Below are 56,345 nucleotides of genomic sequence, written 5' to 3' on the forward strand. Positions count from 1 at the left end.
CGTCTTGTGGTGTCGTCGCAATGACTACATGCCGATAGAACGTGAACAATGAAAACATCCGGATGCCATGCATGAGATCAATAGCAATTGACTGCCATCCGGATGTTAATGTATAAAATTAATAATTAAAAATTCTATTGTTTAATATTATAATAAGAATACACTTTTGATTTGACGCCGCTAAGTTGTTTAGATGGAAATTCCCAATTTTCATCTAAAGCGATTTCATTCAGATAATTTGTATGAAGTTTCACTTGTTCATAGAATTCGTTCGACCGTAACTTGATGCTCTCAAAAAGAACTTCGATTAAACATTCTGGGTTTGGCCGTTTTTTAGGATCAATTTCCATGCAATTTTTAACTATATCAAATATGTCTTTATAGCATACATCAAGATTAGCATTTATGGGACACCCTAAATTAATCCACTCACGCCATTTACTTTCCCTATTAAGATTTTTAAAAGCTTCACCTTTTCCTAGATGCCATGGAGTAAAATCTGACCCTTCTGGATGGTAGCCATTGCTAATAAGCTCAAAAAGCATAATTCCAATAGTAAAGATGTTGGTTTTCTCGGTGAGATCCGATTTATTCCATTCAGATTTATCTTTCCATTGCTCTGGGGCGCAATACGGTGCTGTTCCGCGGAATATTGGATGTTCTTTAAATAAATCAACACTCCCAAAATCCCCAATAAGTGGAGTTAAGGGTATGTGTTGATTGGAGTTCAATTGATGTGTCTTATTATAATCACGAAAAAAAATGTTTTCTGGCTTTAAATCTTGATGGCAAACTATATTTCGTTTTGAGAGGTGTATTAACCCGTATAATATTTGGATTATAATGGCTATTTTTTCAACATCAATTATAATGTCGTTATTAATTAATTTTGACAAATCTCCTTCCCAAAATCTAAAATATGCGACTGGTGTTCCAAGATGAAAACTGAAATTATGAGGCCAATGTATGTTAGGATGATAATAAGCCTTACTTTGCAATTCAAATTCTCTAATAAATCGTATTGCAGCTTCATTGGGAGGTATGCTTTTTTTTGATATCGGAAACTTTGCACTTACTTTTTGAGGAAAAACATCGTTTCCATTATTCATGACAACAATTGTTCCGGAAAGCCCTTCCATTCTTTTCAAAACGTCTTCAGAATTAATGAAATTTGTGAGTATTTTCCCCTGATCTTCATCTGATAACTCTTCGAATTTGCTGCGGGGGAAATTTTTCATTGTCATATATAGGGTCTTTCCATTTTGGATTGGCATCAATACACGTCTATTTTGCAATATGACGTATCTCGTGTCATTTGATAAATAATTCAGAATACAGCACGAGAAACTTCGTACATATTCGCCTATGCGTCACACTAAGCTACAAATACAAGTCAATGATTGAACTCCCCCAGCGTGTCAATAATAAGAGGACATTCCGCTTTCTCCCAATAGACTGCCCGTCTGCTCAGGGATGCCGACGCCTCATGTCAGCCATTCAGTCTGCCAATCTTCTTCCGCCAGAGCAGACAGTTCGCCGGCACAGCGAACTGATGTCGTTTGCGTTTGAAAGGGACGTCCTTCGACAAGTATCAGCTTGACGCACTGGAATTTCGTCATGCGACCTTCTCCTGTCGGACTCGGATATTAGCGATCCATCTCTCCAACGTTTCGATTTCCGTTTGGATGGCACTCGGCGCGGGAATACGCGGGTTAATCTCGCCGGGTTGGCTGTGGAGTAGCGCCGAGCATCTGCCAAAGGCCTCTCGCATCGTCGTGCAATCACCATCAGTGAGAGCGGTGAGCTTAATGAGGCCGGTGGTATCGACCTTACGCGACAGTCGCCGGATCACCGGCCCGACGACTTCCTCGACGGCACGCTCCCATGTCGTGCGCAACTGGTCCTGAAAAGAGGTCACCTCGCGCAACCACTTGGCTTGATCGCCGCGTTCATAATGGATTGTCACGTTGGAAAGGTGCGACTTCATGCCGTCGAGCACCTTGTCTAGCGGCATGACAGTAGCGGGTGGTTCTTGATGGCAAAAGCCTGAATTGTTGGCGCCTCTGCTGACAAGGCGATAGGTGACGGGTGTAGCTTCGAGGTCTTTGGTAGCCCGACACGCTTCATCGAGTAACAGCAGGAAGGCCATGTCGTGAGTAAAGACTACGACCTGTCGGGACTTGCCGGCTTCGGCCAGGCGCGTCGCTACGCGATCACGATGGAGATGATCGAGAGACGAAACGGGGTCATCAAACACGATTGCGGACTGCGCGTCGATTGTGGAGAGTTCCGCCAAGAACGCAGCGAGAGCTACGCAGCGATGCTCGCCCTCGCTCAGAACCTTCCCAACTGGCTCGCTCGGCTTGTTGATGAGCCGAACCTGAAAGAAGGGGACACCGGCAGTCGTCTTTGCCTGCTGGAGCTCAATGGCGAGCCCTGCGACGCCGAGCTTGTCTACTTCAACCGCAAAACGCCCACGCAGGCGATTAGTAACGAGGGCCTGCGCAATCCGGGCGCTCTGTTTGGTGATCTTGTTTGTAGCCGTGTCCCTGCCTGCCTTTTCGAGAGTCGCTATGGTCTTGAGACGAGTGATCTGTGCGAGTACATCGGGCAGAACGACGCCGAGCCATTTGCGATCGGCAAGCCCATCGCGTTCGGCGATAAGCGCAATTCGCTGAGGTGAATTTGTCTCCGACCTCAAGGCATTCATACGGGTCTCCAAACCGGAAAGGGCGCTTCGCAAGGGATTGACAGAAAGCGCAACAGCCGGCGGCAACATTGGAACGGTTTCGGAACGATGCATGCGCAGGATGGCGCGCAGACGCCATGCGAGAACCAAAATCTCGCGACGAACCGATGTGGCGAGGGTCTCTTGTCCAAGATCGTCCCGGATTAGCGTGATGATTGTCGGGAGTTCGGACATCGCGATACCCTTCGACGTGGCATCCTTCAGTGCTTTCTCATAGACCCTCTCGGCCTCTTCCTCTCGACGCTTGCTCTCGTCCTGGACGAAGGCTTCGAAGCTGCTCAGGCGTTTCGAGGCTTCTTTGCTGAGAGGCTGCTGGCAGAGAACGCAATGCGCGCCGGCGTCGGTAACGGGAAAGCCTTTCTCCGGATAGGCTGACGCACGGGAATAGTCGCGGGCTGCCTCCCAGAGCGACTTCCACACGTCTGACCCGATGTCGGGCAGAGGTTCGTCGGCGAAGAGGTTCGCGGAAGCAGCAGCGACCGCCTGACGTGCCGTACCAAGACGTGCGTAGGCGTCGTGCAGTGCGGTCCGGGTTTCCTCAGCCACGACAGCCGCCAAACGCTCCAGACGGTCAATGGTCGTCTTGAGGTGGGTCTCGTGACCCTGAAGCTGGCGTAACGTGCGCGCCGGATCGCTGGCGAGATCAGTGACCAGAGTCTGAAGCTGGGATTCCTCATCGACATTGATGCCCGCCAATTTCTCGACGGTTTCAGGCTTGGTCTTCCCTGAAAGGGCGGCGACCAGCTTGCCGACCTCGGTTTCGGGCTTGCACTCGGGGTTGTAAAGAACGGCTGGCGTTTGCTCCTGCAGGGTCTTGATCTCGGCGGCGAGCTTAGCCTTCACGTCCAGGCAGGCCTGCGCGAGGCCGGCGAGGATGCGGAGAGGAAGAGGCGTGTAGGCAAGATCGTTGGTGTTCTCGACATGGACATTGGCGGTGCGTGAATCGAATACGCTGACCGCCGAGAGCATCGCGTCGGTCGGTGAGCCTTGCGTCCATGAGGCGTTGTGCTTCTGACCGCCAATATAAAACTCGACATGAGCGGACGGCGTGCCCCCATCGGCCGCGTAGATGTTAGGTAGGATCGCATCACCCTTGGGAGAGCGAGCCCTGCAGAGCTGTTTCAGAACACGAGCATAGCCGGACTTGCCGGCACCGTTGTCGCCGTAGATGACTGTCAGACCAGCCCTTCCAAAGGACAGACGTTCGCCTGGAGCGAGAGCGTTGACGTTGGACAGGCCGTGCAGCGCACCGAGACTGACGACGGCATGGCTGGCGGCGGGATCTCGAACGTGGGTCGCATCCAGCGGCGAGCCTTGGTTGGTGCCCTTGCAGATGGCCACGAGCGACGTCAGGTCCGCCGGCTCCAGCTTCGCCTGACCACATAGCCGCCGTAGGGCGTCCCGTTGCCAAGCGGGGATGTCCGCTGACCATCTGAGGATGTCAGCAAGAGCCGCCGCTTCAGTGGAGAGATCTCTATCCTGTCCGTCCATCTTTCGCCTTCATTCCAAAACATATAGTCTTTCAGATAGCGGCCATAGTACCACGGCCATCTACCGATAGTAGTTTGCCCATGTTAACTGTCAGGGTAGCGTGCATCGCCTATCGCGTCCCGAAGATCATTGCTGGCGAACAGGTGGCTTCGATATCTGAAATATTAGGCTATGAGACGCCAAGTGCATTTGCAGCCAGGTTCAGGCGAATTATGGGAGTGACGCTTGGTAACTATCGCTAGAGAGGTGGTCCCCATTTTTCGGACAGGGCGATAAGCTATCATCTGGCCTGAACGAGGACGGGTTTTATGGGCAAGGTTACGCGGAAACGGTATGCGGCAGAGTTCAAGTCACGGGTTGCGCTGGAGGCGATCCGTGGGGAACTGACGCTGGCGGAACTGGCTTCGAAACATGGGGTACATCAGACGATGATCGCCCAGTGGAAACGGCAGGCGATCGAGGGGATGGCGGCGACCTTTTCCGGGAAGACGGTGGCTGAGCCCCCGGTCAGCCCAGCTGACGTGGAGAAACTGCACGCGAAGATAGGCGAACTTCTCGTGGAACGGGATTTTTTACGCGATGCCTCTGCTCGGTTGGGCGTGATCAGAGGCGGCAGATGATTGACCCGAAGCGAGCGCGTCTGCCGATAATCCGGCAATGCACGCTGCTGCAACTCAACCGGTCGCGCGTCTACTATCGGCCTGTGCCACAGAGCGAGGCCAATCTGGAGCTGATGCGGCTGATCGACGCCCAGTTCTTGGAAACGCCCTATTATGGCTCACGGCAGATGACATGGCATCTGCGCCGCCTGGGACATGAAGTGGGCCGCAAGCGGGTCCGGCGGCTCATGGCGATCATGGGCCTGCGGGCGATCTACCAGAAGCCGCGCACGACCGTGCCCCATCCGGAGCATCGGAAATATCCATATCTTCTGCGGAATCTGGTCATCAATCGGCCTGACCAGGTCTGGTGTTCCGATATCACATATATTCCCATGAAACGGGGATTTCTCTATCTCGTGGCGATCATGGACTGGTTCACGCGCAAGGTCCTGTCCTGGCGTCTGTCGAACACGATGGACGTGGAGTTCTGTATCGAGGCGCTACAGGATGCCCTCATGCGCTATGGCGCCCCGGACATTTTCAATACTGACCAGGGGTCGCAATTTACGACACCCCGTTTCACCGGGATACTGGAAGAGCGTCAGATCCGCATCAGTATGGACGGGCGTGGGCGATGGCTGGATAACGTGTTCATCGAGCGTCTGTGGCGGTCGCTGAAATATGAATGCGTCTACCTGCACGCGTTCGAGACCGGATCAGAGCTGAGGGCCGGGCTTGGCAGATGGATCGCCCATTATAACGAAAGGCGTCCGCATACGGCGCTGGCTGGACGAACGCCCGATGAGGAGTATCATAACGTGCCGACGCCATCTGGTCCGGGGTTAACCCCGGACCAGATGGCCAACAGCAACGCCGTCAGAAGGGCGGCATAACAACAACCGGGTATAGCTTATCAAGCCCGCAAAACTGTCCGAACGGACGGGACCACCTCAGCCTGCCTGTGAGTTTCATTGGTCATAGAACTATAATTTGTCTTGCGCGTCCGATGAAGATATGCTCAGGACGTGCATCTTGGACTCCTGATAAGTCTCGATTTCCCAATTTGCTGGTTGCTCCGCCATAAACCTTTTCTCAAACTGCTCACCGTCTTGGGGTTTACCTAAAGCGTATGCGCAGTTTGCGAGTGTTGCCAACACCCAACGTCTGTCGACTCGCTCATCGAAGGATGGTGTTTCAATCAAGAGCAATAGGGTTTCGAGCAGCGCCGTGCGAATTTTCCGTGCGCTCAGGCGATCATAAAGGGCCTCGTCCGGATCGGTCTGCAACCCCTGTCGAAATTCATAGCAGAGTGCTAGATTTTCGCCATTATAGTAGTCCCGTCTGACTTCGAAACCCCGTCCATAGTAACGGATAGCGGCATCAAGCTGAGGACGATCATTCGTCAGGTGCCAAAGGCGTTTGTATATAGCTCCAGTAATACCGAGCGTCTCCGGATCGTTGGAGATGTCTGGACTTAACTGGTTTATGATCTGCACACTGGCTATCAATGCAGCCAAGGGCGAAGGCTTTTTTGCTTTATAAGTAGCCAAAGCCAGTTGCTGGATGATGAACGGATCTGGCCCCTTCAGATGGGCAGCCGCTTTAAATGCGTTGACCGCAACCTCGGGGTTGCTCGCCTTCATCGCGGCCTCCCCTTTTTGCATTAATTCTGAAAGGCTTTCCTGCGCAGCCTCAGTCTCGTCAACTAAATCCGAAAACTCTTCTTCGTTAAGCTTGGGCTGCATGAGCCGGGGCAGATAAGTGTAAACTGGACTATCCGTCTTGCCCGATGCCATGACCTCCTTGATCAAAACCCCCAAGTCGCGGGTGGCGCGTCGTGCTTCACGTGCTCCGATATCTTCACCAAGATGATCGTACTCGAAGGTATTGACATGATTCAGATCGAAATAGAGTCTACCCTCACGCTCCTTCATAATAATAGTGCAGTTTGGCCGCAGCGCATGCCGCACGCCGAGTTCGTAGACAGCGTTGATGTTACCCGTTGAGATATCGGCGATAACGAGGTCTGATTGAAGCAGCATCTCATACATTGGCGTATCAATGATGCCGGAGTGCATGATTTCATCGGCCCTGATGCACCGTAAATTATGCTTGGTTGCGGCGGGTTCAATGATGGCCTCGTAGGTCGCATCCAAATCGATCGTCCGCCCGGATTCAAAATCCGTCTTCTTGCCGAAACCCATCACGACAAAACATATTGCACGACTATCTTCGTTCATATGATCTTTATCACTATATCTCTAATAATAGTTCTCAGGCCTAACTCTCTGCGGATCAGTATCCAACTTTAGCCTCTTTGAGAGCATCGACGATGCGGTCTCGTTCAAAGCTGGTCGCCCAAGATGTGCCGACGTTTAATAGACCGGCAGGGGTGATGTTGGTCTTATTCAGTTTTACCGCAGCTAACTTAAGCTTGATGTCATCCTGCTTGGCTCGTGCGATCTCCCATCCTATCCAGTCGCTGGTACTGCTCTTCTCACCCACAATCACCAACAGATGCGTTGCAGATTTAAGTAACTTCGTCAAAGATGCCTTAATCACCGCTGAATCGTCACTATCGATTGGAATATTTGGACCACGACTATCGAACTCAAAGTCGAAGTCCTCATTGGCGTCCCATGCTTGAAGAAGATATTTGTATAAAGCGTCCTCTGAATGATCATAGCTAACGAAAACTTTTGTCTTTGCCATTGCAGGTTTCTATCACTCTCAAATTCATTAAGACTTGTGATTCGTAGGTAGCATCACGACGGTGGTGTGGCGATACTTATCGCGATTTTTTAGCTCGCTTGCGCGCGGACCGCAAAATTGTAAGTTCCGATGTGACCTGCCTACCTCAATCCTACACGCCTATAGCCCGGAATTATTACTAACCAAACCAGAGCATGACTTCTATAAATATCGCATTTTTCTTATTCTAATAACATGAAGGGTATCGCGGTGTGGCATCTGGGTATAACCTTACATCACGGTCAGGAGGTACGCCAATTCGCCTTGCGCTAAGCAGGACGGTTTGCTTTAATAAGTGAGGTGGTCCCGTCCGTTCGGACAGTTTTGCGGGCTTGATAAGCTATACCCGGTTGTTGTTATGCCGCCCTTCCGACGGCGTTGCTGTTGGCCATCTGGTCCGGGGTTAACCCCGGACCAGATGGCGTCGGCACGTTATGATACTCCTCATCGGGCGTTCGTCCAGCCAGCGCCGTATGCGGACGCCTTTGGTTATAATGGGCGATCCATCTGCCAAGCCCGGCCCTCAGCTCTGATCCGGTCTCGAACGCGTGCAGGTAGACGCATTCATATTTCAGCGACCGCCACAGACGCTCGATGAACACGTTGTCCAGCCAGCGACCGCGCCCATCCATGCTGATGCGGATCTGACGCTCTTCCAGTATCCCGCTGAAACGGGGTGTCGTAAATTGCGACCCCTGGTCAGTATTGAAAATGTCCGGGGCGCCATAGCGCATGAGGGCATCCTGTAGCGCCTCGATACAGAACTCCACGTCCATCGTGTTCGACAGACGCCAGGACAGGACCTTGCGCGTGAACCAGTCCATGATCGCCACGAGATAGAGAAATCCCCGTTTCATGGGAATATATGTGATATCGGAACACCAGACCTGGTCAGGCCGATTGATGACCAGATTCCGCAGAAGATATGGATATTTCCGATGCTCCGGATGGGGCACGGTCGTGCGCGGCTTCTGGTAGATCGCCCGCAGGCCCATGATCGCCATGAGCCGCCGGACCCGCTTGCGGCCCACTTCATGTCCCAGGCGGCGCAGATGCCATGTCATCTGCCGTGAGCCATAATAGGGCGTTTCCAAGAACTGGGCGTCGATCAGCCGCATCAGCTCCAGATTGGCCTCGCTCTGTGGCACAGGCCGATAGTAGACGCGCGACCGGTTGAGTTGCAGCAGCGTGCATTGCCGGATTATCGGCAGACGCGCTCGCTTCGGGTCAATCATCTGCCGCCTCTGATCACGCCCAACCGAGCAGAGGCATCCCGCAAAAAATCCCGTTCCACCAGCAACTGGCCGATCTTGGCGTGCAGTTTCTCTACATCAGCAGGGCTGACTGAAGGTTCCGTTACTGACTTACCAGAAAAAAGGCTTGCCATGCCTTCGATCGCCTGGCGCTTCCATTGGGCGATCATCGTCTGATGCACGCCATGTTTCGACGCCAACTCCGCCAGCGTCAGTTCCCCACGGATCGCCTCCAGGGCAACCCGTGACTTGAACTCTGCCGCATACCGTTTCCGCGTAACCTTGCCCATAAAACCCGTCCTCGTTCAGGCCAGATGATAGCTTATCGCCCTGTCCGAAAAATGGGGACCACCTCTAAGTGCCTAAGTGTCTGACCGAAAATGAGTTGAGTGATTTCAGCGGGTTATGATTCATGGGTTTGCGATAACCTGATGAGATCAAGATGGCCTGGACTGAAATCACCCGAGCGCAGTATCAAAGGGACGACCTGGAATATGCAAGCGACCTGCGCGATGCGGAGTGGGCGCTGATTGCGCCGCTGATGCCCGAGAAGAAACGGCTGGGCAGACCACGACGTACGGATTTGCGCCGGGTCATGGAGGCGATCCTCTATATCGTCACGACCGGCTGTCAATGGCGGCAGTTACCTCGGCACTTTCCGGCCTTCACGACCGTACAGGGCTATTTCTACCGTTGGATCCGCGAGGGAAGATGGGAAGCCATGAACCATATTCTCGTGATCCTGTCGCGTGAGCAGGACGGGCGAGACGCCACGCCTTCAGTGGGCATTATTGACAGCCAGTCGGTTAAAACCGCTGAAAATGGCGGCCCCCGCGGTTATGACGCGGGCAAGAAGATCAAGGGACGCAAGCGACATATCGCGACCGACACGCTGGGTCATGTCGTGGCGGCTGTTGTACATCCCGCCGACATTCAGGATCGTGATGGTGCGCCGCTGGTAGCGACCAGAATACGCTCATTGTTTCCCTGGCTTCGCCATCTGATCGGTGACGGGGGATATGCTGGCGAGAAGTTGCGTGGTACGCTGGCTGAACTCGGCCGATGGACGATCGAGATCGTCAAACGTAGCGATCGGGCCGAAGGCTTCGTCGTCTTGCCCAAACGCTGGATCGTGGAGCGTAGCTTTGCATGGCTCGGACGTTGCCGTCGCCTCACGAAGGATGTCGAGACAACAATCTCGTCATCCTGCGCATGGTTGATGATTGCCCATATCCGCAGAGTTCTGCGAAAAATCAATCAAACCGCTTTCTGATTCAGGCTCTAAGAAAAGCACTTCTTGAAAAACAATAATGTTCGTTACATAATGAAGATTTGTAAATAGGATAGAAAAAATGGGGATTCCGCGCACTTTCGTTGGATTTAGCAGCATCGACATTCACTATTATCGTCTAATGCTCGCATGGAGAGAGAACGAGCATATCGATTTTAACTTCACCAACTGTCAGCTAGCAAAAGAAATCAACTCGGAAAACGAAGCTTACATTAAGCAGAAGTGCCGTGAGCGAATTGGTCTAGCTGGCACATTCGCGGTACTCATTGGGCAGGACACCCGCTCTAAGCACAAGTACGTGCGTTGGGAGATGGAGGTAGCTCTGGAAAAGGGCTGCCGAATAATTGGCATCAACCTCGATGGATCGCGATATATGGTAGATGCTACGTGCCCGCCGATTATCAAGAATATTGGTGCCATATTTGTTCCCTTTTCTCCAAAGATCGTAGCGTATGCGCTTTCAAACTGGAACATGAGGGCGACGGATAACTGGTCCTATAAAGATGAGGTTTACCAGCAGCTCGGATATAAATGACAGGAATTTAGCCGTATGCAGGAGCAGGATTTTCCCGCGCTTTATCGGTCTGCAGATGATTTATCTCTGAAGTCGCAGCAGCACTTCTTTCTCGCGTTGAGCGTGCACCTTGTGACGCTTGTGGTTGCTGCTGGTCTTTCAATTATCAGCGTTTCTCACTGGTCTATCGCGGTAGCCCAGCTTCTTGCCCTTCTGGGCGCACTTGGTTGCTCGATATATTTATTTGCAATGCGTCCGGACCAACTTTGGTATGCAGGTAGAGCTGTGGCCGAATCCATCAAGACCATTACCTGGCGTTATGTTTCCCGAGCGGAGCCATTCCAAGGAGATGATGCAAGTGCTCATAGTGAGTTTCGCCGGACGTTAAAGCAAATTGTCAAGCAGAACCGAGAGGTATGCCAGTCGCTGACAAAACATCTTGATGGTCAGCAGTTCACGCCTGTTATGGAAGCAATGCGTGGCAAAGGTCTAGAGGAGCGTCGAGCTACATATTCGGCTAGTCGGATTTTCGATCAGCTCACCTGGTACGCCAAGAAGACGGCCTTCAACCGACGAAGATCTAATTTGTTCTTTTGGATGTTAATCGGTATTAACGCTGTTGCTGTCGTGTGCGCGGCTTTTCGTATTGCTTTCCCTGATCAAACATTCTGGCCGACAGACGTATTTGTGGCGGCAGCAGCCAGCCTCTTGAGTTGGATGCAAGCGAAAAAGTTTTCTGAACTGGCGGCCTCCTACGGACTTGCAGCCCACGAAATTAGCCTGATTAAAGAACAATCGTTGCTCCCGGATACCGATGAAAAATTCTCTCTATTCGTAAGTGATGCCGAGAACGCATTCTCTCGGGAGCATACTCAGTGGGTTGCTAGAAAAGACGTCTGACACATGGATGATCGGAGCATCGAGTTTAAAGTCGAGCGGGCGTCCATAAAAAAGAGAAGGCTAAACAGACCATCAGGCGATCCCGCCGCAGACTGATTACAAAAATCTTCACCATTTTTGATATTATTGGAAAGGCGGTAGCTCTATCCCTGATAGCAAGGAAATTGTGGGCTGCAACTGCTCTTTTGCCCGGCATGAAGGGGACTGCTGGCTACAGCTTATACCTAAGTCATTTTTCTCGATATTTTCTTTGTAACATAATCGAAACCGCAAGCAGGGCTTGCGGGGAATGTATTTTTCGTTACAAGTTTTTTATGATATTCAAGGGGGCGTCATATGTCAGTTTCAACCGAGCGAGCCAAAGTCGCTCGCTTGCAGCAGGACATCGCTAATCTACGTATCAAAGATGCGCAGGAGGCAAAAAAAGAGGCGGACTTCTCGGAGAAAGTAGTCAAGGCGACAAATGCTGCTCAAGTGAGCAGAAGCGCTTCGACAATTACGACAAAGCTGAATGAGGCGCGGCGCGCATCGGGTAACATATCATCGGTACAGAAAAAACGTGCTGACATAGCGAAGTCGATCGCTACCAAGAGCGCAGAATTACACAGGGCGCAAACTGCGCTTGAAAAGGCGGAAGACATAGAGCGTAAGAGGTTTGCAGTTGCTCAAAAAAAAGCAGATGATGACCGAAATCGCCTGATGCGGCAGCTTGAGCAGCAGCTGCGGGATCAGCGAAGAGCTGTTATCACTGCTCCCATCGCAGTTGCAGCACAAGATCCCGATGCCGCCGTCTTGCCTGATTACGACGTCTTTATCAGCCATGCTTCTGAAGACAAAGATAGCTTTGTGCGTCCATTTGCTGAAAGATTAACAGCATTAGGTATTAAGCCGTTTTATGATGAAATGTCGCTTACATGGGGAGATAGTCTGCGTCGCAGGATTGACCTAGGTTTAGCTCGTTCTCGTTTTGGTATTGTTGTCTTATCAAGGAACTTTTTTGCGAAAGAATGGCCTCAGCGTGAGCTCGATGGTTTGGTTGCTCTCGAAGTTCAAGGACAGTCGCGTATTCTGCCGATCTGGCACGAGATCTCGAAAGACGAAGTGGCTCGTTTTAGCCCAATGCTGGCTGATAAGTTAGCTCTAAATACATCAGTAATGTCAGTTGATGAAATAGTTCAGAAGCTCTTGCCGCTCTGCAGAAAAAACAGCATCACATAATGATATTATGCTTTCAGCGCAAATGTATATTATTATAATAATATAGTTTTTGTATTGCGTTTGGCGCGATAAGCTTAAGCTATTGCCCTGTTCCGCTCAGAATTTTATCGTCCTACGATAGCAGCGTGTATTGGATATTCAATATCTGTTCATAGCCTAGCTATGGATTGCCACGAATGTCGGCTTTGCCATCACTATGCTTCAACAGCCGACTGTCCTGTTTCCCTCCGAAGCAGGCGTTCCGCCTATAGGTCGATGTTTCGAACATTCAATCCATCACGAGACAGCCGCTTAATTTTATTTCAACGATATCAATAGGTTCCAGTTCTCGGTTTCATTGCCGTCGGCACGCCAAGTTTTTCAAGGACTTGCAGCAGGTTAATCTGAAAATCGTTGATTTTTGAGCCAATCACGAGCCAAACTGGGAGAGGATCGAATAACGATGACCAAATCACCAAAAGAGACCCTCAAGGACCCTGTAACAGGGAAGCCGTTGCCCAAAGGCGTCTGGTATCGTGGCCCCGGCCAGTATCAGGCCCGCAGGATGGTGAACGGCAAACGTCACCGCGAAACCTTCGCGTCAGCCAGTCTTGCCCGCCGCTGGCTCCAGGACGTACGCGCCAAGGCGCATGTGGGCCAACTTGAGCCCCCCGCACGCAAGAGAAACCAGATTACTTTTGGCGAACTCTTTGAGCGCTTTGGTCGGGAACGCATGACAGAGCGCGATGCCGATCGTATGGGTCACCTTCCGGCCCTTCTTGGTTCCGACATTGCCTCATTGAAAATCGACAAATGGACCAACAGCGACGTCCGGAACTTTCGAGACGCCATGCTGGCTGCGGGACTGGCCAAGGGAACCGTCGTCAAACGCCTGAACATGATTGCAGCCATCGTCGAATACGCCAACTCGGAGTGGGACACGACCATCCTCAATCATGCATCTGCCAAACGGACCAAACGGCCCGAGGGAGCGGATCGCAAGAGAAACCGGAGATTAAAGGATGGCGAAGAAGCCGAACTTCTGCGAGCTGCTTCTCGGCCCGACGGGGTTTTCAGGCACTACCCTGATGTAGTGTGGCTCATCAGGTGGTCAATCGAGCAAGGCTGCCGTCTGGGGGAATCCCTCAGTCTGCGCTGGCAGGATATCGACTTCCGCAGACAGACCATTTCCCTCGCCCGTGTGAAGAGTGACCGGCATAGAGAAGAGCTCGGTCCCGAAATCCACCCCATGACCAAGGGTGCACAACGCGTTCTCATGGAAAAGCGTGCCACCATGGAAAAGGTGCCTGACCGAAAAGACGTCGTCTTTTCGGTGGGGGAGAGAAAAATCTTTTCTGTCCTGTTCGGTCGCATGACCCGGCAAGCAGGAATTCAGGACCTGACCTTTCATGATTTGCGCCATGAAGCAACATCGCGTCTGGCCCGCTATCTGAACCCGATTGAACTGACCCGGGTCACGGGCCATCGCGACTTGAAGTCGCTCAATCGCTACTACCAACCCGTGCCTGGAGACATCGCAGACAAAACACGCTAGCTGCTAGTCAGGATAACCAAAGATAACCAGAGGGCGTTTAAAAAAGCCTATGACACGGTGAAGATGAAGACTGCCAACGCCAGGGCCAGCACGGAGAAGAGAAACAGATCAGGATGCGGGCAGGTCAGGACCAGCGCACCCCGTCCGCGCTGACGGCGACGGCGTTTTTCAAACCTTTCGGTTTCAAAAAGCTTTTCCTCAATGAAGACATCAAGATCTTCCTGACGAAACAATCGCATGCTACCGATCTTGATGGACCGTGGGCCAATTCGCTGTGAAACCCAGTTGGCCAGCGTTCCCTTGGCGATCCCGAGATAATCCGCTGCTTCCTGATACCGCATCAATCCCCGCCTTACATATGCGGAAATGCGTTGTGAGCCGGACTTCTGTTCCAGACTATCCGGTTGAGACAAGCATTTTGCGTTTCGTGACATGATGACCCTCTGACATGGCCAGATCCGTGACATTCACGAATCACTTTCTTCTTTAATGATAACTCACAGTTCTGAAACCGCCAGCAAGGGATAGAAACAGGCCGAGAATGATACCCCAATTTTCAGGGCCAAAAATGCTTACATCGAGTGCAACCTCTCCTTCTGAAAAAATCGTTCAGGAAAGACAGCTATGGGGGGTAAACTGCCTGTCCGTTTTCTGGCTGACTTACACAGGAAACGGCCGAAACATGGCCCTTATAACGACGCGCCATTATTGAAGTGTGCGTTGAAAAACGGTATGGCGATCACGCGTCGATGCACGTCGCTGACTGAACATTTCATTATGCCGCCTGCCCAATGACGACCCCTCCCAGCGCGCTGATACCGACTACCACCAGGGGTGGCGCCCGCCAGACGGTCAGCAGGACGAAACCGACCAGCACGATCCCGAAATCCGCCGCCGACCTGACCGCGCTCGTCCAGACCGGTGTATAGAGCGCCGCCCCCAGCAGGCCCACGACCGCTGCGTTGACGCCGCGCATCGTCGCCTGAACGGCCCGCTGGCTGCGGAAGGTGTCCCAGAAGGGCAAAGCTCCGATCAGGACCAGGATGCCCGGCAGAAAGATGCCGAAAAGACCGAAAGCGGCACCGGCAACACCGTGGGGAGATTGCCCGACGACCGCGCCGAGATAGGCCGCGAACGTGAAAAGCGGCCCCGGAACCGCCTGTGCCGCGCCATAACCGGCGAGAAAGGTGTCGTCGCTGACCCAGCCCGATGTCACGAAAGCCTCGTGCAGCAAGGGCAGCACGACATGACCGCCACCGAACACGAGCGCGCCTGACCGGTAGAAGGCGTCGAACAGGGAAACGCCCTCTGGTGCGCCATGGCAGGCGAGAACGGGCAGACCGAAGAGCAACGCCAGAAAGAGAGCCAGTGCGACGATCCCTGCACGATGCGATACGGGCACTGTAATATGCTCGCCATCTGACGTCTGCACAGAGCGGCAAAGCCACAAGCCGGCGAGGCCCCCGAGAACGATGGCCGCGATCTGGGCAAGCGGTGAGATGGCGAACAGAACGATGAGCGCGGCCGTGACCGCGATCGAAGCTCGCGTCCGGTCCGGACACAGCGTGCGCGCCATGCCCCATACGGCCTGTGCGACGATGGCGACGGCGACGAGTTTCAGTCCATGCAGAAGGCCTGCACCAGTCGGGCCGGCAAGCGCGTTCGCGCCATAGGCGAAGAGGACCAGTATAAGTGCCGAAGGCAGGGTGAACCCCGCCCACGCCGCAAAACCGCCTGCATAACCGGCCCGCATCAGGCCAATGGAAAATCCCACCTGGCTGCTCGCGGGACCGGGCAGGAACTGACACAGCCCGACGAGATCGGCATAGGCGCGCTCATTGAGCCACCGGCGTCGGACGACGAATTCGTCCCGGAAATACCCGATATGCGCGATCGGCCCGCCGAAGCAGGTGACGCCCAGCCTGAGAAAGATGAGGAGCACCTCAAGAGCCGACCCCGGTCTTTCTGGTCCCACGCCACGCGGCACGATCGTCATTGGGTCGATACTTTCTTATTTTCCCGTTCGACAGGAGACAATTCCCATGAACCGGCATTCATGTGGAGCTGCTGATGACAACAAAAAATCATCACTTCTGGCTTGTTGGCGGCCCAGCATCACGGTGTGCCCAGTCATACAATCAGACAGGATACTGACCGCCTCACTGACGGAACAAGAAACACTGCGGCAACATGCGCCCGAGAACTTTGTCCTTCAGGACGAACTGATGAAAAAGCGCCGCCGCGCCATGGCCTGTCGCAAAGCCCATGATCAGCCAGGCGTTCCACTCATGCAACGTGTGAAGCCACGTCACGGTTTCCGCCGGGAACCGTGCAAACGGGGATGGGATCAGGAGGCCGAAAAAACTCATCGTCTGCCCGGCACCCCATCGCCAGAGATAGCCCAGCAAGATTTCCGCCAGAAGCAGCACATAGAGTGTGTACTCCGCCCCGAGAGCGCATACCCGGTCCACTGGACGGAGAAGGTCCGACAGATGCCGGCCTTTCGTCAGACGCCAGACTATGCGGAACGCCATGATCACCGTCAGCAGGATACCGACGGTCAGATGCGCGACGACCATCAGATGATGGACGGGTTTTGCCGGCCAGTTCCAGGTTTCGCCAAGAGCAAACTGAAGCAGCACCAGAAAGGCGGTGGTCCAGTGAAGGACGATCGTCGGCCTGTCGTAGCGCAGGGTGTCGGTAATGTCCGGCGTTGAACAAGGCATATGCGTCTCGATGAAAAGGAACCCTGGATTCACTTCCATATCATGCTTACCTGACAGGATTCTGAACAGAGAATATTTTACGAAAATATAAATACTATTGAAAATAGCTCGCAATGTCAGAATAAAATGCCTATTGCCGTGGCAAAAACAGGGGCCTAAATCTGGTTTGTATTTATCAGAAGCAACAGGTCACCTTATGTCGCGTCTCCATCCTCTGGCCGAACGCCATGCCGTCGAGAAACTGGGGTGGCTGCGCGCGGCCGTTCTCGGCGCCAATGACGGAACGCTGTCGACCGGCAGCCTCATCGTCGGCGTTGCCAGTTCTCATGCGACACGCGGCAGCATTCTCGTCGCGGGACTGTCCGCGCTTGTCGCGGGCGCCCTGTCCATGGCGGCAGGCGAGTATGTCTCGGTCAGTTCCCAGGCCGATTCCGAACACGCCGACATCGCCCGCGAGAAACAGGAACTGGTCACGGACTGGGAGGGCGAAGTCACCGAACTGGCCGGGATTTATCAGAAGAGAGGGCTGGATAAAGACCTCTCGCGCAAGGTCGCCGTTGCCCTCATGAAGCATGATGCGCTCGGTGCCCATGCAAGGGATGAACTGGGTCTGTCCGAAGCCACGGCGGCACGACCCATACAGGCGGCATTCGCCTCGGCAACCGCCTTTTCATCCGGAGCACTACTGCCTGTGCTGGCGGCGGTTCTGACGCCCGTGGCGTGGGTATCCTGGGGCGTGTCCCTGACGTCCGTCGTGGTTCTCGCTGTTCTGGGGGTCGTTGGCGCGATTGCCGGCGGCGCAGCGCCTCTGCGCCCAGCACTGCGTGTGACGTTCTGGGGTATTGTGGCAATGATCGTCACGGGCGGGATCGGCCGCCTGTTCGGCGTGTGAAGCCGCGTTCCAAGCTCTGAACGAGGCATGTCCTGGGTAGTCTTGACTTCATCCCATATATCCGTGATCGTCGATTTATGGATACAGAATCTGTCCTCGCTGCCCTGAGCGCTCTGTCGCAGTCCACGCGACTGGAGATCTTCCGCCTGCTGGTGCGCCACGAACCGGACGGACTACCCGCCGGAGACGTCGCGCGGCATCTCGATGTCCCGCAGAACACGATCTCGGCCCATCTTGCCACCCTGACCCGTGCCGGCCTGCTGACCTCGCAGCGCCACAGCCGGCTGATCGTCTATCGTGCGCGCCTTCCGCGCTTGCGCGACCTGATGCTCTTCCTCGTCAGAGACTGCTGTGCGGGCAGCCCCGAACTCTGCGCGCCCCTGATCGCGAACCTGTCTTCCTGCAGCCCGAGCCCGGCCTCATGCCCATGACCGTCACTATCTACCACAATCCGGCCTGCGGCACGTCGCGCAACGTGCTGGCACTGATCCGCAATAGCGGCGAGGAGCCCAGGATCATCGAATATCTGAAAACCCCACCGAGCCGCGCGGAACTGTTCGATCTGATCGCCCGTATGGGGGTTCCGGTGCGCGCGGTCCTGCGGGAAAAGGGCACGCCCTTTCACGAGCTCGGCCTCGATAATCCGACCCTGACGGACGATACGCTGATCGACGCCATGATCGCACACCCGATCCTGATGAACCGGCCGATCGTCGTCACCCCCCTCGGTGTTGCGCTCTGCCGTCCGTCCGAGGCGGCTCTGGAAATCCTGCCCAACCCGCAGCGGGGCGCTTTCGTCAAAGAGGACGGCGAGAAGATCGTCGATGAATCCGGAAAGCGGATCTCCTGATGCTGGCTCTTCTGCTTTTCGTTGTCACGCTGGTTTTTGTCATCTGGCAGCCTCGGGGGCTGGGCATCGGCTGGAGCGCAATGGCAGGTGCCGCCGTGGCCTTGGCGGCTGGCGTGATCCACTGGCATGACATTCCTGTCGTCTGGCACATCGTCTGGGACGCGACCTTCACCTTTATCGCGCTGATCGTCATCTCGCTGTTGCTGGATGAGGCAGGGTTCTTCCATTGGGCCGCCCTGCACGTCGTACGCTGGGGCAAAGGGCGAGGCCGGACGCTATTCACGCTGATCGTGGTGCTGGGAGCGGCCATTGCAGCGGTTTTCGCCAATGACGGCGCGGCCCTGCTGCTGACGCCCATTGTCATCGCTATCCTCACACAACTCCGTCTGAACCATGGCGCGGCGCTGGCCTTCATCATCGCGACCGGCTTTGTCGCGGATACCACCAGCCTGCCGCTGGTGATTTCCAATCTGGTGAACATCGTCAGCGCCAATTTCTTCGACATTCCCTTTGACCGCTACGCCGCGATCATGGTCCCCGTCGATCTGGCTGCCCTTGGCGCGACACTTGCCGTCCTGTGGCTCTATTACCAGCGGCAGGTGCCCCAGACCTACCCCGTCTCTGAACTGCCAGCACCTGTCTCGGCTATTCGTGACCACCTTGTGTTCCGCGCGGCTTTTCCGCTGCTGGCCCTGATTCTGGCAGCTTATTTCCTGACCGCGCCATTTCATATTCCGGTCTGTATCGTGGCCTGCCTGGCTGCCGGCATCCTGCTGGCAGTCGCCGGATATGGCCGGGTGATCCCTGTTCGCAAGGTGCTGATGGGCGCGCCATGGCAGATCGTGATCTTCTCGCTGGGCATGTATCTGGTGGTGTATGGCCTGCGCAATGCCGGGCTGACCGACTACCTTGCGGCCGCACTGGTCTGGCTTGGCCATCAGGGGCCGTTCATCGCCACCATCGGCGCCGGCTTTCTGGCGGCTATTCTGTCGTCCATCATGAACAATATGCCGAGTGTGCTGGTCGGGGCACTGGCGATCCAGCAGGCGCACGACATCACGCCGCTGACACGCGACCTGATGGTCTATGCCAACATCATCGGCTGCGACCTCGGGCCGAAATTCACGCCGATCGGCAGTCTCGCGACACTGCTCTGGCTGCATGTGCTGGCGTCCAGGAACCATCGGGTCACGTGGAGGCAATATATGAAGGTGGGTCTGGTGATCACACCTCCCGTCCTGCTGGTCACACTCCTGGCGCTGGCCCTGTGGCTGCCTCTAATCAGCCAGCCGTAATGCATGAATGGACCGATATCACAATGACCGAACCTGACTTGCCGGCCCTTCACCCCGAATATCTTGAACAGGTCGATCTCGCGCGGCTGGAACCGCAACCGCGTGTGGACCATCCGCCGCGTATCCTTCTGCTCTATGGCTCTTTACGCCCCCGATCCTTCAGCCGGTTGCTGGTGCTTGAGGCAGAACGCATCCTGAAGGTGCTGGGGGCCGAGACACGGGTGTTCGACCCGACCGGCCTGCCGGTAGCGGATTCCGTGCCCGCAAGTCATTCGAAGGTGCGGGAACTGCGGGAACTCTCGATCTGGTCTGAAGGCCAGGTCTGGTGCAGCCCCGAACGGCACGGCAACATCACTGCCGTGTTCAAGAACCAGATCGACTGGTTGCCCCTGACGGAAGGCTCGATCCGCCCGACGCAGGGCCGCACGCTGGCGGTCATGCAGGTTTCGGGCGGATCGCAGAGCTTCAATTCCGTCAATGCCCTGCGGGTGCTGGGCCGGTGGATGCGGATGTTCACCGTCCCCAATCAGTCCAGCGTGCCGATGGCCTATACCCAGTTCGGTGACGATGACCGGATGAAGCCATCCCCCCTCTATGACCGGATGGTAGATGTCATGGAGGAGCTGATGAAGTTCACATGGCTGCTGCGCGACCGGGCCGACTACCTCGTTGATCGCTACAGCGAACGCAAGGCGGAATTCCGTCTCCCGGAAAGTCTGTGAGCCGGGCAATGGCGGAACAGTTCGATGTTGTGATCGTGGGAGGCGGTCAGGCGGCCCTCGCCGCGTCGTATTTTCTACGACGGACCGGACTGCGTTACGTCATTCTTGATAACGGGACGCAGGCGGGTGGTGCATGGGTGCATGGCTGGGACTCCCTGCATCTGTTTTCACCCGCGTCCTACAGTTCGCTGCCCGGCTGGCCGATGCCAGACACGCCGGATGGCGGCTATCCGACCCGTGACGAGGTGTTGGACTATCTGCACCGCTACGAGGCGCGCTATGCGCCGCCGATCCGCCGTCCGGTCATGGTCGAGTGTGTGGAGCGCGCGAACGGAAAACTTCTGACTGTCAGAACCAGCGCGGGTGATTTTCTTGGCCGTGCGGTTATCGGTGCGACCGGCACATGGTCGGCCCCGTTCATTCCTGATGTCGCGGGGCATGAATTCTTTGGCGGGACGCAGATCCATTCCGCGCACTATCAGATCCCCGCACCTTTTGCCGGTCGGCGCGTGCTCGTGGTCGGTGGCGGTAACTCCGGGGCGCAGATCCTGGCGGAAGTGTCACTGCTCGCGAACGCAACGTGGGTGACGCTGCAGGATCCGGTATTCCTGCCCGACGATGTGGATGGACGGGTTCTGTTCGAACGGGCGACCGCACGAGTCCTGGGCAACGCCGGCGCCATGCCGACAGGAGGCTTTGGCGATATCGTCATGGTGCCGCCCGTACGGGCCGCCCGGGAGCGCGGTGTCTTCCACGCGGTGCGCCCGTTCGTGCGCATGACGGCTACGGGCGTCGTCTGGCCCGGCGGACAGGAAGAAGCCATTGACGCGATCATCTGGTGTACAGGCTTCCGTCCCGCGCTCTCTGCATTTGCATCACTCGACGTGATCGAGCCGGACGGCTTGATCCGTGTTAACGGGCAGCAGGCCGTCAGGGAGCCACGTCTCTGGCTGCTGGGTTATGGCTCCTGGTGTGGGCCCGCATCCGCCACGCTGCTGGGCGCCGGCCGTGTCGCCAGATCCATGGTCCGGCAACTGGCGGCCTGGCTTGCGTCGCCGATATAGAAGGTCTGCTTATCGAAACTTTGAGCAAGTCTGAACACGGCCGAGAAGAAGGCGACTGCTGCCTGTCCGCTCTGCTTCTGCTATGCCGACAGGCAGATTGCTGCAGGAATTGTCCATAACGCTTCGCCGTCAATCTCAATCAGCAGCTGTGTTCCGCTGGACAGAATGCGCATACCGATCCCCCCACTTCTTGAGCGCCTGAATAACTGGCTTCAGCGTCTTTCCCAGCTCGGTCAGGGCGTAGTCCACATGCGGTGGCACCTCGGGAAAAACGGTGCGTGACACCAGTCCGTCTGCCTCGAGTTCGCGCAACTGATTGGTCAGCATCCGCTGCGTGACGTTGGGAAGGCGACGGCGCAGTTCGCCGAACCGCAGCACTCCGTCCTCGAACAGGTGATACAGGATCAACGCCTTCCACTTCCCGCCAAACAGTTCCAGCGTGGCTTCCACCGTGCAACCGGGGCTACAGGCCAGCGTGGTGTGACGAATGCGGGGCATGGTATCATTCCTGACACTAGTGGCGGTTTATGTGCGTTCTTGCGCACACCGCAGACTGGGTCAATGTTTACATGCGGGCCGGACAGATGGCCTGCATTTATAAACAGGGTTGATCATGTCTTCATCTTCTTTATTCGAACCTGTGCGACTGGGCGACCTGTCGCTGGAAAACCGGATCTTCCTGCCACCACTGACACGCTGCCGCAGCACCCAACCGGGCGATATTCCCAACGCGCTGATGGCCGAGTATTACGCGCAGCGCACGCAGGCGGGTTTCCTGATTACCGAAGGTACGCAGATCGAACCCCGCGGGCAGGGCTATGCCTGGACGCCAGGCATCTATTCACCCGAGCAGGTCGCGGGCTGGAAGCTGGTCACCGATGCGGTACACGCAAAGCGGCGGCCCATCTTTGCACAATTGTGGCATGTGGGCCGCGTGTCCCACCGGGCATTGCAGCCCGGTCATGAGGCACCGATCGCTCCGTCCGCGGTCGCGGCAACAGGCGTAAACGTGTTCATCCCCACGGGGCCGGGTACAGGAAAGCTGGTACCCCCTGATGTGCCACGCGCGCTGACCATTCCCGAAATCCATGAACTGGTGGAGCTGTACGCACAGGCAGCCCGCAACGCCCTGTCAGCCGGTTTCGATGGCGTCGAAATCCACGCCGCCAATGGCTACCTGATTAACCAGTTTATCTCCGAACGGGCCAATTTCCGCATCGATGCCTATGGCGGCAGCCTGTCCAATCGCCTGCGCTTCCTGCGCGAGGTGGTCGAGGCCGTCTCCGCCGTCGTCACGCCCGACAGGATGGGCGTGCGGTTTTCCCCGCTGTTCGGCACGACGACGGAAGAGCGCGTCTATCTCGGCCTGCTGGAGGACAATCCAGCGGAAACCTACACGGCAGCCGTGCGCGTACTGGCGGAGGCGGGCATCGCCTACGTCTCGCTGGCCGAAGCCGACTGGGACAATGCGCCGGAAATGCCGGATGCCTTCCGCGCCAGCGTGCGCGACATCTTCGGCGGCCGCATCCTGTGCGCGGGCCGTTACGACCTGCACAAGGCACAGCATGTGCTGGGCCATGGATGGGCGGACATGATCGGCTTTGGCCGGAAATTCATCGCCAATCCGGACCTGCCCGCGCGGCTGGAACATAACTGGCCGCTCAATCCGCTGGACCCGGCGACGATGTACGGCGGTCGAGGCCGTCTCCGCCGTCGTCACGCCCGACAGGATGGGCGTGCGGTTTTCCCCGCTGTTCGGCACGACGACGGAAGAGCGCGTCTATCTCGGCCTGCTGGAGGACAATCCAGCGGAAACCTACACGGCAGCCGTGCGCGTACTGGCGGAGGCGGGCATCGCCTACGTCTCGCTGGCCGAAGCCGACTGGGACAATGCGCCGGAAATGCCGGATGCCTTCCGCGCCAGCGTGCGCGACATCTTCGGCGGCCGCATCCTGTGCGCGGGCCGTTACGACCTGCACAAGGCACAGCATGTGCTGGGCCATGGATGGGCGGACATGATCGGCTTTGGCCGGAAATTCATCGCCAATCCGGACCTGCCCGCGCGGCTGGAACATAACTGGCCGCTCAATCCGCTGGACCCGGCGACGATGTACGGCGGCAGCGCGCATGGCTACACCGACTACCTTTTCCATAATCAATAAACCGGGAAACGGACCAATGAGTTTTTACCAGACCCTCAACCCGACAACGGAAACCGTGGAACGCACGTTTGAACTGCATACTGCCGCGCAGATGAAGGAGATTGTCGATCGCGCGGACCATGTGTGGAAGACCGACTGGAAAAAGCGCGATATCGCAGCCCGCAAAGTCATCATGTCAAAGGCCGCCGACCTGCTGCGTCGTGACCGCGTGACCCATGCGCGCCTGATCGCGACCGAGATGGGCAAGGCGCTGCCTGACGCGCTGGAAGAAATCGACATCACGGCCGACATCCTCTCCTACTATGCCGAGGGCGCGGAGAAATTTCTCGCTCCCACGCCCCTGAAGGTCAAGGAAGGCCATGCAAAGATCATCAACCAGCCGCTTGGCGTAATCTACTGCATCGAGCCTTGGAACTTCCCCTATTACCAGTTGGCCCGCGTGGCGGGGCCGAACCTGATGGCAGGCAATGTGGTCATCGCCAAGCACGCGCCCAACGTGCCGCAATGTGCGCTGGCCTTTGAAAAGCTGTTCCACGAGGCGGGCGCGCCTGCTGGTGTCTATACCAACATCTTCCTCGACAACGATCAGTCCGCCGAACTGATCAAGGATTTCCGCATCCGTGGCGTCGCCCTGACGGGCAGCGAACGCGCGGGCCAGACGGTCGCGGCCGAAGCGGGTGCGGCGCTGAAGAAGGACACGATGGAACTTGGCGGTAGCGACGCGTTCATCGTGCTGGATGACGCGGATCTTGAACTTGCCGTGAAGTGGGCGACATGGGGCCGGTTTGCCAATAATGGGCAGGTCTGCACGGCGGCCAAACGGATGATCGTGCATGAGAAGGTCTACGACGCCTTCCTCGCAGGTCTGAAAACCGCGATCACGCAGTTCCGCATTGGCGATCCGCTGGCTGAGGGTACCACCCATGGCCCGATGAGCAGCAGGAAGGCACTCGACACCGCACTGGCGCAGACTGACGAAGCGGTCAAGGCAGGCGCAACGTTGGTGGCCGGGGGCAAGCGGATGGAGTGCCGCGGCTTCTTCATGGAACCGACCATCCTGACCAATGTGTCAAAGGACAACCCGGTCTTCTATCAGGAGATTTTCGGCCCGGTCGCTGTGGTACATAAGGTTGCCTCGGAACACGAAGCCATCGAACTGGCCAATGATTCTCCTTATGGCCTCGGCGGGGCCGTGTTCTCGCGTGACCTTGGCCGGGCGGAACGGGTGGCCGAAGCGGTCGAGACCGGCATGATGTTCATCAACACGGCCACGGCTGCGGCCCCTGAACTGCCGTTTGGCGGGATCAAGAACTCTGGCTTTGGCCGCGAACTGTCCTTCCTCGGCATTGAGGAGTTTATCAACCGTAAGCTGATCCGCGTCGCCTGATAGGCATGATGCCGTTTCCTGTCCCGGATAAACTCCTGTCCGGGACAAATCTGCACTGCCCAAAAAGGCAAATGTCGACAGTGGTCGAGTGATACTGGCGAATGGTGCATGTCTGTTTTGCGAACCGGACAATTAGGCATCAAATGGCAGACATGAGGGCGAACGCCGCCTGTCTGCTTCGTTCTGGAATCATCCATCATACCAGCCTACCCCAAACATATCATAGAGGCACTTTAGTTTCAAAAATTGTCGTTGCTTCTGCCGGCAATCTAGAGATTAGGTCAGTAGCAATGATCGGCACGCGTGCCGCGTCGATATGCTCGCTGGCGTAACAACGCGCCAGCAATTCCTCTCCTAAATAGGCATCATACTTTGCTCTCTTCATATCGGGGACTAGTCGAGCTAGAACTTCCGCATCAGGAGCAGGCCTTTCGGCGAGAGTTTTCAGGGCGGCAACCAGTTTGCCTCCGTCTTTAGCCGGAATTGTGACCGCGATACCCTCCGAATTAGCCGTCACGCCATGAGAGGCAAGCGCTAGCACCAAGGCCAGTTGAGCCCGATTACCGACCCAGGGGAAAAGCAGGAGTTCGTCCTCATGCCGATATAAACTTGCATGCCGCAATCCAAGATTATCGAATGTCACTCTGGCTTCCGTAAGGCATTCAAGAGCTATCTTGTCGAGAAAGCGAGGAATGGCGATGCTCTCATAAACCCGGCGCATCTCCGCTACGACTTCATCGGCGGGGGGTAAGCCCTCGCCACCGAATTTGGGCGGCACGCCACCATACGCTCGTGTGACCAAAATTTCCCGGCGTTGATTGTCGAGCTCGATCACCCGCCACCGACGTCCGGCGAAGATGATGAGTTGTTCCGGCATTACCGGGCTATCGACTGGCAGCGAGCCAAGGTTCCGTCCGCGATCCGTAATAACCTTGAATTCGTCAGGCGTCATGAATACGGCGTAGAACCCACGGTCATTGATGACCCGTTCGCCTTCTTCGCCTGGCAAAAGCGTTCCGTCTGGCGCCTGTTCAATAAGCTGGACCTCTGGATGCTTCATGCGCCGCAGCACATCAATGTAAAGGGCCTGATCAATTTCAGGAAATACCCGACTCTCGATCAGGCGGTTCCAGCCCTGTTTGACTGTCAGTCCACCGTGTTGAGCGATTAGTGCCAGAATCTGCTGTATCAGCGTGGAAAGATGCAAACATCCAATCTGAGGCGATTCATTCCAGCGCCTCAGCATCAGATTGAGCATCGCTATGCTCTGCACCGTGTGCGGCCGCATGGCATCAATGGGATGGATGCGTTCGTCAATCGCCATCTCGGTGGTGTAGACCCGCATTACCGAGGACTGTCCGGCACGTCGACCGGAACGCCCCAGTCGCTGGCGCATGCCTGAAACAGTGTGCCCAGGCCCAATCTGGCTCACAGCATCAATGTGGCCAACATCAATGCCTAGTTCGAGGGTCGTGGTTGCGATAATGGAGCCTGGTCGATCATCTTCTTTCAGCCTTCGTTCGGCTTCCTCACGGTGCTCACGCGATAAGCTACCGTGATGAGCGAAAAACTCCTCCGGCACGCCCAATGTTTCACAAAGAGTACGCAGTCTTGCAGTGTACAGTTCAACATTCCGGCGCGAGCCAGCAAAAATCAGACTCCGATGCCCTCGAAGCGTGTCGAAGAGGTGTGTCGCGATCTCTATGTCTGCTGTGCTCTCGGTTGCCTCGCCCTTGTCTGAATTCGCGTCACGTTGCTTCAGACGTGGCTGTATATAGCCGCGAACCTGAAGTTTCAGGGGTTGGCTACCCATTTGAGATTCTAATATCTCCACGCCATCCGGATTGAGTGGCCGTAAGAAAGCAGCTGAGGTTCTCATGTCGGCCAGGGTGGCCGAAAGGCCTACGCGAACGACTGGATGTCCTGCGGCGATCTCGATACGATTGAGCAGAGATTGCAGTTGGCGTCCACGCTCTGCATCCATAAAAGCATGCATCTCGTCGATCACCATGTAACTTAACGCAGCGAACAGACGCTTTGCTTCATTCCCTCGTCGGACGAGGATGGCTTCCAGACTTTCTGGTGTAGTCAGCAATATCCCCTGGGGCCGCTTGCGTGCTCTTTCCTTGACGCTGCTGGCCACATCCCCGTGCCACTTCCAGACAGGAATCTCCACTTCTTCGCAAAGTGTCTCCATTCGACCGAACTGGTCATTGATAAGTGCGCGCAAGGGGCTGATGTAAATGGCCTCAAACCCCGCACCGGGTTTGCGTTCATCTGTAGCCAGTCGCGAAACAATCGGCAGGAAGGCCGCCTCGGTCTTCCCGCTTGCTGTCCCGGCCGCGATAATGAGATCCCGCTGTCCTTCCAGCAGAACCGGAATGGATCGTTCCTGGATATCACGAAGTTCGGTCCAGCCCTGATGCCAGATCCAGCGCCGGACTTTCTCGTGCAGCAGATCGAAAGACGTCGACGCACCGTTACCGGAAGTTTGCCCGAATGGGTCAGACGGTGCGTCGTTCAAAGCCTGAAGTCCGCCAGATCATCGTCGGGCGAGGTCTGAGTGGAGCCAGTTGTTGAAGAACCAGCCGCACCAGGCGCATCTTTTTTGTCGTCATCGATAATATCTCCACCCGCCGACGGCGCGTCCGGCGCGATCTCAGCCTGGTTCACCAGACCCTGCCACTGAGCCTGCGGGTTCTGTTCCAGAATGGCGAGCAGGTCGAGGAAAGCCTTGATGGTGTTGCGCGGTGTCCGGAAATAGGACTCACCAATCTTCTGGTTGCAGTGAGTCATAAAGGCCTTGAAAACCTCATCTGGCACCAGGTAACGGTCCTGGTCGCCATAGGCGAACACATGCCGCAATTTACCAAGCAGAATGTAGAGGTCTTCGGGGGTCAGGCTCTGAAGCCGGATGACCGGACCGGAAAGATCGACCAGACCATTGCGGGCAAAGCTGTTTTCAGCCAGGCGGGATCGCAGCGCTTCGTAGGAATAGAGGCCCCGGCGGCTGTCCATCAGGAATTCGGGTGTGCCGCCGAAATAGACGCCGAGGGATTCAGCCGAGCCCTGGAGCACATCGTTCACGATACGGAGAATCTGCTCGTAGTTGGCATTGCGTGATTGGGCACTGACCAGCTTGAACAGGTTCACGCATTCATCAAGCATGACCAGAAAACCCGAATATCCTGCCAGGGTCACAAAGCGACTCATGACCTTCAGGTAGTCGTAAACCGAGGCATCGTCGATGATCGAGCGTACGCCGAGCGCCTCCCGAGCCTCGGTTTTGAGCGTGTACTCACCACGGAGCCAGCGAAGTGCCGCCGCCTTTCCACTCTCGCTCCCTTCTTCGAAAGCGCGCCAGTAGCATTCTATGACGGTTGCAAAGTCATAGCCGGAAACAAGTTCCTGAATGGGGAGCAGCCTTTCCTGAATGACGTCTCCGATCGTGCGACCTGATGCCTTGGCTGAAGCTTGTGCCTCCATGATGAAACGTTCGACTATGCTTGCCAGAGCTCCTCCGTCCTGCTTGGTGCGGGTGGCCATGTTACGCATGAGTTCTGCATAAAGACTGCGGGCCTGGCCCCCGCTGGCATGCAAGCGACGATCAGGGGATAAATCTGCGTGAGCCACTACCAGCTTGCTTTGCATGGCAATAGAACGGGCCAGGTTAAGGAAGAAAGTCTTGCCCGCTCCATAGTCGCCAATAATGAAACGAACCGCAGAACCTCCGTCCGCGATGCGTTTGACGTCCTGCACCACCTGATTGACTTCGCCTGCGCGACCGACCTGAACTAACTGGATGCCTGACCGTGGTACGACACCTGCGCGAAGCGCCTGAATGACGCCATCACGGTCCTTGGGCTTGATTTTCTCCGCAGTGCGAGTGCCGTTTGAAGCTGCGACGCTAAGATTGGTCATGATGATGCTCCCGGCGCGTCAGCAAGAAGCGCCATATTGATGATCAAAGGGTCTCCGTCCTCGATAAGTTCTTCATCGAACGTATCATAGGCCCACTCGTTGATGACTTCGAGCGCGCCATTCGGCATCAACCCGAGTTCGCGTGCCTTGGCCTCAAACCCGGAGCGTGTCCATTCCGGTTGGTTGACCAGGTCCTCAAGCAGGCGGGCCTGCTCAGGGCCAAGTCCGACGAACTTCGTTTTCTGTTCCAAAGTGGAAGCAACGGCTACTGAAATCGAAATTTTAGAGGCTTCATCCTCATAGATGGGCGCGAGAATTGCATCGACTTTCTTAGTCTCACGCAGGATGACGCCGACCTTGCCCATGTCAATGACGATACCATCCTGGGATTTTACTTTCGAGGGAGGTGCTGGGATCCGATGACCGCCTCTCCGCGACTTATCATCCTCGACCACGATTGGTTCCGAAGCGCAGGATGTCGTAGCAGCAGCACCTTGGTGCAAGACAGTGTAGAGTTCCCGTCGGCCGAGACCAAAGGCTTCGTAAAGCCGCTCCAAAGCTACCATCATACCTTGATCTGTCTCGCCTATCGTTACGGCGACAGAAGCTGTCAGCGAGACAATAGTAGTTCGTTGCTCGGGTTCTACACTCTCTACGATGGTTTTAAGGCGGCCAAGTGTTGGCAAGCGTTCCGGAAGCAGGCGCAGACGGGCCGTCAATCGTTTCGTTTCGTGCGGGGTGAGTTGCAGCCGTGTGGTGAGAGCATCGACCAGCTTTTGGCCTAAAGTCAGAGCTTTGGCTGCCGGGCCAATGGCAGTCATGATCAGGGCTGCTGTGCGGAAGTCGGCACCGACGGGTGTTAGCTGGCCTTGAGCATCGCCAATGCGGAATAGAATTATATTCTCACCTGGCTTGGTCCCACCGTAGGTTGGATCCGGTTCCATGCCGTAACCTACTCGTGCCAGCATGGCGGACATGTCACGAGCTTGCCGAAGACCCGAGGCTGCCTTGCCAGAACCAAAGCACCGCGGGCCCAGTTCTTCAAGCGGCACATCGGCAAGAGGTTGAGGCAAGTCATCCAGCCAAGCTCTGAAAGAACGAACAGTTTCTCTTTCCCCAAGTTCCGCAGGCAGCATCAAGGCGGCGGCCATACTGTCGGCACGTTCACGTTCCTTGCCAACGACCTTGGCAAATGCAGACAGATCCTCACGCGCCCCTTCACATAGCTTGATCATTTTGGTCCACGTCAATTGCGCTGGATCAGGAAGGCGATCGATGCCTTCAAATTTTATTGAGCTATGGAGATACTGACTCGCCGACCGATAACTCAGATCAAGTCGGCTCTCTTTTTTATCTCTGAGCCGAAAACCGTGCGGAAATTTCTGATTGAAACGATGCCGCATGAGTTCAATGAACTCCGGACGCGCTCGTGTCGTTGCAATGCGTGGCCATAAACCGGTTAAGTGAGGAGGTAAGGATAGAATACTTGCTATGGCGAGGTCGACATCAAGCGGCATACCTCTCAATGCGTGTAGACCTAATTTAACCTGAAGCAATGGAGACATATGATTTCCCAAAGCTGCGAGATCTGGCTTCCATGCCTCCACTGTCGGTATATCCGTAACAGCATGCTTCATTGCGATGAAATTGAGTAGCTCAGTGCTATAATTTACAAAAGAGCCGTTATGTCCGAAGAGTTCACGCAGGCGCTCTACTTCAGCTACCAATAACACCTCTTCGTCAATCGAAGGACTATCGGCTATCAGGCGACGTTCGAGCCCATAGAAGTAAAGAAAGGGATAGCCCATAGGGTAGCTGGTGTCGGATTTCCCGCTCGCCAGCCAATGCAGGTAAGCCAATCGTTGATTGGGCGTGATATCAGTGTAAGAGGGCCAATAGCCCAGATCTAGGTTCGTTTGTGGCGCTCCGGACGCGACCTTGAGTGATGGTCTGATAAGACAAGGCGCTGGAGTGTCGGTATTCCAGCCTCCGTCCGGCGCTGCCGTCAAAAAGTTGCCGACATAGACCATGCCATCAGCAATCTCGAAGCCATGGATAGTGACTTTTTCGCCGGGGAGCACCCAGCGAGCATCGTTCTTCTTGTGGCTCCGTGATTGTCCATACCGTTCTAATTTCTCCTCATCATTGAGAAATGCATGTTGGGTATGAAGCGAGGGGCTGTGTGTAGATGACGAGGCGATAGTCTCTTTCCTGGTCGCCTCATTAGTCGTGTCCGAAATTTCGGATCCGCTGAAAATGCGTTTTAGCCAAGAAAACATGTTCTACTCACGGAATGCTCGCCATTTTTTCAAATAGTAGACACCATTCTTACCCTGCAGCAACTATCTCCTGCGGCAAATGGAAATCAGAATAGATCACGGTTATTCTGTTCACACCATCAGGAACATCGGATTCTTTCAATAGAATACTGATCCATTTGTCCGTCTTCCGAAAGAAATGTAGCGTGTTCAGCTTGCGCCTGCGCTATCAGTAGATGGTCAAACGGATCACGATGATGCAGAGGCAAAGACATAAGGATCTGCAAGTGTTCGGGTTGTATTTGTAGTAGAGAGAAACCTTCCGCAGGAATGGCTGCCAGAATATCGTTCATATCCGCATCCAGTTTTCCGATACGGATTTTGATCGCAATCTCCCATAATGACACGATACTCACCAGAATATCGTGGATTGGATCTGCAATAATCTCCCGTGCATTCTCACCCAGCCGGTCGGAGTCCGAAAGCCACCAGAGCAACGCATGCGTGTCGAGCAGAACCTTCACAAGTCGCGTTCCATGCTCTCAAGAATGTCCGGTGGTGTCTCATCAAAATCTTCGCTCATCCTGATCCGTCCTCGAAGAGCTCCTGGCTGACGGCGGGGGCGATAAGACGGAGTTGGTGGCCGCAGTTCAGCAACAACCTGGTCGTGAGACGTCACGAGAATCGTGCTGCCCTGCCTGACCTGACGCAGATAAGCTGTCAGGTTTCCCCGGAACTCCCGAACACCGATCTTCTGTGGAGATGATGCGTTATCTGAAAGGTGCTGGCTCATGGTCTCCTCCTTATGTGTCATCATAGCATGTACACATAAGGAGGAGGTAAAAAATTCCCGAGGCATATTCGATTTCAGAGATCCGTGGCTTCCGACAGAGCCAGAGCGTCCTCGACATCCACCCCAAGGTATCGAACCGTACTATCCAGTTTTGAATGACCCAGCAGGATCTGCACGGCTCGGATATTACCGGTTCGTTTGTAAATCATGGCAACCTTAGTCCGGCGGAGCGAATGAGTTCCATATTCCCCGGGGATAAGTCCCACCGCCTGAACCCATTGATCCAGAAGCCGGGCGTATTGCCTTGTGCTCAGATGAGCTTTGGCGCTTAGGCGACTTGGAAAAACATACTCATTCAGGCCACCACCGCGATGCTCCAGCCACGTCCGCACACTTTCGCGCGTTGTTTCCGTAATCTCAAACTGCACAGGTCGCCGGGTTTTCTGCTGGACGACCATGGCCCGATGACGCACCTGACCGCTGGTAACGATGTCGCCGATACGAAGGCTGACAAGATCGCAGCCTCTGAGTTTACTATCGAGAGCAAGATCAAACAACGCTCTGTCTCTGACACGCTGTTCGCTCCCGAGCCAGAACCGAATAGCCCAGACGTGCTTTTCTTTGAGTGCCCGCTTGGCGCCAACCATTTTTCCTACATTCCAGGGCACGGACGCCTTCAACGTAGGTGATGGAAAACGTGTTTTCTTCTCCATGATACTTTCTCCTGATCAACTGCAAATGCAGCAATCAGAAGTTTGGACGAGGATATCAGCGGATAACGAGGACTATTGCAGACCGTCCGCTTTCCGGAAACTTGAACGGCTCTGCTTATGACCGAGATGAGGGCGGAAGCTGCCTGTCTGCTTGGCGTGCGCCAACTCTCCTTCTCTGATGAGAAGGAGAACCAGTTCATCAGTCTACCCGTATTAAACTTTCACCCAGAAGCGTCCTGTTGCTGACCGCCGTGACTCCCACCCTGCCTCCCTGAGGCTGTCGGGCAGGTCTTTTTCCAATATATCTGGAACGGCCTTCAAGATTTCGGCGATTGTCGTCCGGTCTCGCCCTGCAAGATAGGTCTCGAGACTCACAGCCGGTGGCAGTGCTGAGAAGGTAATCCCCCCATAAAAAGAGTGACTTTTGAATGAGAATTTTCTCAGCGTAAGAATTGAGGAGATTCTGATGAAGAGTGATCGCTTTACTGACGCCCAGATCATGGGTGTGATCCGCCAGGCTGAGGGCGGTGTCCCGGTTCCTGACCTGTGCCGGGAGCATGGGATTAGCAACGCCACGTTTTACCGGTGGCGCGCGAAATATGGCGGCATGGATGCTTCGATGATCAGTCAGATGAAGGCTTTGGAAGAGGAGAACCGTCGGCTGAAGCGCATGTATGGTAACGGGCCGTTCTGGGCCGCCTTGATTATGCGACCTGTCTGTGCGGTGTATTCAGGGGTTGCCAATTCCATGGCAATAGTTCGTGGAGCCGATTGATCTTGTGCTCGTTGATACGGGCCAGGACGTCGGCGAGGTAATCGTGCGGGTTGATGCCTGAGAGTTTTGCGCTTTCGATAAGCGTCATGGCATCAGCGATGTTGTCGCCCCCGGCGTCTGAACCGGCAAACAGATAGTTTTTCCGCCCGACGCATACCGGTCGTATGGCCCGCTCGGCAGGATTGTTGTCGATGGCAACACGACCATCTTCGAGGAAGAGGGTAAAGGCTGCCCACCGGTTGAGCGCATAACGGATTGCTTTTGCCAGTTCCCCCTTGCCTGGGATACGGGCGAGCTGTGTTTCGCACCATGCGTGGAATGCTGTGACACGAGGGCGGCTTTTTTCCTGTCGGACAGCCAGACGATACGGAGCAGGAGACCCGGTGAGCTGCCGCTCGATATCGTAGAGTTCCCCGATCTGCTCGAGTGCTTCCCTTACGATTGTCGAATCACTGCCCTTCCAGACATCATGGAAGGCCCTGCGGAGATGAGCCCAGCAGGCCGCTTCGCGCACATGCACGGTTCCCGTTGCATCGGGTTTATACAGATCCCTGAACCCCGCGTAGGCGTCAGCCTGCAGAATGCCCCGGAACTGTGCCAGATGGGTCTGGGGATTGATCCCCTTGCGATCGGGAGAGAACCAGTAGGCCACGGCGGGCGGATCACTCCCGCCCCAGGGGCGGGGATCGCGCAGATAGGTCCAGATCCGCCCTTCCTTCACACCACGTGGTTTCCCAGCCTGACGCAGGCGAGGATCAAGAACCTGGATGGGTGTATCATCGGCATGCAGCAGGTCTGCCTTTACGACATCCTGACGGATCAGATCTGTGAGAGGACGCAGAACGGCAACGGCCTGACCACACCAGTCGATCAGGGTTGAACGGGGAATGTCCACACCCTGACGGGAAAAGATCTCATTCTGACGATAAAGCGGAATGTGATCATCGAATTTTGAGACCAGGATATGGGCCAGCAGCCCGGGGCCAGCCATGCCCCGTGGGACAGGGCGCGACGGTGCTTCAGGCTGTACCATTGTTTCGCAATGACGGCAGGATTTCTTCAGCCGTGCCGTTTCGACAACTTTCAGTTTTGCCGCAATAAAGTCCAGTATTTCGGTGACATCTTCGCCAACGAGGCGTAGGGGACCGCCACAGGCGGGACAGGCCTCGCCCGGGTCGAGAACAATACGCTCCCGTGGTGTCGTGTCGGAAACCTTTGGTTTGCCGCGCCATCTGGGGGAAGAGACCACACCATCGCTGTCATCGTGCTCCCTGATGTCAGGAGAAGGATCGGCTGCCGCGATGGCGATTTTCACATCTTCAAGAAGCAGTTCGAGCTGTTCAATCTCACGGTCTATCTTTTCTGAACTGGCCCCGAATTTCTGTTTCTGAAGACGCGCGATCCGGATTTTGAGAGACTGGACAAGAGCTTCATACGCACGGGCTGAAGCGGAAAGCCGAGCCACTTCAGTCTGCAGGGAAACAATCATTTCCCTCAGGATATCTGGATCATCAGGCAGGACCGCGGGCGCATGCGTCATTATGAAAAAATAGCAGAAAACCCAATAAAAGACAAAAGGTTCTGCACGATCACGCCATAAAAATCAGGCCACGCGAGACGGTGGCGCAGACCAGGAAGGTCGTCTCCACTCCATGCCTTCCCACAGCATGGCCATCTGTGCGGCTGTCAGGCGTGCAACGCCATCTGCCGGCGAGGGCCATGGAAAACGTCCCTTCTCAAGCACCTTGTAATAAAGACAGAACCCCTGACCGTCCCACATCAGAAGCTTGATCCTGTCCCCACGGCGACCACGAAAGGCAAAGAGCGCTCCCGATGTCGGGTTCTGACGCAGCACGTCCTGTGCCAGTGCAGCCAGACCCGATATCCCCTTGCGCATATCCGTAACCCCGCAGGCCAGATAGACGCGCACACCGTTGCCCACGCCAATCATGCTGTCTCGGCAATCCGGATGATCTTCGCCAGAAACTCTTCTGCAGGATGTCCCGTCACCTTGATACTGCGGCCATTACGCAGCATAATGGCCAGCCCTTCATTATCATCGCCAGAGACCAGAGCAGGTGTCTTCACTGCAGCGACAGGAACAAACGTCACAGACTGATCCGGGGAAGACAGTCTTTGGCGGAAAGACGTCCGCCATTGGTAAAGATGTTGACGGGTCAGGTCATGCCGACGGGCCACATCCGATACACTTGCCCCGTCCACACCAACTTCAGCCAGTATCGCAAGCTTGCGTTCATCCGACCAGCGGCGACGGCGTTCAACGCCAATCAGGATTTCTTGAGCCATAGCTACCTCCCAAACAACGTCAATAACGACGTCGTTAACGACGGTAACTTACCACTCACAATCCTCACTCATAAGGCGGTCTCAAGCGGCCGCTTACGATCATCCGGCGGTCAGAGACAGCAAAAGGGTTTGAAATCCTGCCGCGTCGGTGGGTTGTGGAACGGACCTTCGGTTGGATGATCCGCTGGCGTCGCCTTGTGAAGGACTACGAACAGCGGATCGACGTCGCAGAGGCCATGATCCACATCGCCATGGGAAGCCTCATGCTACGCCGAAACGCTCATCCGTGAATTTCCAAAAGGGCTCTAGGGCCTGTTAGATCTTGAATTTCTTCCCATATTGTAGGGATGGAAGAAGGAGACAGAACAGGCACCTTTACGGACGAGACATGGGCGATCTGGGAACCTCTGATTGAGGCGGTTCGCCCAAGGGGCAAGACGCCGCCACATGATCTGCGGCGTACGATAGCAGCAATTTTCTGGCGTCATGAGAATGGCGCGAAATGGCGGAGCATCCCCGCTGAACTGGGTCCATGGTGGCGAGCGGCGCAGCTTTTCATCCGCTGGGCGAAGCTGGGTGTGTGGGAACGCCTGCTCGCACTGGTTCAGGAACAACAGGGAGTAGCACTCGGCATGACTTTTCTGGATGGCACGAATATCAGAGCTCACCACAAGGCGGCGGGAGCCCCAAAAAAGGGGGCTCTTTTGAAGAGCGAGACCATCGTGAAGCACTTGGCCGCTCTCGCGGCGGCTATGGCACAAAAGTCTGCGTGATAGCAGACGGGCATGGAAAGGCTGTTGGTTTTGCCCTGGCGCCCGGCCAGGCCCATGAACTGCCGCTGGCTCCAGATATGCTCGATAGCCTTCCCGCCATTCCTTTGTGGGTGGTGGCGGACAAGGGCTATGCCTCGGACGCCTTCCGTGAACGTATCTGGGACATGGGAGCCCGACCGGCCATTCCCGCAAAACGACGCGATGCGCCGGTTGCCTGCCCCAGATGGGTCTATCGGTGTCGGCACCTGGTCGAGAACCTCTGGGCCCGTCTCAAGGAGTGGCGTGCTGTTGCAACCAGATACGAGAAAACCGCAGCGTCGTTCCTGGCCGTCATACACATCGCTGCAGCCGCAGACTGGATCAAGTGCTAACAGGCCCTAGCCCTATGTTGAGAGTAAAAGAGATACTACCACAAAACGCTATTACATATTCTGTTATTAAAAATTTCTTAAAAAATAACTTACCTCCTGCAAATAATCCTATTCCAGCACTTTTATTAAATGATGTTCTCGAAATGGATTTTTGTCATGCTCTCATACATTATTACCATCATAACTCCCCCCTTCCATCTGGTGTACTTACAAAAAATGCAAACGGTTTACCAATAGAAAAAAATAGATCCGATGTTTAAACGTCGCTATGATTGTAAATTACAAAATCAAAACTTAATAAAAGGCTTACAAGCACGCATTATTAGACGTGTTGTTCCCGAAATTCGTAAAGCCTTTCAATGTACTGTAACGGGCATGGATCGTATGATTGTTAGTTGTTATGATGCTGCACATAAAGGACATTTTGCTCCACATAGAGACAACACTGTAGAAGGTGCCAAGCACAGACTCTTTGCAATTTCTATTAATCTGAATGATACTTTTGAAGGTGGAGAGCTAACTTTCCCTGAATTTTCAGATCAAGGGTTTTGTCCTCCAGCTGGCGGAGCACTTATTTTTTCCAGTGCTCTTTTACATGCTGTACGGCCCGTTACAAAAGGTAAACGTTATGCTTGTTTACCTTTTGCTTTTAACGAAGATTCTTTAAATTCTGCATGCATGCCATCTGGTTAAAATGGTTTACGAACGTTTCTGTTTTTTGGCTGGCGTGCAATATACTGCCCTGCCCCACGCACTGCGTGTAAATCTCCTTCATTCCAAACAAGATGGCCTTTGCTAATTGTTTTCTTAGCGACACCCGTTACCGTCATCCCTTCATAAATATTATAATCAACATTCTGATGATATGTTGTTGCAGAAATTGTACGCTCTGCATCAGGGTCCCACAGCACGATATCGGCATCTGCGCCTATCGATAAACTTCCTTTTTGTGGATATATATTAAAAATCTGCGCTGTATTTGTAGATGTTAAAGCTACAAACTGTTGGGGCGTCAGTTTTCCTGTTTTAACGCCATAATGCCATAAAACACTCATCCGGTCCTCTATCCCGGGCGTGCCATTTGGAATACGGGTAAAATCCGTTTTGCCCATTTCTTTTTGAGACGCACAAAAACAGCAATGGTCTGTAGCTGTAGTTTGTAACTGGCCAGACATCATACCGCCCCACAATGCAGCCTGATGATGCTTTGGCCTAAACGGTGGGCTCATGACATACTGAGCCACCTTCAACCAATCTGAACCCTCGTAGACACTCTCATCAAACACCAAATGCTGCGGCAACACTTCTCCATATACCTCTTGCCCACGCAATCGTGCTTCTGAAATTGCTTTCACACCTTCTTGTGTTGATACATGCACTATATAAATAGGCACCCCAAGCAACCCAGCCAAAGTAATAGCCCGGTGTGCAGCCTCCCCCTCTACTGCGGGCGGCCGTGATACTGGATGCGCTTCCGGCCCTGTACGCCCTTCAGACAATAGATCTTGCTGCAAATAGGCAACGGCATCCCCATTTTCAGCATGCACTGTGCAAATAGCGCCTAATTCTGCTGCACGCCGCATAGAATGCAGAAAAGCCTCATCTTCCACCATCAATGCATTTTTATAAGCCATGAAATGTTTGAATGAATTAACCCCGCATTGTTCTACAAGAGTTTTCATGTCGTGATAAATTTGATCATTCCAATGGGTGATCGCAACATGGAAGCCATAATCTGCCGCAGATTTCTGTGCTTTCTGCCGCCATGCCTTCCATGCGTCTACCAAGGATGTTCTGGAATCAGGAATAACAAAATCAATAATACTGGTTGTTCCGCCAGCTAAACCGGCAGCTGTTCCGGTATAAAAATCATCGCTCGCAATTGTGCCCATAAAAGGCATTTCCATATGGGTATGTGGGGCAATGCCTCCTGGCATCACCAATAACCCGGTCGCATCCACAACATCGCAACCCGTTGGCGTTTCTATAGTGTTTGCTACATGGGCGATTTTTCCATCTGGGCCACACAGAATATCTGCCCGCTTACTGCCTTCCGCCGTAACAAGCGTTCCGCCTTTAACATGAAGCATGAGGTGGCTACCTTTCTGTTTTCCAATCGTTAAAGGGTAAACTATATTTTGTATCGAAATCGTATTGTTATTCTGACTAATTGGTCAATAATATATTTCGGATTCGAATCATAATGTAGGAAAGCATTATGGGTGGAACACATCATGCAACACATGATAATCGTTTAACAAACGAAGATTTAGCGCCATCTGCCACGCGCACATGGCGATGGAAAGATTATCTGTTTTTATGGATGTCGGACATTCATAGTGTAGCAGGATACATCACCGTTGGTAGCCTCTTCACGCTAGGACTCCCGCTATACGATGTATTTGCAGCCTTACTTTTTGCTATTCTGCTCGTACAATTGGCTTGCAACCTCATGGCTGTTCCAAGCTTTAAAACAGGTGCTCCTTTCCCTGTTATCGCACGCATGACCTTTGGCGTGTACGGTGCCATTATTCCAGCGCTCATACGTGGTATTATAGCTGTTGGGTGGTATGGCATTCAAACATGGTTAGCATCGAACGCTTTAGTTATTCTTGTTTTGAAAATCTGGCCTGTTCTGGAACCTTGAGCTAATGCTACACAACATGGTTTGCTCGGATTATCCTATGTGGGGTGGTTTGCTTTTCTTACTGTATGGAGCTTACAAACTCTTGTGTTCTGGAATGGAATGGACGCTATACGTCATTTTATAGATTGGGCAGGCCCCGTTATTTATGGCCTGATGATTCTGTTAGACATTTGGCTGCTTTCTAAAACTGGCTGGCGTCTTTCTTTCCAATTTTTTGCCCCTCATCAGTTTGTTAGCCTTATTGCTCATATTTTCGGCATTATTAATGCTATGGCCTTAATACTCGCTTTTTTTGCCCCTATTATTTTAAACTTTGGGGATTTTTCACGCTATGGCACCAGTATGCAGTCAATAAATCGTGGGAATTTTTGGGGATTACCTTTTAATTTTCTTGCCTTCTCACTTCTTACACTCATTACCATAACACTTACACTTCCCGTGTTTGGGCATATGATTTTTGACCCCGTAGAAACGGCCGTAAAAACAACAAGCCTAGGAACAGCCATTATCGGTGTAATAACTATTGATGCCGCTACTATTGGCATCAATATTTCAGCTAACTTTGTATCTGCGGCTTTTGATTTTTCTAATATGGCACCTCACCTTCTTACCTGGCGCAAAGGCGGACTTATTGCTGCGGTAGGTGCTATTTTGTTCACACCATGGAACTTATACGCAAGGCCAGAACTCATTCATCTAACACTTGATGTTTTAGGGACGTTCATTACGCCCCTTATTGGTATTATTTTAAGTGATTACTATATTATAAAAAAACAATACGTCATCACGGATACTTTGTATTCATCAGACCAAAAAAATATTTACTGGTACAAATCAGGATTTAATCCTATTGCTTTGTTCTCACTTTTTATTAGCACAGGCTGTGGCGCTCTTTTTATTTTCTTCCCCGCCTTGGCAAGCATGAGAAATTTTTCATGCCTTTTTGGCTTTGCTATTGGCATGCTCTCACAAACATTACTCAGCTCTCTTCTTCCCCATCAATACAAATTGAGGCAACCAACTGCATAATCGTTTCCGTGCCCGTTTCAAAATCGCATTTTGTTAGGCGTTTCTGTCCTAAAACTGCAGCGAATTGCACCTGCATATCAGCATAAGATTGTGTCATTGCCCAAAGCATGAACATAAAATGAAAGGGATCTATCTTCTTGATAAGTCCCTTCTCATGCCATGCAGCAAATATTACCGCCAAATCCTCTACATGGGGTTTAAGCGTTTCCTGTAAGAAAGACTGGATCTGCTCACCCCCGGCTAAAAGCTCATGCATAAAAAGACGAGAAGCTTCTGGACGCTGACGCGAAAATAACATTTTATCTTGAATGTAGCTCTGCAAACCTTCTCGCGGATTCATATCTGCAGAGAGATGAAAATTGGCATCTCCCAGCCAATTTTCTAAAAATCGTTCTAAAGTAGCCTGATAAAGTGTCTCTTTTGTATTGAAATAATAAAGGACATTTGCCTTTGGCAGCGCACACGCCTTGGCTATATCATCTATACGTGTGCCGCTTAGGCCATGAACCGCAAACACTTTTTCTGCCGCATCCAATATCTGGCTAGTATTCTGCTTACGAGGATTGCCAACAGACTGCTCGGTATTACCGTTTTTGCGCATAATTACAGAAATCTCTGATTAGAATTTCATATGCGCTTACTAAATTAAACCGGAGGCGGAAAGTCCTTATTATAGGCATCACCATTTCTCCCTCCTACCATTAGCACATAAATCTATCCCGACGATTCCGAACTTTGTTGGATTGCGCAATGGGCAGCAGGCATGGAGTGGAAAGCCATGCATGCCTCCGATACGAAACAGCACTACAAAATACTGTAACTCTACAGCTTAATGGTGAAACTGACTTAATTTTAGGGGAAATTATATTCTGGCGGAGAGAGAGGGATTCGAACCCTCGGTACGCTATTAACGTACACACGCTTTCCAAGCGTGCGCCTTAAGCCACTCGGCCATCTCTCCGACGCGAGAGAGGTAATAGCAAAATTTTCGGAACAGGCAAGACCTAAAGAAGAAAAAATAAAGTTTTTATCTCAACCAACGGCTGGAGTGCGCGCATTATGGATAAAACGGGCAATTGCATCCGGGTTCTTAATACCTGGCGCACTTTCAACCCCAGATGAAACATCAACCGCAGGTGCTCCAGCTATTGCAACGGCTTGCCCTACGTTTTCAGGGTTTAAGCCTCCTGCCAGCATCCACGAATAAGCAGGTTTCCAGCCATGCAGTAGGTCCCAGTTCAACCGCTGCGCATTGCCACCTGGGCGTGTTGCATCTGTTGGAGGCTTAGGCTCGATCAAAAGCCGTTCCACCATGCATTGTTGTGGTAAATCAGCCTGTGATGCAACCGGTATGGATAACCAAACGGGCAGCCCGAACTTGGCTTGTATCTGCAAGGCACGTTCGGGCGTTGTATAAAGCTGCAAGATATCCAGTTCTACCTGACCCAACACACGCCCCAAAGCCACATCGTCAGGGCGGACAAAGAGCCCAACCTTCTTGATGCTGTCTGGAACCCGAGCGGCCAAAGCCTTTGCCTGCAATGCACTTATATAGCGGGGAGAGCGCTCAAAAAAAACAAAGCCGACCCAATCTGCGCCATATTCCACACAAGCTTCAAGCCCGGCTTCTTCTGTAATGCCGCAGATTTTTACGCCCGTCCGAACGCTGCTCATAACCCACCCCATCTATACGCAGCAGATTTATGCTGCCAGTTCCGCAGCAATGGCAGCAGCAGCAGCAGCAGGATCTGCGGCCTGTGTTATAGGCCTTCCTACTACAATCCAGTCTGCTCCAGCGGCACGTGCTTCCGCAGGTGTCATAACGCGTTTCTGGTCACCCTTAGCTGCTCCCGCTGGCCGAATACCAGGCGTTACCAGCACTGGCTTATCTCCCAAAGCCTCGCGGAGTGCCTTGAGTTCATGAGCAGAGCAGATCAATCCATCCATCCCGGACTTCATTGCCAGATCCGCCAAACGCAAAACCTGCGTGCGCGTATCATCCGGCACACCCACTTCTGCCAAAGCATGGTTATCCATACTTGTCAGCACTGTTACAGCCAGTAGCAATGGACGCTCTCCTTCTGGAAAAGCTTCATCACATGCTTTGCGCGCAGCTTTCATCATTTCTGCACCGCCAACAGCATGAAGCGTCAGCATACGAGGGCGCAAATGGGAAAGCGCTTTTACGGCTGCCCCAACAGTATTGGGAATATCGTGCAGCTTAAGGTCCAGAAATAAAGGCCTTTGCCCGGCTACATCCGCAACAGCCTGAAAGCCTGCTGCATAAGCAAACTCCATACCAAGCTTGATAACGCCCGCAACGCCTTCCACCGCGTGCGCCCATGCTTTGGCCTGCGCCGGATCCTGCGTATCCAGCGCCACAATCAAACCTGTTTGTCTTGCTGTATCAGACATGTGGTTCTGCTCCATTTGCAGGAGAAACAGGAGAAGTCGCTACAGCTACGGGCGCAGGAGCTACCGGCAGGCTGGATACAGCCTGCACTTGTGCAAGCTGGGCTTCCAGCTCTTTCACGTGCTGTTCTGCCTTACGCGCACGCCGGCGTTGCTTGAATTCCGCCGTCCACAAACAGAAAGCGCCCAGCAAAAAGGCAACAGCAGCCACCAACAGCGCTAAAACACCAGCTGAAGATTTCCAGCTATATGTCAGCAACCACATATCGAGCGGATCCTGATTACTGGCACTGAAGACCACAAGCGCCAGCAGGAATGGGACAACAATTATCAGCCTGATCATGACACCAAGTCGTAGCCGTATCACACGCAAAGAACAAGCGACTGAATACCATCAACCATAGGCTGAATGATAAAATATTTCACACATTTTTATAGGGTTGCCAGACTACAACAGAAGAGAAGTTTATTGTGTTTCCTCTCGCCGCAACTGTCTGAATCTGGTAGGGATGGTGTGGATTGTATTGTTTTGCTCATTTTCCCCGAATAATGAGCTATTTCTGTTTGCGACATTACTCCTGAGGATCAGATATCCATCATGAATACCGAGACTGCAGATTCACTTAGCGGCGCATCCCACACATCTCCTGCGCCGTCTGTTCTGATGGGAATCCAATACGTTAAATCTGTTGAATTTCAGGTTCTTGGGGCCCCAGCCATTTATTCACGCGTAACAGAACGCCCTCACCTCGGTGTTTCTGTAGATGTAAGAGCCCATCAAATGGGTGAAAACCAGCCAAACTTTGAAGTTGAACTTATTTTGCGTTGTCAGGGACATCTTCCGGCACAACGCGAAGGGGAAGAAATTGTCCCCTTATTTGATGTTAATCTGATTTATGCGGGTATCTTTACGCTGCAACATGCAACAGCGGAAACCTTTGAACCCCTGCTTCTTATAGAAGCTCCGCGGCTTCTTTACCCCGCCGCTCGCAACATGCTGGGCACTCTGTGCCGTGAAGCGGGCTTCCTACCCGTTATTATGCAGCAGATTGATTTTGCAGCCTTGTGGCGCAACCGCCGTGCTGTAGGCTGAAAGCAGCATTCAAGCCTCTTAATTTCCATACCTGAAAACGAAAGATAACAGACTATGGCAGGTAAAGCATCCGAAGCTTTATGGTACCCCTTTGATGCAAATTGGTACCGCGCAGAATACGGCGCGATTATGGATGCTCTACTGTCTTTTTCTGATCAGGAACTTGAACACTGGTATAAGACCGAGGGCGCTCCCTCCGGTCATTCACCCAATAGATATTTCAACGAGGAATGGTACCGGGTAAATTGCTCCGAGGCTGCAGAAGCCATTACAAACGGCACCTGCCTTTCCGGCTTTGAGCATTACTGTAATGGGGGATATAAAAGCTTTTCTCCACATTACCTATTTTCCGAGCGTTATTATCGGCAGCGCTATCCCGATATTTCGGAGCAGAATCTGCAATCTGGCGGTTTTGTAAATGGATATGATCATTTCCTACGATCTGGCGATAAGGAAAAACGTTCGGGCCATCTGTTTTTTGATCCAAACACCTATCTGCAAAACAGACCGTCTGACCCGAACCTACGCAGCCTGACACCATTTATGAACCTGCTCCATTCAGAGCATAGTCTACCCAATTCCATCACGCTGTCTGATCATTTTAACCCTGCATGGTATCATGCCCTAAGCCCGGATGCTGTTATGGCTGTGGAATATGGTTTTGCGCCTAATGTGCTTTATCAATTTCTCAGTACCTTTACGCCTGACCGTTTCTGAGTTTTTCTTCCTGCTCCCGTATTTTCCTGCGCTGAAGGAAGAAGCCCATGCTTGCTCTAACACAAGGTGACCCAGCAGGTATTGCACCTGAAATTACCGTAAAAGCATGGCGGATTCTGCGTGAAAGTGGGCACCCTTTTGTTTTTGTGGGAGACCCTGCCCTTCTGGAGCAACATGCTCCCGTGCAGGCTGTGCGCTATCTGGACCAGGGGGCTGATGTTTTCTCCCACGCCATACCTGTGCTCCCCCTCCGACTGGCAACACCTGCCGCACCCGGAGAACCAGACCGCCAGAACGCACCCAGTGTTATTGAAAGCATCCGTCTGGCCGTAGAGCTGACTCAGAATGGTGAAGCCTCAGCTATTATTACCAACCCTATCAGTAAGGAAGTCATCCAAAGCGCGGGGTTTAAACATCCGGGGCACACCAGCTATCTGGCAGAACTGTGCCATGTGCCCGGGCAGGAAGTCATGATGCTGGCAGGTCCTTCGCTTAAGGTTGTGCCTGTTACCGTGCATGTCTCACTCCGGCACGCGCTGGAACAATTAAATACAGAGCTGATTATTAAAACAGCCCGCACAGTTGCTGATGGTCTAAAGCGTGATTTTGGCTTGAAATCACCCCGCATAGCCGTTGCCGGATTAAACCCTCATGCGGGAGAAAACGGTTTGATGGGGCATGAAGAACAGCAGATTATCATCCCTGCCATTAAAGCCTTACAGCAGGAAGGGCTCAACATTACTGGCCCCATGCCGCCAGATACCATGTTCACACCGGTAGCGCGCAGCCGTTATGATGTGGCCTTGTGTATGTATCATGATCAAGGCCTGATCCCGTTAAAAACACTGGATATGGCAGAAGGTGTAAACGTAACGCTGGGGCTGCCCATTATCCGCACATCGCCCGACCATGGAACAGCCTTTGACATTGCGGGGCAGAACAAGGCAGACCCAAGCAGCCTTGTTGCCGCCATTCGGTTGGCCGCACAGCTTGCGCAGAACAGAAGGAACGCAGCATGACTTCAGCTATCCGGCTTGGCGTCAACATTGATCATGTCGCTACCATTCGCAATGCGCGTGGTGGCACATATCCAGACCCTGTTGCTGCAGCCCTGTTGGCTATTCAGGCAGGAGCAGATGGCATTACGGCCCATCTGCGTGAAGATAGACGCCATATTCGTGATAAAGATTTAGAACGCCTGCGTGCAGAAATTGCGGCTCCACTTAATATGGAAATGGCCGCAACAGAGGAAATGGTTAACATAGCCCTTGGCTTGCGCCCCCATGCCTGCTGCCTTGTGCCCGAACGGCGTGAAGAACTGACGACAGAAGGTGGCCTGAACGTAGCAGGACAGCTAGAAACACTCTCGCCTAAAGTGCAAAAACTTGCGCAAGCAGATATTCGTGTTTCGCTATTTATAGACCCCTCACCTGCACAGATAGAAGCTGCCGCCAAAACAGGCGCGCAAGTAGTGGAACTCCACACTGGCGCTTACGCAGAAGGTAAAGCCGGAGAGCTGGAACGCCTGCGTACAGCAGCCACACAGGCAACGGCTCTTGGGCTGGAAGTGCATGCTGGGCATGGTCTGACATTTGAAAATATTGGCCCCATAGCGAGTTTACCAGAACTGCGAGAACTCAACATTGGCCACTTTTTAATTGGGCAGGCTATTTTTGATGGTCTGGCAGCCGTTGTGCAAAACATGAAACGCCATATTGCAGAAGGTGCAGCTCTTTAAGATGGAAGAACCACAGGAATACAAAACACCCAAAGCCTTACTTATGGCTGTAATTGGCATGGGCGTGTTGATTGTGGTGGGCGTTGTTGTATTAGCGGGTGTGCTCATCCATCGCATGAGCGGTAAGCCTACTCCAGCCAACCTTCCGCCTGTTGCGTTATCGGATGCTACGCCATCTGCTAACCTTCCCACAGCACATGCTACATTACCTGCTGGTGAACAGTTATTAAGCGTAACGCGTGTGCGGGATAATGTGTTGGCCCTGCATGTTACAAAAAATGGGCAAGACCGCATTCTGTTATGGGATGTACCAACCGGCCAGTTGCGTACCGGGCTAGATGTAAACGCGGCACATTAACGCTATGCCTGCACTGCCTCACCTTACTGCCATTGGGCTTATGAGTGGCACATCGCTTGATGGCGTAGATGCCGCACTCATACAAACTGATGGCACACGTATATTCCGGCATGGCCCTGCCCTGACCATACCTTATACACCAGAGTTACGAGCACGCCTGCGGCACATACTGGATAAAGCCCCTCAGCTTGCTCCTTCTGATCCTGCATTACTATCTGCAGAACATGAACTAACAGAGGTGCATGCCGTTGCTGTTCAGCAACTGCGCCAGATGGCACCAGATATGCCGACCGATCTTATTGGCTTTCATGGTCAGACCATTCTGCATCAACTTGGGCGCACATGGCAGATTGGTAATGCCATTGCTCTTTCTTCCGCTACAAATTTGCCTGTTATCCATGACTTTCGCACAGCAGACGTTCAGGCTGGTGGAGAAGGTGCGCCTTTAGCTCCTTTGTATCATGCTGCCCTATTGCATGGTCAGCCGCGACCTGTTGCAATCCTGAATATTGGCGGCGTTGCCAATCTTACTCTGCTGACCTCAAAAGGTGAAATTCTGGCTTGCGATACAGGCCCCGGAAACGCACTGCTGGATGACTGGACTTTCCGCCATACTGGCGTCCCCTACGATAAGGATGGGCAGTTGGCACGCAACGGTAAGGTTGACGAACCTATTCTGAAGCAGTTGGTGGCACATCCATTTTTTAGCAAACCTGCCCCTAAATCTCTCGATAGACTGAGTTTCCATACCGCCTTGCAAGATATTGCGGCGCTCTCCCCGGCTGATGGAGCAGCCACACTGGTTGCCTTTACGGCAGAAACCATTGCCCGCACCCCTTTACCAGAACAGCCCCAAGCGTGGTTTGTGTGCGGCGGCGGCCGACATAACTCGGCCATTATGGAAGCCCTTACTCAACAGTTAGCTGGTGAAGTATTTCCAGCAGAAACTCTGGGCTGGAACGGAGATGCGCTGGAAGCCGAATGCTTTGGCTTTCTGGCAGTTAGAAGCTTGTATGGATTACCTTTATCTCTGCCATCCACCACCGGCGTACCTGCCCCTCAACAAGGTGGCAGGTTAAGCTACGGCGGCATTACGCCATGGAAGGCAAGAGCTGTTTTAAACACGAAAGTGCAGTATAATATTGGCTAATACATTCTATTGAACAGGAAAGACTTAAAACCATGAAACGCTTTCTGGCATTTGGCCTATTGCTTGCTGCCCTTGGCGCGCCGGGACTAGTCTGTTCTGCGAGTGCGCAAACCATTATCGATGGCAGCGATAAAAAGGCATCCCCTTTTGTAAAAAATACCCTCAAGACACTTACAAAACGCTTCCCCGATACACATCCCTTTTTCCGCGCAATAACCACGCATCCCAATGCAGAAAAAAAGCAGGTGGTGTGCGGCGAAATCAGCCTGAGTTCCAGCAAAACACCGGAACCTGACAGCTTTATGCTTTTTGGTGCTGCAGAAGGTGAAAATCCGCCTATCGTTTATGAACCGCGTGAAATCCCGGCTTCTATTGATTCACGTGAAGTGAATATGTGGATCAATCACGGAGCAGATTTGGCAGATCTGGAAGAAATGGGCTGCGTGCCAGAGGGCAGCTATCGGCAATATGGTGATAAACTGAACCAAGTGTTACAGAATAAAAAGCACAGCGCCACACGCTAAAACAGTAGGTTATTGTTCTGCTCCACTACAGGCAGCAAACCTACTTGTAGTGGAAAAGACACAGATTGGTTTCTCAAACCAAAAAGACGTACAGAATAATTGACAGGCGGTAACTTTGATCGCCATTCTTATCCTGGTCACGAACAAAAAAAACAAAATGACCGGGTTTTCTGTAATGAAATATCTGAATCTCTTGCTCGTCCTGCCCTTTTTGGGGTTGCTCTGGACACCCCTATATAACAGGCACGATCCTGTTTTATGGGGTTTTCCATTTTTCTACTGGTACCAATTCGCATGGGTGCCCATAACATCTGCCCTTATCTGGATTGTCTGGAAAAAGGGACAAAGCACATGAACCCCATAAACCCTTGGGCGCTTGGCGTTTTTGTTTTCTTTTTTGCTGCCACTATTGTTGTTGGCAGTTCCATACAATGGATACGCAGCCTGTTCCACGCCAAGCATGACGCGAATAGCCATGAAGAATGGTCTCTCGGCGGGCGAGAATTTGGCCCGTGGGTAACGTGGTTTCTGGTAGGGGGAGATTTCTACACAGCATACACCGTTATTGCAGTGCCTGCGCTGGTGTATGCCGCGGGGGCTTATGGCTTCTTTGCGCTGCCTTACACCATTATTGTCTACCCTTTTATTTTTCTGGTTATGCCCAAGCTTTGGAAGATTGCACGTGGAGGGATCGAAGAACCCTTGATTGATACGCTTGGCTGGTGATTTCAGGTTTTTGGCGATTTGATTGACTACTTTTGGGTTCGTTTTCGATCTGCGTTTTGAGCAGATTGAGTGCTGCCCCCCGCTGGATTGCTATGCATTCGCGCTGATCCGCTCCAGGAAGAGGAGGCGGCGCATATTGTAGACGATATTGGCGAGCCCGATCCTCATGGTGGCTCGACTGATACCGACAGTCCGGACAAACAGCCCCGTCTGTGACTTCTGATCGGCAAAGACATGCTCGACACGCGAGCGGATGACCGACTTTCCAGCATTTGATTTCTGGATATGCCGGGGCATAGGCTTGAGATGCGGCTTTTTGCGATGAACCTTGGAGACAAAGCCCTGCTTTTCCATGAAGTCTTCGTTGGCTTTTGAGCGATAGGCCGTGTCGGCCCAGACACTTGAGGCCGTATTGGTTTTATCCAGCAGCCCCTCTCTCAATCGCGCGCCATCACTGGCAGCGGCATGCGTTGTTTTCCATTTGCGGATGAACCGGTATTTCCGATCGATGGAAACATGCGATTTATAGCCAAAGAACGGGATGGCGAGATCGCTGGATGGCATGGTTCCATCATCCTGCCGCTTCGCCTTCGTGAACTTCAGTGTCCAGCGCGCATGACGATCCTTATGCGACCTCTTTGCGGGTTTGTCCTGCCAGTCTTCAGGAATACGGCCTGCTCGCAGATCCGCTTTCTCTGCATTGGTGTTCCGCTGCTTCGGAGCCGCTACCAGCGTGGCATCCAGGATCTGGCCTGACATCGGCAAATACCCGGCGTTACGCAGGGTCGCATCAAAGCGGATGAACAGCCCATCGATCGCACCCGCCTGGGTCAGACGCTTTTGATACAGCCAGACCGTTTTGGCATCCGGCACCCGATCTGAAAGTCCCAGACCAAGGAAACGCATAAAGGAGAGGCGATCGTTGATCAGATATTCCGTCCGCTCATCAGACAAATTGTTGAGCGTCTGGATCACCAGGATCTTGAACATCAGCACAGGATCAAATGGCGGTCGTCCGCCCTTGCTTCCATCGGAATACGCCAGGGCCTTGTCCAGATCAGGACGGAACGCTTCAAAATCCACAGTCCGGGAAAACGCTTCGAGCTGATCGCCAAGCCCACTCAGCCGGGCAAGGCGCTCTTCAACATCAAAGAAACCCGGCTGCTTCATCTTTCATCATCCCCAATCAACTAAGGGGAAATGGAATCACAGAGCAGACCTCAATACCAGGGGGTTTTTCGAACCCTCCACGTGCAGGCGGGCACGCCACTGCGGCGGATATTGTAAAGGCACGCTTTAACAGCCGGGCACTGGAGATTGTGGTTGCCTTAACAGGGCTGGTAGCAGTTATGCCTTATATTGCACTCCAGCTTATTGGCATCCGCACAGTGGTGCAGGCTTTAGGATTGCCGGGCGATTTACCATTGGTTATCGCCTTTATTTCCCTAGCCGCTTACACATGGCTGGGAGGGCTGCATGCTCCGGCACTTACGGCCTTTATCAAAGATATTATGATCTATATTGCCGTGCTGGTAGCGGTAACTGTTATTCCCCTGCACACAGGTGGTTACAGCGCCCTGTTTGCCTCTGCGGCACATGCAGATACGGTTCTTAAAACCGGGCAAAGCTTACCTTATGCCACACTTGCGCTTTCTTCTGCTCTGGCTGCATTTTTATACCCTCATACACTTACAGGTATTCTGGCATCTCGTTCGGCAGATACCATTAAACAGAATGCTGTTTTCTTACCAGCTTACACCATTGTATTAGGCCTTATAGCCATGCTGGGCTTTATGGCGCATGCGGCTGGCATTCACACCACCAATACGTCCATGGTTGTGCCAATGCTGTTCCAAAGTGTCTTTCCTGCATGGTTTGCTGGTTTTTGCCTTGCAGCCATTGCCGTGGGAGCATTGGTGCCTGCTGCCGTTATGGCAATTGGTGCGGCAAATCTGGTTACCAATAATTTGCTTCCCGCACAGGCAAACCCGGTACGCGCTAGCCGTATTGCAGCTTTTATAGTTAAAATTGGCGCACTGGTTTGCGTATTGTTCCTGAACGCGCAGTTTGCCATTGATTTTCAGCTTCTGGGAGGCGTGTTGTATTCTACAAACATTTCCTGCGCTGATTCTCGGTCTGTTGCGCGTGCGCTTTTCTGCCGCTGCTATGTTGACAGGATGGGCTGTAGGCACAGTTTTTGGCGTTGGCATTTGCTGGATGGACGGCCTGAAACCTATTCATCTCGTTAATCTGGGCCTATTTTCAGGCAATATTTCTACAGGTCTTCTTTCTCTGGCTATCAATATTGCCATGGTCGCTCTTGTGTCCGTTATGGCACCCGCCAAACAGAATATGTCAGCCAATACAATTGCCTGACACACAATAAGTGTTCAAAAGGAAGGCTTACTCCAAGCCTTCCTTTTTTCTTCGAAAATGAGCCGTTCTTATTAAAAATTCAGAAAAACGGCTGAACCCTTTTTTCGATTTTCTGTTTCCTGAAATTCCTGTGTCTGCACACGCACAAGCTGATACAGATCTATCCCCTTTTGGCGTGCTGGCTCTTCCAGTTCTGCATATATATCTTCAAGCAGATAACCTTTTTTCCCCGCCTGCCGTGCAAGCAAGGGAGACCGATTCTGCTGGCGGCATGTTTTCAAAAATATACTTAAAGCCGCCTCACCCTGCGGCTGTAAGTCCATAGGAGAACACGCCAGAAAATCTACCTCTGCGTTCAAGCCTATAAAAACCCCACGAAACATACGGCTACTGGCATTAAAGCTGATAACAGCCGGAATGCCGCCGATAAACATCATATCCCGACCAGAAACCAACATTGCTGGGGATCTGCTCCTTCTGTTTCAAACGTAGGTGCTGCTATACTCTTTGCATGCTGTGCCAGAGAGCGCACACCACCGCAAACACTTTCCACATAGAGCTTTCACCATGAAAGACAATCGTCCCGCGCAAATGGATTTTCTTTTGCCAGATACACGGCCAGATTACGTGCAGTTAGATGTGGGAGCAGTGTTATTGCCCGGTTTCGCTTTGCACGATGCTGAAGCCTGTATGCTGGCTATTCATCACATTGCGCAGCAAGCTCCATTTAAAAAAATGCATACGCCGGGCGGAGGACAGATGTCTGTTGCCATGACATGTTGCGGCACATTTGGGTGGGTAAGCACATCACAAGGCTACAGCTATACCAGAGTAACCCCTTTTACTGGCCAACCTTGGCCAGATATGCCTGCCATTTTTCAAGTTTTGGCTCACAAAGCTGCCCAGAAAGCAGGCTTTGCACAGTTTCAACCAAATGCCTGCCTTATCAATTCTTACAGCCCGGGTGCGCGTATGGGTCTTCATCAAGACCGCGATGAAGGGTGTACGGATCAACCCGTAGTTTCTCTCTCATTTGGCTTGGAAGCAACTTTTCTATGGGGTGGCCTCAAAAGATCAGACCCTACCCGGCAAATTTTGCTCAAAGATGGAGATGTACTGGTGTGGGGTGGGCCTGATCGCCTACGCTTTCATGGGGTTAAACCCATCCGTTCTGGTGCACATATCCGAACAGGAGAAACGCGCCTGAATATCACATTCAGATTCGTAGCTTCTTGAACGCATCCAATTTTCTTGTCGCGTTTTATTATAAGGCAGAACAGTATGCCCTCTCCCGCTTTTAGCCGTCGTATTCTGCTTTTGAGTATGACAAACCTGCTCTGCATGCCGATAAAGAACAGTATGACCTCGGATACAAAAAACAATTTTGCACAAGTGGAACAGATTTTTCAGGAAGCCATCAAAACCAACAAAACACCGGGAGCCGTTGCTGCCATTGGTCATCAAAGCCAAGTGGTTTGGAAAGGTGTATTTGGGCAACGCGCACTTGTGCCCCACCCGGAAGCCATGACATGGGATACACTGTTTGATATAGCGTCTCTTACCAAGGTGCTCATTACAGCGCCTGCTATCATGCAGCTTTATGAACGCCAATTAGTGCAGCTTGATATTCCGGTTTGCCATTACCTTCCTGAATTTTCTGGGCAGGGCAAACAGGATATTACTGTCCGCCAGTTGCTCACCCACTATTCTGGTTTGCCTCCAGACCTGGATCTTTCAACCCCTTGGGTAGGCCGTAATACGGCTATACAAATGGCCTTTTCCTGCACTCCCATTCATCCAGCGGGAGAACAGTTTGTTTATAGTGATATCAACTTCATCTTGCTTGGGTTGATTGTAGAAAAGCTCTCTGGCCTTACCTTACAAGACTACGCAACTCAGCATATTCTCAAACCTCTGGGCTTAAAAAAAACCTTCTTTACTCCGGCACCTACACTTTACAGCGCCATCGCTCCTACTCAGTATGATGAAAAAGAGAACCTTCTACGCGGCATTGTGCACGATCCAACAACACGCCGAATGGGTGGTGTTGCAGGCCATGCAGGATTGTTTTCCTGCGCGGATGACATGACCCTCTACGCCATTGCACTCCTCAACAAGCGCGCTGGGCGGTCTTCTCCTTTTCCGCTTAAGGCCGAAACTCTGGTCACGATGTCATCCCCACAGCAGCCTGCGGGCAAAACCGACCAACGTGGTTTAGGGTGGGATATTAATACCCATTATTCTACCCCGCGAGGAGATTACTTTCCCGCGGGATCGTTTGGTCATACCGGATTTACAGGCACGTCTCTGTGGTTGGTGCCACAAACAGAAAGCTTTGTTCTGATTTTAACAAACCGGGTTCACCCTTACGGAAAGGGCAATGTTATTGCCTTAAGGCATGATGTTGCTTCTGCGGCCGCCCTTGCTTTAGAGCACCTTTAAGCAACGCCTTCATAGAGGTAACTTCTTTTCAGTATTTATGAAGGTTTGCGCCTATAAACACTGAAAAGAAGTTACCTAGCGTATAAAATTTGTCCGATAAACTCAGTCTTCCTGCCGGGCCATGCGTGCCTGCCGTTCCAACCACTTCTGCGCAGATACTTTGCGAGAGGGATCAAGCATACGGTAAAGGCGAATTACATCATGTTCATCGGGCGTAATCACCAGCTCAATATCTTCCTGCACATAGCCTGTCAGAAAAATTTCTGGGTCAACATTAAAAAGCGCAGCCAGTTTGGGAATATGCTTTCTGGCACTTCCTTCCCGTCCGGTTTCCCAAAAAGCGATAGCCGGCCTTGAAACCCCCAGCGCGTCTGCAACCTGCTGCTGTGTTAGTCCAGCGGATTTACGCAGGATCTTGATTCTTTGCCCAAGATCTATCCCGGGTGAAATAACGTCGTCCTGGTCAGCCATTGTTCTTTATATCCATTGCTCCAGAGTTACCGTGGTTCTTGTAGCATACCCAATATTTTATGGTTGCCATATTTCATGCTCTGCAAAGTATGGCAGATCATTACAAACTTAATAACCTGATAACATATTTTGTTATGTGCAGTAAGTAAGCTTAGATTTACAGAAATGCAAAATCAAAAAATCTCTTTTTTCATAAATCGTTTAATATTAACCATTATCTAACATAATATCCTAAATATAGTGCGCTCATACACCTAAATATTGCGTGCACCACAATGCAGCCATCTCCGCACAAAAGATTCATCGTATTGACACCTTTTTAGGTATCTATAAGATGTATATTAAATACATTTTATAGGATCTTCTCCATGCCTTCTCCGCTTGATGCAAAAACACTCTCAATTATAAAGGCCTGTGTTCCAGCTCTTGAAGCACACGGGCTAGATATTACGCAGGAAATGTACAAACGCCTGCTGTCCAACCCCGATATTCGGGACCTTTTCAACATGTCTCACCAAAAAGATGGTGAACAACCTAAAGCCCTTGCTCTGGCTGTGCTGGCTTATGCGCGTAACATTGATAACCTTGGCGCTTTGGGCGGTATGGTTGAACGTATTGCCGAAAAACATGTTGGGCTAAATATTCTGCCCAAACATTACCCCTACGTAGCTGATGCACTTTTGGGAGCAATTGCTAATGTGCTGGGTGACGCTGCCACACCCGAAATTCTGGAAGCATGGGGTAAGGCTTACTGGTTCTTGGCAGACATTCTCATGGGCCGTGAAAAACAGATTTACGAAGAACATGCCGCAGCCCCTGGCGGATGGATAGGCTGGCGCCCGTTTACGGTGCGCCGCAAAGTGCGTGAAAGTCATACCATCACGTCCTTCGAACTGGTGCCCGTGGATAACAAACCCATTATGAAACACGAAGCCGGGCAATATCTCAGCTTCAAGCTAGATGTTCCGAGGCACGGCTCACAACGCCGTAACTACAGTATTTCTTCCGAACCCGGCGCAGATCATTACCGCATTAGTGTGCGCCGCGCGGATGGTGGTGTGGTTTCTCAATGGCTGCATGATACCGTGCAAGAAGGGCAGGTTCTGGACGTTTCTGCACCAGCGGGAGACTTTACGCCTGGAACAGAGCAAAACAGCAAAATTGTTCTGCTGTGTGCAGGTGTTGGACAAACACCTTTTATTTCTACCCTCGGTGCGTTTCTGAAGGATGGAACCAAGCGCAATATCCACTACATCCACGGCGTGCACACTGCACAGGATGAAGCATTTACAGATTACATCTACACTTTGGCTGAAAAAGATGCGCTTGAAGCTGATATTTTCTATAGCC

General features: G+C 53.0%; 55 protein-coding genes, 1 tRNA gene and 6 pseudogenes (1 of these 62 running past the window's edge). 35 read left to right on the forward strand and 27 right to left on the reverse strand.

Features of this window, described 5'->3' with window-relative positions; all coding sequences use genetic code 11:
• Window positions 1-134: 134 nt before the first annotated feature.
• Together A4S02_RS08995 and A4S02_RS09000 are read right to left on the reverse strand one after the other, a co-directional pair.
• Window positions 135-1,244, reverse strand: a complete 1,110-nt coding sequence (locus tag A4S02_RS08995) for a protein kinase domain-containing protein (protein ID WP_157885538.1) — start codon at window positions 1,242-1,244, stop codon at window positions 135-137.
• A gap of 371 nt (window positions 1,245-1,615) precedes the next feature.
• Complete coding sequence (locus A4S02_RS09000; protein ID WP_070323558.1) at window positions 1,616-4,240, reverse strand: AAA family ATPase; 2,625 nt, start codon at window positions 4,238-4,240, stop codon at window positions 1,616-1,618.
• Between the two features lie 308 nt (window positions 4,241-4,548).
• Between A4S02_RS09000 and A4S02_RS09010 the strand changes: the two genes are divergently transcribed.
• A protein-coding gene (locus A4S02_RS09010; RefSeq protein WP_099046891.1) for an IS3 family transposase occupies window positions 4,549-5,735 on the forward strand; the annotation gives its coding sequence in 2 pieces (ribosomal slippage) (window positions 4,549-4,807 and window positions 4,807-5,735; 1,188 coding nt in all).
• 90 nt (window positions 5,736-5,825) lie between these two features.
• Here the strand turns inward: A4S02_RS09010 and A4S02_RS09015 are convergent.
• The 3 genes from A4S02_RS09015 to A4S02_RS09025 all read right to left on the reverse strand — a co-directional run bounded on the left by A4S02_RS09015 (window position 5,826) and on the right by A4S02_RS09025 (window position 9,136).
• Window positions 5,826-7,082 carry a tetratricopeptide repeat-containing protein gene (locus A4S02_RS09015; protein ID WP_070323560.1) on the reverse strand — a complete coding sequence of 419 codons (1,257 nt, stop codon included), beginning with the start codon at window positions 7,080-7,082 and terminating at the stop codon, window positions 5,826-5,828.
• Between the two features lie 55 nt (window positions 7,083-7,137).
• Window positions 7,138-7,554 carry a TIR domain-containing protein gene (locus A4S02_RS09020; protein WP_061498840.1) on the reverse strand — a complete coding sequence of 139 codons (417 nt, stop codon included), beginning with the start codon at window positions 7,552-7,554 and terminating at the stop codon, window positions 7,138-7,140.
• A gap of 395 nt (window positions 7,555-7,949) precedes the next feature.
• Window positions 7,950-9,136, reverse strand: a protein-coding gene (locus A4S02_RS09025) for an IS3 family transposase (RefSeq protein ID WP_099046892.1) whose coding sequence is annotated in 2 segments (ribosomal slippage) — window positions 7,950-8,866 and window positions 8,866-9,136 — 1,188 coding nt in all. Because the reading frame shifts where the segments join, the coding sequence is not laid out codon by codon here.
• Window positions 9,137-9,288: 152 nt separating this feature from the next.
• Here A4S02_RS09025 and A4S02_RS09035 point away from each other — a divergent pair.
• From A4S02_RS09035 to A4S02_RS09055, 5 genes are all read left to right on the forward strand, one after another.
• Window positions 9,289-10,119, forward strand: a complete 831-nt coding sequence (locus A4S02_RS09035) for an IS5 family transposase (protein ID WP_070323562.1) — start codon at window positions 9,289-9,291, stop codon at window positions 10,117-10,119.
• A gap of 79 nt (window positions 10,120-10,198) precedes the next feature.
• The gene (locus A4S02_RS09040) at window positions 10,199-10,672 is read left to right on the forward strand and encodes a TIR domain-containing protein (protein WP_070323563.1); all 474 of its coding nucleotides are present in this window, start codon (window positions 10,199-10,201) and stop codon (window positions 10,670-10,672) included.
• 15 nt (window positions 10,673-10,687) lie between these two features.
• Window positions 10,688-11,551 carry a DUF4231 domain-containing protein gene (locus A4S02_RS09045; RefSeq protein ID WP_070323564.1) on the forward strand — a complete coding sequence of 288 codons (864 nt, stop codon included), beginning with the start codon at window positions 10,688-10,690 and terminating at the stop codon, window positions 11,549-11,551.
• 336 nt (window positions 11,552-11,887) lie between these two features.
• The gene (locus tag A4S02_RS09050) at window positions 11,888-12,769 is read left to right on the forward strand and encodes a toll/interleukin-1 receptor domain-containing protein (protein ID WP_070323565.1); all 882 of its coding nucleotides are present in this window, start codon (window positions 11,888-11,890) and stop codon (window positions 12,767-12,769) included.
• 442 nt (window positions 12,770-13,211) lie between these two features.
• The gene (locus tag A4S02_RS09055; RefSeq protein WP_070323566.1) at window positions 13,212-14,303 is read left to right on the forward strand and encodes an integrase; all 1,092 of its coding nucleotides are present in this window, start codon (window positions 13,212-13,214) and stop codon (window positions 14,301-14,303) included.
• 47 nt (window positions 14,304-14,350) lie between these two features.
• Here the strand turns inward: A4S02_RS09055 and A4S02_RS09060 are convergent, their stop codons facing one another.
• The 3 genes from A4S02_RS09060 to A4S02_RS09070 form a co-directional block, all read right to left on the reverse strand.
• Entirely contained in the window at window positions 14,351-14,737 is a 387-nt protein-coding gene (locus tag A4S02_RS09060; RefSeq protein ID WP_228142338.1) for a helix-turn-helix domain-containing protein, read from the reverse strand.
• 341 nt (window positions 14,738-15,078) lie between these two features.
• Window positions 15,079-16,299 (reverse strand): chromate efflux transporter, encoded by a 1,221-nt coding sequence (chrA, locus tag A4S02_RS09065; protein WP_061499375.1) that lies wholly within the window; start codon window positions 16,297-16,299, stop codon window positions 15,079-15,081.
• Between the two features lie 163 nt (window positions 16,300-16,462).
• Window positions 16,463-17,068 carry a cytochrome b gene (locus tag A4S02_RS09070; protein ID WP_082246802.1) on the reverse strand — a complete coding sequence of 202 codons (606 nt, stop codon included), beginning with the start codon at window positions 17,066-17,068 and terminating at the stop codon, window positions 16,463-16,465.
• 157 nt (window positions 17,069-17,225) lie between these two features.
• Here A4S02_RS09070 and A4S02_RS09075 point away from each other — a divergent pair, with 157 nt between their 5' ends.
• From A4S02_RS09075 to A4S02_RS09095, 6 genes are all read left to right on the forward strand, one after another.
• On the forward strand, window positions 17,226-17,921 hold the full coding sequence (locus A4S02_RS09075) for a VIT1/CCC1 transporter family protein (protein ID WP_035379753.1): 696 nt from the start codon (window positions 17,226-17,228) through the stop codon (window positions 17,919-17,921).
• 77 nt (window positions 17,922-17,998) lie between these two features.
• Complete coding sequence (locus A4S02_RS15155) at window positions 17,999-18,352, forward strand: ArsR/SmtB family transcription factor (protein WP_082246803.1); 354 nt, start codon at window positions 17,999-18,001, stop codon at window positions 18,350-18,352.
• Window positions 18,349-18,771, forward strand: a complete 423-nt coding sequence (arsC, locus tag A4S02_RS09080; protein ID WP_070324232.1) for an arsenate reductase (glutaredoxin) — start codon at window positions 18,349-18,351, stop codon at window positions 18,769-18,771. Before A4S02_RS15155 ends, arsC begins: the two co-directional genes overlap by 4 nt.
• The gene (locus A4S02_RS09085; RefSeq protein WP_070323568.1) at window positions 18,771-20,066 is read left to right on the forward strand and encodes an arsenic transporter; all 1,296 of its coding nucleotides are present in this window, start codon (window positions 18,771-18,773) and stop codon (window positions 20,064-20,066) included. The genes arsC and A4S02_RS09085 overlap by 1 nt, the downstream gene beginning before the upstream one ends.
• A 23-nt stretch (window positions 20,067-20,089) precedes the next feature.
• Window positions 20,090-20,788 (forward strand): arsenical resistance protein ArsH, encoded by a 699-nt coding sequence (arsH, locus tag A4S02_RS09090; RefSeq protein ID WP_025440028.1) that lies wholly within the window; start codon window positions 20,090-20,092, stop codon window positions 20,786-20,788.
• 8 nt (window positions 20,789-20,796) lie between these two features.
• Entirely contained in the window at window positions 20,797-21,852 is a 1,056-nt protein-coding gene (locus tag A4S02_RS09095; RefSeq protein WP_070323569.1) for an ArsO family NAD(P)H-dependent flavin-containing monooxygenase, read from the forward strand.
• A 135-nt stretch (window positions 21,853-21,987) separates the two neighbouring features.
• Here A4S02_RS09095 and A4S02_RS09100 read toward each other — a convergent pair whose 3' ends face one another.
• Window positions 21,988-22,350, reverse strand: a complete 363-nt coding sequence (locus tag A4S02_RS09100) for a winged helix-turn-helix transcriptional regulator (RefSeq protein ID WP_010510588.1) — start codon at window positions 22,348-22,350, stop codon at window positions 21,988-21,990.
• 115 nt (window positions 22,351-22,465) lie between these two features.
• On the opposite strand from A4S02_RS09100, the pseudogene A4S02_RS09105 reads away from it, so the two are divergent.
• The 3 genes and pseudogenes from A4S02_RS09105 to A4S02_RS09110 all read left to right on the forward strand — a co-directional run.
• Window positions 22,466-23,548, forward strand: a pseudogene (locus A4S02_RS09105) (alkene reductase); the annotation flags it as partial.
• Window positions 23,549-23,582: 34 nt separating this feature from the next.
• A complete protein-coding gene (locus A4S02_RS15160; protein WP_082246871.1) occupies window positions 23,583-24,014 on the forward strand; it encodes an oxidoreductase in 432 nt (143 codons plus the stop codon).
• Between the two features lie 16 nt (window positions 24,015-24,030).
• Window positions 24,031-25,401: an NAD-dependent succinate-semialdehyde dehydrogenase gene (locus A4S02_RS09110; protein ID WP_070324233.1), complete on the forward strand. Its 1,371-nt coding sequence runs from the start codon at window positions 24,031-24,033 to the stop codon at window positions 25,399-25,401.
• Window positions 25,402-25,621: 220 nt separating this feature from the next.
• Here A4S02_RS09110 and A4S02_RS09115 read toward each other — a convergent pair whose 3' ends face one another.
• The 6 genes from A4S02_RS09115 to A4S02_RS09140 form a co-directional block, all read right to left on the reverse strand.
• Window positions 25,622-27,925 carry a DEAD/DEAH box helicase gene (locus A4S02_RS09115; protein ID WP_070323570.1) on the reverse strand — a complete coding sequence of 768 codons (2,304 nt, stop codon included), beginning with the start codon at window positions 27,923-27,925 and terminating at the stop codon, window positions 25,622-25,624.
• Entirely contained in the window at window positions 27,922-29,322 is a 1,401-nt protein-coding gene (locus tag A4S02_RS09120) for an ATP-binding protein (protein WP_070323571.1), read from the reverse strand. The genes A4S02_RS09115 and A4S02_RS09120 overlap by 4 nt, the downstream gene beginning before the upstream one ends.
• A complete protein-coding gene (locus A4S02_RS09125) occupies window positions 29,319-31,403 on the reverse strand; it encodes a tellurite resistance TerB family protein (protein WP_228142339.1) in 2,085 nt (694 codons plus the stop codon). The genes A4S02_RS09120 and A4S02_RS09125 overlap by 4 nt, the downstream gene beginning before the upstream one ends.
• Window positions 31,404-31,720: 317 nt before the next feature.
• Window positions 31,721-32,104, reverse strand: a complete 384-nt coding sequence (locus tag A4S02_RS09130) for a type II toxin-antitoxin system VapC family toxin (protein WP_070323573.1) — start codon at window positions 32,102-32,104, stop codon at window positions 31,721-31,723.
• On the reverse strand, window positions 32,101-32,439 hold the full coding sequence (locus A4S02_RS09135) for a type II toxin-antitoxin system Phd/YefM family antitoxin (RefSeq protein ID WP_208858876.1): 339 nt from the start codon (window positions 32,437-32,439) through the stop codon (window positions 32,101-32,103). The genes A4S02_RS09130 and A4S02_RS09135 overlap by 4 nt, the downstream gene beginning before the upstream one ends.
• An 8-nt stretch (window positions 32,440-32,447) precedes the next feature.
• Complete coding sequence (locus A4S02_RS09140) at window positions 32,448-33,086, reverse strand: tyrosine-type recombinase/integrase (RefSeq protein ID WP_070323575.1); 639 nt, start codon at window positions 33,084-33,086, stop codon at window positions 32,448-32,450.
• Window positions 33,087-33,552: 466 nt separating this feature from the next.
• On the opposite strand from A4S02_RS09140, the pseudogene A4S02_RS09145 reads away from it, so the two are divergent.
• Window positions 33,553-33,792: pseudogene (locus A4S02_RS09145) on the forward strand (transposase); the annotation flags it as partial.
• On the opposite strand, the gene tnpC reads toward A4S02_RS09145, so the two are convergent.
• The 3 genes from tnpC to tnpA all read right to left on the reverse strand — a co-directional run bounded on the left by tnpC (window position 33,791) and on the right by tnpA (window position 36,168).
• A complete protein-coding gene (tnpC, locus tag A4S02_RS09150; protein WP_070323577.1) occupies window positions 33,791-35,401 on the reverse strand; it encodes an IS66 family transposase in 1,611 nt (536 codons plus the stop codon). The pseudogene A4S02_RS09145 and the gene tnpC overlap by 2 nt on opposite strands.
• Before the next feature lie 63 nt (window positions 35,402-35,464).
• Window positions 35,465-35,812: an IS66 family insertion sequence element accessory protein TnpB gene (gene tnpB / locus A4S02_RS09155; RefSeq protein WP_020944072.1), complete on the reverse strand. Its 348-nt coding sequence runs from the start codon at window positions 35,810-35,812 to the stop codon at window positions 35,465-35,467.
• On the reverse strand, window positions 35,809-36,168 hold the full coding sequence (gene tnpA / locus A4S02_RS09160) for an IS66-like element accessory protein TnpA (protein ID WP_070323578.1): 360 nt from the start codon (window positions 36,166-36,168) through the stop codon (window positions 35,809-35,811). Before tnpA ends, tnpB begins: the two co-directional genes overlap by 4 nt.
• Before the next feature lie 98 nt (window positions 36,169-36,266).
• Here tnpA and A4S02_RS15170 point away from each other — a divergent pair.
• The 4 genes and pseudogenes from A4S02_RS15170 to A4S02_RS16130 form a co-directional block, all read left to right on the forward strand.
• Window positions 36,267-36,458 (forward strand): annotated as a pseudogene (locus tag A4S02_RS15170) (transposase); the annotation flags it as partial.
• A 57-nt stretch (window positions 36,459-36,515) separates the two neighbouring features.
• Window positions 36,516-37,312 (forward strand): IS5 family transposase gene (locus A4S02_RS15175; protein WP_198912025.1). Its coding sequence is split into 2 segments (ribosomal slippage): window positions 36,516-36,855 and window positions 36,855-37,312, totalling 798 coding nucleotides; the frame shifts between segments, so codons are not numbered across the junction.
• A gap of 14 nt (window positions 37,313-37,326) precedes the next feature.
• Entirely contained in the window at window positions 37,327-37,572 is a 246-nt protein-coding gene (locus A4S02_RS16125) for a hypothetical protein (RefSeq protein ID WP_228142340.1), read from the forward strand.
• A complete protein-coding gene (locus A4S02_RS16130; protein ID WP_228142341.1) occupies window positions 37,565-38,005 on the forward strand; it encodes a 2OG-Fe(II) oxygenase in 441 nt (146 codons plus the stop codon). Before A4S02_RS16125 ends, A4S02_RS16130 begins: the two co-directional genes overlap by 8 nt.
• Here the strand turns inward: A4S02_RS16130 and hydA are convergent.
• Window positions 38,002-39,345, reverse strand: coding sequence for a dihydropyrimidinase (hydA, locus tag A4S02_RS09180; protein WP_228142509.1), 1,344 nt, complete (start codon window positions 39,343-39,345; stop codon window positions 38,002-38,004). The two genes, A4S02_RS16130 and hydA, sit on opposite strands and share 4 nt — an antisense overlap.
• On the opposite strand from hydA, the gene A4S02_RS16315 reads away from it, so the two are divergent.
• Complete coding sequence (locus tag A4S02_RS16315) at window positions 39,313-39,435, forward strand: hypothetical protein (RefSeq protein WP_265733705.1); 123 nt, start codon at window positions 39,313-39,315, stop codon at window positions 39,433-39,435. The two genes, hydA and A4S02_RS16315, sit on opposite strands and share 33 nt — an antisense overlap.
• Before the next feature lie 95 nt (window positions 39,436-39,530).
• Window positions 39,531-40,988: pseudogene (locus A4S02_RS09185) on the forward strand (NCS1 family nucleobase:cation symporter-1).
• Here A4S02_RS09185 and A4S02_RS09190 read toward each other — a convergent pair.
• From A4S02_RS09190 to A4S02_RS09210, 5 genes are all read right to left on the reverse strand, one after another.
• Complete coding sequence (locus A4S02_RS09190; RefSeq protein ID WP_070323580.1) at window positions 40,939-41,592, reverse strand: TetR/AcrR family transcriptional regulator; 654 nt, start codon at window positions 41,590-41,592, stop codon at window positions 40,939-40,941. The pseudogene A4S02_RS09185 and the gene A4S02_RS09190 overlap by 50 nt on opposite strands.
• Window positions 41,593-41,858: 266 nt before the next feature.
• A tRNA-Ser gene (locus A4S02_RS09195) sits at window positions 41,859-41,949 on the reverse strand.
• A gap of 71 nt (window positions 41,950-42,020) precedes the next feature.
• A complete protein-coding gene (locus tag A4S02_RS09200) occupies window positions 42,021-42,662 on the reverse strand; it encodes a phosphoribosylanthranilate isomerase (protein WP_070323581.1) in 642 nt (213 codons plus the stop codon).
• Between the two features lie 27 nt (window positions 42,663-42,689).
• Window positions 42,690-43,403, reverse strand: coding sequence for an orotidine-5'-phosphate decarboxylase (gene pyrF, locus A4S02_RS09205; protein ID WP_019088513.1), 714 nt, complete (start codon window positions 43,401-43,403; stop codon window positions 42,690-42,692).
• Complete coding sequence (locus A4S02_RS09210; protein WP_070323582.1) at window positions 43,396-43,743, reverse strand: lipopolysaccharide assembly protein LapA domain-containing protein; 348 nt, start codon at window positions 43,741-43,743, stop codon at window positions 43,396-43,398. The genes pyrF and A4S02_RS09210 overlap by 8 nt, the downstream gene beginning before the upstream one ends.
• A 255-nt stretch (window positions 43,744-43,998) precedes the next feature.
• Between A4S02_RS09210 and A4S02_RS09215 the strand changes: the two genes are divergently transcribed.
• From A4S02_RS09215 to A4S02_RS09250, 9 genes and pseudogenes are all read left to right on the forward strand, one after another.
• Window positions 43,999-44,493 carry a protein-export chaperone SecB gene (locus tag A4S02_RS09215; RefSeq protein ID WP_019088511.1) on the forward strand — a complete coding sequence of 165 codons (495 nt, stop codon included), beginning with the start codon at window positions 43,999-44,001 and terminating at the stop codon, window positions 44,491-44,493.
• 54 nt (window positions 44,494-44,547) lie between these two features.
• Window positions 44,548-45,210 (forward strand): glycosyl transferase, encoded by a 663-nt coding sequence (locus A4S02_RS09220; protein ID WP_070323583.1) that lies wholly within the window; start codon window positions 44,548-44,550, stop codon window positions 45,208-45,210.
• A 47-nt stretch (window positions 45,211-45,257) separates the two neighbouring features.
• Window positions 45,258-46,229, forward strand: coding sequence for a 4-hydroxythreonine-4-phosphate dehydrogenase PdxA (pdxA, locus tag A4S02_RS09225; RefSeq protein ID WP_070323584.1), 972 nt, complete (start codon window positions 45,258-45,260; stop codon window positions 46,227-46,229).
• Window positions 46,226-46,948, forward strand: coding sequence for a pyridoxine 5'-phosphate synthase (locus tag A4S02_RS09230; protein ID WP_070323585.1), 723 nt, complete (start codon window positions 46,226-46,228; stop codon window positions 46,946-46,948). The genes pdxA and A4S02_RS09230 overlap by 4 nt, the downstream gene beginning before the upstream one ends.
• 1 nt (window position 46,949) lies before the next feature.
• Complete coding sequence (locus tag A4S02_RS09235) at window positions 46,950-47,306, forward strand: DUF6476 family protein (protein ID WP_070323586.1); 357 nt, start codon at window positions 46,950-46,952, stop codon at window positions 47,304-47,306.
• Window positions 47,307-47,310: 4 nt separating this feature from the next.
• Complete coding sequence (locus A4S02_RS09240) at window positions 47,311-48,456, forward strand: anhydro-N-acetylmuramic acid kinase (RefSeq protein ID WP_082246805.1); 1,146 nt, start codon at window positions 47,311-47,313, stop codon at window positions 48,454-48,456.
• Between the two features lie 32 nt (window positions 48,457-48,488).
• Window positions 48,489-48,980: a hypothetical protein gene (locus A4S02_RS09245; RefSeq protein ID WP_070323587.1), complete on the forward strand. Its 492-nt coding sequence runs from the start codon at window positions 48,489-48,491 to the stop codon at window positions 48,978-48,980.
• Between the two features lie 157 nt (window positions 48,981-49,137).
• Window positions 49,138-49,335, forward strand: a complete 198-nt coding sequence (locus A4S02_RS15180) for a DUF3311 domain-containing protein (protein WP_082246872.1) — start codon at window positions 49,138-49,140, stop codon at window positions 49,333-49,335.
• Window positions 49,332-49,670, forward strand: a pseudogene (locus A4S02_RS09250) (sodium:solute symporter); the annotation flags it as partial. The gene A4S02_RS15180 and the pseudogene A4S02_RS09250, both read left to right, overlap by 4 nt.
• 126 nt (window positions 49,671-49,796) lie before the next feature.
• On the opposite strand, the gene A4S02_RS09255 reads toward A4S02_RS09250, so the two are convergent.
• On the reverse strand, window positions 49,797-50,876 hold the full coding sequence (locus A4S02_RS09255; protein WP_070324235.1) for an IS5 family transposase: 1,080 nt from the start codon (window positions 50,874-50,876) through the stop codon (window positions 49,797-49,799).
• Window positions 50,877-50,956: 80 nt separating this feature from the next.
• Here A4S02_RS09255 and A4S02_RS09260 point away from each other — a divergent pair.
• Window positions 50,957-52,082: pseudogene (locus A4S02_RS09260) on the forward strand (sodium:solute symporter family protein); the annotation flags it as partial.
• Window positions 52,083-52,153: 71 nt separating this feature from the next.
• On the opposite strand, the gene A4S02_RS09265 reads toward A4S02_RS09260, so the two are convergent.
• Window positions 52,154-52,540, reverse strand: a complete 387-nt coding sequence (locus A4S02_RS09265; protein WP_070323589.1) for a toxin-antitoxin system protein HicB — start codon at window positions 52,538-52,540, stop codon at window positions 52,154-52,156.
• A gap of 109 nt (window positions 52,541-52,649) precedes the next feature.
• On the opposite strand from A4S02_RS09265, the gene alkB reads away from it, so the two are divergent.
• Both alkB and A4S02_RS09275 read left to right on the forward strand, forming a co-directional pair.
• The gene (alkB, locus tag A4S02_RS09270; protein WP_070323590.1) at window positions 52,650-53,318 is read left to right on the forward strand and encodes a DNA oxidative demethylase AlkB; all 669 of its coding nucleotides are present in this window, start codon (window positions 52,650-52,652) and stop codon (window positions 53,316-53,318) included.
• Between the two features lie 45 nt (window positions 53,319-53,363).
• Complete coding sequence (locus A4S02_RS09275) at window positions 53,364-54,524, forward strand: serine hydrolase domain-containing protein (protein ID WP_070323591.1); 1,161 nt, start codon at window positions 53,364-53,366, stop codon at window positions 54,522-54,524.
• Window positions 54,525-54,626: 102 nt separating this feature from the next.
• Here A4S02_RS09275 and A4S02_RS09280 read toward each other — a convergent pair whose 3' ends face one another.
• Complete coding sequence (locus tag A4S02_RS09280; protein WP_003626381.1) at window positions 54,627-54,995, reverse strand: helix-turn-helix domain-containing protein; 369 nt, start codon at window positions 54,993-54,995, stop codon at window positions 54,627-54,629.
• A 368-nt stretch (window positions 54,996-55,363) separates the two neighbouring features.
• Here A4S02_RS09280 and hmpA point away from each other — a divergent pair, with 368 nt between their 5' ends.
• On the forward strand, window positions 55,364-56,345 hold the 5' portion of the coding sequence (gene hmpA, locus A4S02_RS09285) for an NO-inducible flavohemoprotein (RefSeq protein ID WP_070323592.1). 233 nt of this gene lie beyond the right edge of the window; only the first 982 of its 1,215 coding nucleotides appear in the window; its start codon is at window positions 55,364-55,366; its stop codon lies beyond the right edge, outside the window.

The organism is Acetobacter ascendens, from assembly GCF_001766235.1.
Taxonomy (GTDB): Bacteria; Pseudomonadota; Alphaproteobacteria; order Acetobacterales; family Acetobacteraceae; genus Acetobacter; species Acetobacter ascendens.

Excerpts from the sequence above, each read along its gene's own strand:
- A4S02_RS08995 (WP_157885538.1), bottom strand. The coding sequence starts at position 1,244 with ATGACAATGAAAAATTTCCCCCGCAGCAAATTCGAAGAGTTATCAGAT.
- A4S02_RS09000 (WP_070323558.1), bottom strand. The coding sequence starts at position 4,240 with ATGGACGGACAGGATAGAGATCTCTCCACTGAAGCGGCGGCTCTTGCT.
- A4S02_RS09015 (WP_070323560.1), bottom strand. The coding sequence starts at position 7,082 with ATGAACGAAGATAGTCGTGCAATATGTTTTGTCGTGATGGGTTTCGGC.
- A4S02_RS09020 (WP_061498840.1), bottom strand. The coding sequence starts at position 7,554 with ATGGCAAAGACAAAAGTTTTCGTTAGCTATGATCATTCAGAGGACGCT.
- A4S02_RS09035 (WP_070323562.1), top strand. The coding sequence starts at position 9,289 with ATGGCCTGGACTGAAATCACCCGAGCGCAGTATCAAAGGGACGACCTG.
- A4S02_RS09040 (WP_070323563.1), top strand. The coding sequence starts at position 10,199 with ATGGGGATTCCGCGCACTTTCGTTGGATTTAGCAGCATCGACATTCAC.
- A4S02_RS09045 (WP_070323564.1), top strand. The coding sequence starts at position 10,688 with ATGCAGGAGCAGGATTTTCCCGCGCTTTATCGGTCTGCAGATGATTTA.
- A4S02_RS09050 (WP_070323565.1), top strand. The coding sequence starts at position 11,888 with ATGTCAGTTTCAACCGAGCGAGCCAAAGTCGCTCGCTTGCAGCAGGAC.
- A4S02_RS09055 (WP_070323566.1), top strand. The coding sequence starts at position 13,212 with ATGACCAAATCACCAAAAGAGACCCTCAAGGACCCTGTAACAGGGAAG.
- A4S02_RS09060 (WP_228142338.1), bottom strand. The coding sequence starts at position 14,737 with ATGTCACGAAACGCAAAATGCTTGTCTCAACCGGATAGTCTGGAACAG.
- chrA (WP_061499375.1), bottom strand. The coding sequence starts at position 16,299 with ATGACGATCGTGCCGCGTGGCGTGGGACCAGAAAGACCGGGGTCGGCT.
- A4S02_RS09070 (WP_082246802.1), bottom strand. The coding sequence starts at position 17,068 with ATGGAAGTGAATCCAGGGTTCCTTTTCATCGAGACGCATATGCCTTGT.
- A4S02_RS09075 (WP_035379753.1), top strand. The coding sequence starts at position 17,226 with ATGTCGCGTCTCCATCCTCTGGCCGAACGCCATGCCGTCGAGAAACTG.
- A4S02_RS15155 (WP_082246803.1), top strand. The coding sequence starts at position 17,999 with ATGGATACAGAATCTGTCCTCGCTGCCCTGAGCGCTCTGTCGCAGTCC.
- arsC (WP_070324232.1), top strand. The coding sequence starts at position 18,349 with ATGACCGTCACTATCTACCACAATCCGGCCTGCGGCACGTCGCGCAAC.
- A4S02_RS09085 (WP_070323568.1), top strand. The coding sequence starts at position 18,771 with ATGCTGGCTCTTCTGCTTTTCGTTGTCACGCTGGTTTTTGTCATCTGG.
- arsH (WP_025440028.1), top strand. The coding sequence starts at position 20,090 with ATGACCGAACCTGACTTGCCGGCCCTTCACCCCGAATATCTTGAACAG.
- A4S02_RS09095 (WP_070323569.1), top strand. The coding sequence starts at position 20,797 with ATGGCGGAACAGTTCGATGTTGTGATCGTGGGAGGCGGTCAGGCGGCC.
- A4S02_RS09100 (WP_010510588.1), bottom strand. The coding sequence starts at position 22,350 with ATGCCCCGCATTCGTCACACCACGCTGGCCTGTAGCCCCGGTTGCACG.
- A4S02_RS15160 (WP_082246871.1), top strand. The coding sequence starts at position 23,583 with ATGGGCGTGCGGTTTTCCCCGCTGTTCGGCACGACGACGGAAGAGCGC.
- A4S02_RS09110 (WP_070324233.1), top strand. The coding sequence starts at position 24,031 with ATGAGTTTTTACCAGACCCTCAACCCGACAACGGAAACCGTGGAACGC.
- A4S02_RS09120 (WP_070323571.1), bottom strand. The coding sequence starts at position 29,322 with ATGACCAATCTTAGCGTCGCAGCTTCAAACGGCACTCGCACTGCGGAG.
- A4S02_RS09135 (WP_208858876.1), bottom strand. The coding sequence starts at position 32,439 with ATGCCTCGGGAATTTTTTACCTCCTCCTTATGTGTACATGCTATGATG.
- A4S02_RS09140 (WP_070323575.1), bottom strand. The coding sequence starts at position 33,086 with ATGGAGAAGAAAACACGTTTTCCATCACCTACGTTGAAGGCGTCCGTG.
- tnpC (WP_070323577.1), bottom strand. The coding sequence starts at position 35,401 with ATGACGCATGCGCCCGCGGTCCTGCCTGATGATCCAGATATCCTGAGG.
- tnpB (WP_020944072.1), bottom strand. The coding sequence starts at position 35,812 with ATGATTGGCGTGGGCAACGGTGTGCGCGTCTATCTGGCCTGCGGGGTT.
- tnpA (WP_070323578.1), bottom strand. The coding sequence starts at position 36,168 with ATGGCTCAAGAAATCCTGATTGGCGTTGAACGCCGTCGCCGCTGGTCG.
- A4S02_RS16125 (WP_228142340.1), top strand. The coding sequence starts at position 37,327 with ATGTTGAGAGTAAAAGAGATACTACCACAAAACGCTATTACATATTCT.
- A4S02_RS16130 (WP_228142341.1), top strand. The coding sequence starts at position 37,565 with ATGTTTAAACGTCGCTATGATTGTAAATTACAAAATCAAAACTTAATA.
- A4S02_RS16315 (WP_265733705.1), top strand. The coding sequence starts at position 39,313 with ATGGGCGATTTTTCCATCTGGGCCACACAGAATATCTGCCCGCTTACT.
- A4S02_RS09200 (WP_070323581.1), bottom strand. The coding sequence starts at position 42,662 with ATGAGCAGCGTTCGGACGGGCGTAAAAATCTGCGGCATTACAGAAGAA.
- pyrF (WP_019088513.1), bottom strand. The coding sequence starts at position 43,403 with ATGTCTGATACAGCAAGACAAACAGGTTTGATTGTGGCGCTGGATACG.
- A4S02_RS09210 (WP_070323582.1), bottom strand. The coding sequence starts at position 43,743 with ATGATCAGGCTGATAATTGTTGTCCCATTCCTGCTGGCGCTTGTGGTC.
- A4S02_RS09215 (WP_019088511.1), top strand. The coding sequence starts at position 43,999 with ATGAATACCGAGACTGCAGATTCACTTAGCGGCGCATCCCACACATCT.
- A4S02_RS09220 (WP_070323583.1), top strand. The coding sequence starts at position 44,548 with ATGGCAGGTAAAGCATCCGAAGCTTTATGGTACCCCTTTGATGCAAAT.
- pdxA (WP_070323584.1), top strand. The coding sequence starts at position 45,258 with ATGCTTGCTCTAACACAAGGTGACCCAGCAGGTATTGCACCTGAAATT.
- A4S02_RS09230 (WP_070323585.1), top strand. The coding sequence starts at position 46,226 with ATGACTTCAGCTATCCGGCTTGGCGTCAACATTGATCATGTCGCTACC.
- A4S02_RS09235 (WP_070323586.1), top strand. The coding sequence starts at position 46,950 with ATGGAAGAACCACAGGAATACAAAACACCCAAAGCCTTACTTATGGCT.
- A4S02_RS09240 (WP_082246805.1), top strand. The coding sequence starts at position 47,311 with ATGCCTGCACTGCCTCACCTTACTGCCATTGGGCTTATGAGTGGCACA.
- A4S02_RS09245 (WP_070323587.1), top strand. The coding sequence starts at position 48,489 with ATGAAACGCTTTCTGGCATTTGGCCTATTGCTTGCTGCCCTTGGCGCG.
- A4S02_RS15180 (WP_082246872.1), top strand. The coding sequence starts at position 49,138 with ATGACCGGGTTTTCTGTAATGAAATATCTGAATCTCTTGCTCGTCCTG.
- A4S02_RS09255 (WP_070324235.1), bottom strand. The coding sequence starts at position 50,876 with ATGAAGCAGCCGGGTTTCTTTGATGTTGAAGAGCGCCTTGCCCGGCTG.
- A4S02_RS09265 (WP_070323589.1), bottom strand. The coding sequence starts at position 52,540 with ATGTTGGTTTCTGGTCGGGATATGATGTTTATCGGCGGCATTCCGGCT.
- alkB (WP_070323590.1), top strand. The coding sequence starts at position 52,650 with ATGAAAGACAATCGTCCCGCGCAAATGGATTTTCTTTTGCCAGATACA.
- A4S02_RS09275 (WP_070323591.1), top strand. The coding sequence starts at position 53,364 with ATGCCCTCTCCCGCTTTTAGCCGTCGTATTCTGCTTTTGAGTATGACA.
- A4S02_RS09280 (WP_003626381.1), bottom strand. The coding sequence starts at position 54,995 with ATGGCTGACCAGGACGACGTTATTTCACCCGGGATAGATCTTGGGCAA.